At 49.1% G+C, this 57,671-nt stretch carries 49 protein-coding genes, 2 tRNA genes and 1 other annotated feature (1 of these 52 only partly in view); of the genes, 41 read left to right on the top strand and 10 right to left on the bottom strand.

The window, feature by feature from the left end; translation table 11 throughout:
* Positions 1 to 539, top strand: partial view of a glycosyl hydrolase family 18 protein gene (locus F1379_RS11285; protein WP_150269520.1) — the 3' portion only. The gene continues 1,819 nt to the left of window position 1, outside the view; the window shows 539 of its 2,358 coding nt (coding positions 1,820-2,358); its start codon lies off the left edge, out of view; the stop codon is at positions 537 to 539.
* Positions 540 to 688: 149 nt separating this feature from the next.
* Here F1379_RS11285 and F1379_RS11280 read toward each other — a convergent pair whose 3' ends face one another.
* Positions 689 to 1,711 carry an ABC transporter substrate-binding protein gene (locus F1379_RS11280; protein ID WP_150269518.1) on the bottom strand — a complete coding sequence of 341 codons (1,023 nt, stop codon included), beginning with the start codon at positions 1,709 to 1,711 and terminating at the stop codon, positions 689 to 691.
* 298 nt (positions 1,712 to 2,009) lie between these two features.
* Between F1379_RS11280 and F1379_RS11275 the strand changes: the two genes are divergently transcribed.
* The 4 genes from F1379_RS11275 to F1379_RS11260 all read left to right on the top strand — a co-directional run bounded on the left by F1379_RS11275 (position 2,010) and on the right by F1379_RS11260 (position 4,903).
* Complete coding sequence (locus F1379_RS11275) at positions 2,010 to 2,444, top strand: NfeD family protein (RefSeq protein WP_150269516.1); 435 nt, start codon at positions 2,010 to 2,012, stop codon at positions 2,442 to 2,444.
* Complete coding sequence (locus F1379_RS11270) at positions 2,444 to 3,385, top strand: SPFH domain-containing protein (protein ID WP_150269513.1); 942 nt, start codon at positions 2,444 to 2,446, stop codon at positions 3,383 to 3,385. The genes F1379_RS11275 and F1379_RS11270 overlap by 1 nt, the downstream gene beginning before the upstream one ends.
* Before the next feature lie 64 nt (positions 3,386 to 3,449).
* Entirely contained in the window at positions 3,450 to 3,905 is a 456-nt protein-coding gene (locus F1379_RS11265) for a cupin domain-containing protein (protein ID WP_150269511.1), read from the top strand.
* Between the two features lie 161 nt (positions 3,906 to 4,066).
* A complete protein-coding gene (locus F1379_RS11260; RefSeq protein WP_150269508.1) occupies positions 4,067 to 4,903 on the top strand; it encodes an aldo/keto reductase in 837 nt (278 codons plus the stop codon).
* A 308-nt stretch (positions 4,904 to 5,211) separates the two neighbouring features.
* On the opposite strand, the gene asnB is transcribed toward F1379_RS11260, so the two are convergent.
* Entirely contained in the window at positions 5,212 to 7,056 is a 1,845-nt protein-coding gene (gene asnB, locus F1379_RS11255) for an asparagine synthase (glutamine-hydrolyzing) (protein WP_150269506.1), read from the bottom strand.
* Between the two features lie 143 nt (positions 7,057 to 7,199).
* Here asnB and F1379_RS11250 point away from each other — a divergent pair, with 143 nt between their 5' ends.
* Entirely contained in the window at positions 7,200 to 7,556 is a 357-nt protein-coding gene (locus F1379_RS11250; RefSeq protein ID WP_150269504.1) for a hypothetical protein, read from the top strand.
* Positions 7,557 to 7,802: 246 nt separating this feature from the next.
* A tRNA-Arg gene (locus F1379_RS11245) sits at positions 7,803 to 7,876 on the top strand.
* A gap of 774 nt (positions 7,877 to 8,650) precedes the next feature.
* Here the strand turns inward: F1379_RS11245 and F1379_RS11240 are convergent.
* On the bottom strand, positions 8,651 to 10,534 hold the full coding sequence (locus F1379_RS11240; RefSeq protein ID WP_150269502.1) for an arginine--tRNA ligase: 1,884 nt from the start codon (positions 10,532 to 10,534) through the stop codon (positions 8,651 to 8,653).
* A 44-nt stretch (positions 10,535 to 10,578) separates the two neighbouring features.
* Positions 10,579 to 10,801: a binding site (T-box leader), on the bottom strand.
* Positions 10,802 to 11,069: 268 nt separating this feature from the next.
* On the opposite strand from F1379_RS11240, the gene F1379_RS11235 reads away from it, so the two are divergent.
* Both F1379_RS11235 and F1379_RS11230 read left to right on the top strand, forming a co-directional pair.
* A complete protein-coding gene (locus tag F1379_RS11235; RefSeq protein ID WP_150269500.1) occupies positions 11,070 to 11,438 on the top strand; it encodes a hypothetical protein in 369 nt (122 codons plus the stop codon).
* 32 nt (positions 11,439 to 11,470) lie between these two features.
* Positions 11,471 to 12,991, top strand: coding sequence for an exosporium glycoprotein BclB-related protein (locus F1379_RS11230; RefSeq protein ID WP_150269498.1), 1,521 nt, complete (start codon positions 11,471 to 11,473; stop codon positions 12,989 to 12,991).
* Positions 12,992 to 13,102: 111 nt separating this feature from the next.
* Here F1379_RS11230 and F1379_RS11225 read toward each other — a convergent pair whose 3' ends face one another.
* The 4 genes from F1379_RS11225 to F1379_RS11210 all read right to left on the bottom strand — a co-directional run bounded on the left by F1379_RS11225 (position 13,103) and on the right by F1379_RS11210 (position 19,222).
* A complete protein-coding gene (locus F1379_RS11225) occupies positions 13,103 to 16,393 on the bottom strand; it encodes a DEAD/DEAH box helicase (protein ID WP_203457084.1) in 3,291 nt (1,096 codons plus the stop codon).
* 299 nt (positions 16,394 to 16,692) lie between these two features.
* Positions 16,693 to 17,385, bottom strand: a complete 693-nt coding sequence (locus F1379_RS11220; RefSeq protein WP_150269493.1) for a TetR/AcrR family transcriptional regulator — start codon at positions 17,383 to 17,385, stop codon at positions 16,693 to 16,695.
* A gap of 59 nt (positions 17,386 to 17,444) precedes the next feature.
* Complete coding sequence (locus F1379_RS11215) at positions 17,445 to 18,494, bottom strand: ABC transporter permease (protein WP_150269491.1); 1,050 nt, start codon at positions 18,492 to 18,494, stop codon at positions 17,445 to 17,447.
* The gene (locus tag F1379_RS11210) at positions 18,491 to 19,222 is read right to left on the bottom strand and encodes an ABC transporter ATP-binding protein (RefSeq protein WP_150269489.1); all 732 of its coding nucleotides are present in this window, start codon (positions 19,220 to 19,222) and stop codon (positions 18,491 to 18,493) included. Before F1379_RS11210 ends, F1379_RS11215 begins: the two co-directional genes overlap by 4 nt.
* A gap of 202 nt (positions 19,223 to 19,424) precedes the next feature.
* Between F1379_RS11210 and F1379_RS11205 the strand changes: the two genes are divergently transcribed.
* The 5 genes from F1379_RS11205 to pstA all read left to right on the top strand — a co-directional run bounded on the left by F1379_RS11205 (position 19,425) and on the right by pstA (position 24,296).
* A complete protein-coding gene (locus F1379_RS11205) occupies positions 19,425 to 19,865 on the top strand; it encodes a hypothetical protein (protein ID WP_150269487.1) in 441 nt (146 codons plus the stop codon).
* Positions 19,866 to 20,060: 195 nt separating this feature from the next.
* Entirely contained in the window at positions 20,061 to 21,470 is a 1,410-nt protein-coding gene (locus F1379_RS11200) for a TolB family protein (RefSeq protein ID WP_150269485.1), read from the top strand.
* Between the two features lie 47 nt (positions 21,471 to 21,517).
* Positions 21,518 to 22,381, top strand: coding sequence for a phosphate ABC transporter substrate-binding protein (locus F1379_RS11195; protein WP_150269481.1), 864 nt, complete (start codon positions 21,518 to 21,520; stop codon positions 22,379 to 22,381).
* Positions 22,382 to 22,464: 83 nt separating this feature from the next.
* Positions 22,465 to 23,418 carry a phosphate ABC transporter permease subunit PstC gene (gene pstC / locus F1379_RS11190; RefSeq protein WP_150269479.1) on the top strand — a complete coding sequence of 318 codons (954 nt, stop codon included), beginning with the start codon at positions 22,465 to 22,467 and terminating at the stop codon, positions 23,416 to 23,418.
* On the top strand, positions 23,415 to 24,296 hold the full coding sequence (gene pstA / locus F1379_RS11185; protein WP_150269477.1) for a phosphate ABC transporter permease PstA: 882 nt from the start codon (positions 23,415 to 23,417) through the stop codon (positions 24,294 to 24,296). The genes pstC and pstA overlap by 4 nt, the downstream gene beginning before the upstream one ends.
* Positions 24,297 to 24,699: 403 nt before the next feature.
* On the opposite strand, the gene F1379_RS11180 is transcribed toward pstA, so the two are convergent.
* Positions 24,700 to 24,773 (bottom strand) — tRNA-Arg (locus F1379_RS11180).
* A gap of 206 nt (positions 24,774 to 24,979) precedes the next feature.
* Here F1379_RS11180 and F1379_RS11175 point away from each other — a divergent pair.
* The 5 genes from F1379_RS11175 to ispG all read left to right on the top strand — a co-directional run bounded on the left by F1379_RS11175 (position 24,980) and on the right by ispG (position 30,674).
* Entirely contained in the window at positions 24,980 to 25,840 is an 861-nt protein-coding gene (locus F1379_RS11175) for a hypothetical protein (protein WP_239004634.1), read from the top strand.
* Positions 25,841 to 25,937: 97 nt separating this feature from the next.
* Complete coding sequence (tig, locus tag F1379_RS11170) at positions 25,938 to 27,269, top strand: trigger factor (protein ID WP_150269473.1); 1,332 nt, start codon at positions 25,938 to 25,940, stop codon at positions 27,267 to 27,269.
* 294 nt (positions 27,270 to 27,563) lie between these two features.
* Complete coding sequence (clpP, locus tag F1379_RS11165; RefSeq protein ID WP_150269471.1) at positions 27,564 to 28,154, top strand: ATP-dependent Clp endopeptidase proteolytic subunit ClpP; 591 nt, start codon at positions 27,564 to 27,566, stop codon at positions 28,152 to 28,154.
* Positions 28,155 to 28,166: 12 nt separating this feature from the next.
* Positions 28,167 to 29,423, top strand: a complete 1,257-nt coding sequence (gene clpX / locus F1379_RS11160) for an ATP-dependent protease ATP-binding subunit ClpX (RefSeq protein ID WP_150269469.1) — start codon at positions 28,167 to 28,169, stop codon at positions 29,421 to 29,423.
* 120 nt (positions 29,424 to 29,543) lie between these two features.
* Complete coding sequence (ispG, locus tag F1379_RS11155; protein WP_150269467.1) at positions 29,544 to 30,674, top strand: flavodoxin-dependent (E)-4-hydroxy-3-methylbut-2-enyl-diphosphate synthase; 1,131 nt, start codon at positions 29,544 to 29,546, stop codon at positions 30,672 to 30,674.
* 127 nt (positions 30,675 to 30,801) lie between these two features.
* Here ispG and F1379_RS11150 read toward each other — a convergent pair whose 3' ends face one another.
* Both F1379_RS11150 and F1379_RS30290 read right to left on the bottom strand, forming a co-directional pair.
* Positions 30,802 to 31,038, bottom strand: coding sequence for a hypothetical protein (locus tag F1379_RS11150; RefSeq protein WP_150269465.1), 237 nt, complete (start codon positions 31,036 to 31,038; stop codon positions 30,802 to 30,804).
* A complete protein-coding gene (locus F1379_RS30290; protein WP_239004646.1) occupies positions 30,990 to 31,094 on the bottom strand; it encodes a hypothetical protein in 105 nt (34 codons plus the stop codon). The genes F1379_RS11150 and F1379_RS30290 overlap by 49 nt, the downstream gene beginning before the upstream one ends.
* Positions 31,095 to 31,577: 483 nt before the next feature.
* Between F1379_RS30290 and lonB the strand changes: the two genes are divergently transcribed.
* The 22 genes from lonB (at position 31,578) to F1379_RS11030 (ending at position 57,123) form a co-directional block, all read left to right on the top strand.
* Complete coding sequence (gene lonB, locus F1379_RS11140) at positions 31,578 to 33,290, top strand: ATP-dependent protease LonB (protein ID WP_150269463.1); 1,713 nt, start codon at positions 31,578 to 31,580, stop codon at positions 33,288 to 33,290.
* A gap of 252 nt (positions 33,291 to 33,542) precedes the next feature.
* Positions 33,543 to 35,906 (top strand): endopeptidase La, encoded by a 2,364-nt coding sequence (lon, locus tag F1379_RS11135; RefSeq protein WP_150269461.1) that lies wholly within the window; start codon positions 33,543 to 33,545, stop codon positions 35,904 to 35,906.
* A gap of 12 nt (positions 35,907 to 35,918) precedes the next feature.
* The gene (gene yihA / locus F1379_RS11130; protein ID WP_150269457.1) at positions 35,919 to 36,584 is read left to right on the top strand and encodes a ribosome biogenesis GTP-binding protein YihA/YsxC; all 666 of its coding nucleotides are present in this window, start codon (positions 35,919 to 35,921) and stop codon (positions 36,582 to 36,584) included.
* Positions 36,585 to 36,747: 163 nt separating this feature from the next.
* On the top strand, positions 36,748 to 37,530 hold the full coding sequence (locus F1379_RS11125) for a tyrosine-protein phosphatase (RefSeq protein WP_150269455.1): 783 nt from the start codon (positions 36,748 to 36,750) through the stop codon (positions 37,528 to 37,530).
* Between the two features lie 85 nt (positions 37,531 to 37,615).
* Positions 37,616 to 39,586 carry an S-layer homology domain-containing protein gene (locus F1379_RS11120; RefSeq protein WP_150269453.1) on the top strand — a complete coding sequence of 657 codons (1,971 nt, stop codon included), beginning with the start codon at positions 37,616 to 37,618 and terminating at the stop codon, positions 39,584 to 39,586.
* A 100-nt stretch (positions 39,587 to 39,686) separates the two neighbouring features.
* Entirely contained in the window at positions 39,687 to 40,463 is a 777-nt protein-coding gene (locus F1379_RS11115; protein ID WP_150269451.1) for a YveK family protein, read from the top strand.
* Positions 40,444 to 41,130, top strand: a complete 687-nt coding sequence (locus tag F1379_RS11110; RefSeq protein WP_150269449.1) for a CpsD/CapB family tyrosine-protein kinase — start codon at positions 40,444 to 40,446, stop codon at positions 41,128 to 41,130. Before F1379_RS11115 ends, F1379_RS11110 begins: the two co-directional genes overlap by 20 nt.
* Positions 41,131 to 41,169: 39 nt before the next feature.
* Positions 41,170 to 43,002 (top strand): polysaccharide biosynthesis protein, encoded by a 1,833-nt coding sequence (locus tag F1379_RS11105; protein ID WP_150269447.1) that lies wholly within the window; start codon positions 41,170 to 41,172, stop codon positions 43,000 to 43,002.
* 24 nt (positions 43,003 to 43,026) lie between these two features.
* Positions 43,027 to 43,743: a hypothetical protein gene (locus F1379_RS11100; RefSeq protein ID WP_150269445.1), complete on the top strand. Its 717-nt coding sequence runs from the start codon at positions 43,027 to 43,029 to the stop codon at positions 43,741 to 43,743.
* Positions 43,744 to 43,745: 2 nt separating this feature from the next.
* On the top strand, positions 43,746 to 44,726 hold the full coding sequence (locus F1379_RS11095) for a copper amine oxidase N-terminal domain-containing protein (protein ID WP_162551125.1): 981 nt from the start codon (positions 43,746 to 43,748) through the stop codon (positions 44,724 to 44,726).
* Positions 44,727 to 44,838: 112 nt separating this feature from the next.
* Positions 44,839 to 45,468 carry a sugar transferase gene (locus tag F1379_RS11090; protein WP_150269441.1) on the top strand — a complete coding sequence of 210 codons (630 nt, stop codon included), beginning with the start codon at positions 44,839 to 44,841 and terminating at the stop codon, positions 45,466 to 45,468.
* Between the two features lies 1 nt (position 45,469).
* Positions 45,470 to 46,348 (top strand): NAD-dependent epimerase/dehydratase family protein, encoded by an 879-nt coding sequence (locus tag F1379_RS11085; RefSeq protein WP_150269439.1) that lies wholly within the window; start codon positions 45,470 to 45,472, stop codon positions 46,346 to 46,348.
* 2 nt (positions 46,349 to 46,350) lie between these two features.
* Positions 46,351 to 47,496, top strand: a complete 1,146-nt coding sequence (locus F1379_RS11080) for a glycosyltransferase family 4 protein (RefSeq protein ID WP_150269437.1) — start codon at positions 46,351 to 46,353, stop codon at positions 47,494 to 47,496.
* 25 nt (positions 47,497 to 47,521) lie between these two features.
* The gene (gene galE, locus F1379_RS11075) at positions 47,522 to 48,556 is read left to right on the top strand and encodes a UDP-glucose 4-epimerase GalE (protein WP_150269435.1); all 1,035 of its coding nucleotides are present in this window, start codon (positions 47,522 to 47,524) and stop codon (positions 48,554 to 48,556) included.
* A 1-nt stretch (position 48,557) separates the two neighbouring features.
* Positions 48,558 to 49,676: a glycosyltransferase gene (locus tag F1379_RS11070; RefSeq protein ID WP_162551124.1), complete on the top strand. Its 1,119-nt coding sequence runs from the start codon at positions 48,558 to 48,560 to the stop codon at positions 49,674 to 49,676.
* 29 nt (positions 49,677 to 49,705) lie between these two features.
* Positions 49,706 to 50,956: a hypothetical protein gene (locus F1379_RS11065; protein WP_150269431.1), complete on the top strand. Its 1,251-nt coding sequence runs from the start codon at positions 49,706 to 49,708 to the stop codon at positions 50,954 to 50,956.
* On the top strand, positions 50,956 to 51,891 hold the full coding sequence (locus tag F1379_RS11060; RefSeq protein ID WP_150269428.1) for a glycosyltransferase family 2 protein: 936 nt from the start codon (positions 50,956 to 50,958) through the stop codon (positions 51,889 to 51,891). Before F1379_RS11065 ends, F1379_RS11060 begins: the two co-directional genes overlap by 1 nt.
* Positions 51,892 to 51,911: 20 nt before the next feature.
* Positions 51,912 to 53,330, top strand: a complete 1,419-nt coding sequence (locus F1379_RS11055; protein ID WP_150269426.1) for an oligosaccharide flippase family protein — start codon at positions 51,912 to 51,914, stop codon at positions 53,328 to 53,330.
* Positions 53,317 to 54,114, top strand: coding sequence for a LicD family protein (locus F1379_RS11050; RefSeq protein ID WP_150269424.1), 798 nt, complete (start codon positions 53,317 to 53,319; stop codon positions 54,112 to 54,114). Before F1379_RS11055 ends, F1379_RS11050 begins: the two co-directional genes overlap by 14 nt.
* Before the next feature lie 27 nt (positions 54,115 to 54,141).
* Positions 54,142 to 54,852 carry an IspD/TarI family cytidylyltransferase gene (locus F1379_RS11045; RefSeq protein WP_150269422.1) on the top strand — a complete coding sequence of 237 codons (711 nt, stop codon included), beginning with the start codon at positions 54,142 to 54,144 and terminating at the stop codon, positions 54,850 to 54,852.
* Positions 54,853 to 54,876: 24 nt separating this feature from the next.
* On the top strand, positions 54,877 to 55,929 hold the full coding sequence (locus tag F1379_RS11040; protein ID WP_150269420.1) for an NAD-dependent epimerase/dehydratase family protein: 1,053 nt from the start codon (positions 54,877 to 54,879) through the stop codon (positions 55,927 to 55,929).
* Positions 55,930 to 56,826: 897 nt separating this feature from the next.
* The gene (locus F1379_RS11030; RefSeq protein ID WP_150269415.1) at positions 56,827 to 57,123 is read left to right on the top strand and encodes a hypothetical protein; all 297 of its coding nucleotides are present in this window, start codon (positions 56,827 to 56,829) and stop codon (positions 57,121 to 57,123) included.
* The last annotated feature ends 548 nt before the right edge of the window (positions 57,124 to 57,671 follow it).

Genomic DNA, 57,671 nt, shown 5'->3' with positions numbered 1-57,671 from the left:
CGCCGAGCGCCACACCAACGCCGACACCAACCGCGACCGTCAAGCCGACAGCTACAGTAACGCCGACGGCGACTCCAACGCCAACGCCCGGCCAGTGTACGGTTGCTGCCTGGAGCGCCGCAGCTGTTTATACGCAAGGCCAGCAGGCCTCTTATAGCGGCATCATCTACGAGGCCAAATGGTGGACGCAGGGTGACCGCCCTGACCAGAGCGGAGCCTTCGGCCCGTGGAAGGTAATCGGGCCTTGCGGCGGCACGGCCACGCCAGGTGCGACGGTGACGCCGTCCCCGACTGTGGCGCCAACCCTGGCGCCTACGGCTACCGTAGCCCCGACGGCAACCCCCACCACAGTGCCGACACCGACGGCCAGCGTGTCGCCAACAGCGACCGCAGGAGCAGCGGCCTGGGCAGCGGGCGTCGCCTACAAGGCCGGTGACGTTGTCGCTTACAGCGGCTTGCGGTACATCTGCCAGCAGGCGCATACCTCGCTGGCCGGCTGGGAGCCGGCGACAACGCCGGCACTCTGGAAGCTGCTGTAAGCTTCCGCAGCAGCGCAAAAAAGCTTGCAGAGCAGGCAACGCCTGTTCTCTGCAAGCTTGTTTTATGCGCCCGGGCGCTTGGCGTGCTGCTGAGTGCCCCCGATGCGCGCCTGTCCGCTACGTGTCTGCCCGCTGTGCGCCCTGAAGCGTCAGCAGCCCCCGCTGTTTTTCAGGCCGGCATATTTCCAGTGACCCTGGAAGACTTCCTGGACCTCCGTCTTCAGGCTCTCAAGATCATGGCTGCGGATGAAATCCCAGCCCAGCCAGTTAAAGCCCGCACCGGCAGGCAGACCCGGGTCTACCTCCGGATGCAGCATGATGAAATGCCGCTCGGTCGCCTGCTGTGCCAGGCTTTTACCAGTGACAAAATCCGTGATCGGCTGAATCTCGTTCAGCCGCTCCTTTTGCGCGAGCATCAGAAGTGGATTGACCAGCGCCCCGTCCTCCGGCCAGATGACCGATACATGCTCCAGATCCTTGCAGGCTTGTGCGAACAGCCAAGGGATCACATAAATTGCAGCCCCCTCCGGACTCACCTCTGCAGACTCCACCGTCTTGACCATTACCCGGCCATGCCAGCCGTCCTTAATATTATCTGCAAGCTTGATAATGCCGTCTTCTCCATATTGCTTGTAGAGCGTCAGCAGAAGCAGCTCCGATATTTTGTTCGAGGAGCCGACGGCGATAATCTGATCGTTATACTCCGGACGGAGCAGATCGCTCCAACTGCGGGGTACGGGAAGCTCACCGAGATAGCGGTGGTCCACCAGCAGCACATAAGGATACACACCATAAATCGTGAATGCATCTTGAGGGTCTTTAAGCTGGGCGCTCTCGAAATAAGGCGTCTCCCCGAGCGGGATGGACTTGAAATGGCCTGCCGCTACAAGCGTATCCAGAAACGGTTTGTGAAAAAAGCTTCCCAGCCCGAAGCCGGTTACGGCTGCAGGGAAGGCATCGATGTGCCCGGCCTGCCATACGCCGGCATAAGCGTCGCCGCTGCATTTTTCCGGTAAATAGCTGTTCAGCGGTGTACCTCCCCCTGCCTCATACTCCCGGGTCGACGCCTCAAATGAACTGCGGAACGCATCGCGCAGCGCGCAAATGGTATTCCCCAGAAAGTGCAGCTCACCCGCCGGGACCACATTTTCTGCTGCTTCAAATATACTCATAACTCTGTTCAACTCCCTCCGAAAGTGTATGATCTGTATGCATGTGCCAATTTATCCAGTTATAATGATCATAAATTCATTATCATACTAAAAACAATGGATTACTCTCCTTTATTAAGCCAGCTTTGTGGAAAATTTGTGGAGTTTTGCACGAAATAGGCCTGCAGGACTTCATAAGCTTCCATAGGATGCAATATAATGGCTATACATCGGGAAAACGGCTTCCATTAAAAAAATGCAACGCATGTCGCCGTTCGTTCGTTATAATGGATATATAGCGAAAGGTGGTGGGTTCACCTTGGAAGGTTGGATTCTTTGGCTGATCGCAGCGGGGATACTGCTGGTAGTTGAGATGTTTGCGCTTACTTTTTATTTATTGTGGCTGTGTATCGGTTCAGTGGCTGCGGCTTTGGTTTCGTTTCTGTTCCCGGACGCCATTATTCTTCAAGTCGTTGTTGGCTCCGCGGTCGCACTGGTGCTTACCGTATTCACCAAGCCTCTTGCGGCAAAGCTCCGCGGCTCACGGGGATTCCGGGATACGGGTGTCGAGATCGTCGGCAGGCAGGGCATCGTAGTAGAAGCGATCGTGCCCGGACGTTACGGGCAAGTGAAGGTCGGCGGAGATACCTGGAGTGCTACTTCGGCGCAGGCGCTGGGCAAGGATGAAGCAGTTATGGTCATCCGCAGAGGCAATACAATAATTGAAGTGGAAAGATGGGGGGATGGTTACTGATGCAATGGGTAATTGTAGGAGTTATTGTGGCAGTGGTTGTCGTATTTATTGCGCTCACGATCAAGATCGTACCGCAGCAGCGGGTCGGCGTAGTGGAGCGTCTCGGTAAATTCCACCGGCTGCTGACACCGGGTCTGAATGTACTGATTCCGGTAATCGACCAGGTCCGGACGTACCATGATCTGCGGATTCAGCAGGCCAATGTGCCGCCGCAGACGGTGATTACCAAGGATAACGTGCAGGTGCAGATCGACACGATTATCTTCTATCAGGTGGTTGGTCCGGAAGAAGCGACCTACGGAATTTCCGATTATGTATACGGGGTTCGCAACATTTCGACGGCCACCATGCGGCAGATTATCGGTAAGCTGGAGCTGGATGAAACCCTGTCCGGCCGGGAAAAGATCTCCGCCGACATCCGGCTCGCCCTGGATGAAGCGACCGAGAAGTGGGGCGTGCGCATCGAGCGCGTAGAAGTTATCGACATCAAGCCGCCGCTCGACATTCAGGAAGCGATGGATAAGCAGATGAAGGCCGAGCGGAGCAAGCGCGCGATTGTCCTGGAAGCAGAGGCTGCCAAGCAGGATATGATACTGCGGGCCGAAGGGGATAAGCAGAGCAAGATCCTGAAGGCTGAAGGGGATAAGGAAGCGCGCATCCGCGAGGCGGAAGGTCTGCGGCAGGCGCAGGAGCTGGAAGCGCTCGGGCAGGCCAAAGCAATTCAGGCGGTAGCCGAAGCGGAGCAGGCGCGGATCACACTGATTGCGAATGCTGGTCTGGATGAGCGGGTGCTGGCGTACCAGTCCTTTGAAGCGTTGACCGATATCGCAAAGGGTCCGGCCAACAAGGTATTCCTGCCGTCCAGCGCCGTCGAAGCGCTCGGCAGCCTTGGCGCCATCGCCGAGGTGTTCAAGGATGGCAAAGCGGGTAAGCAGTCCTGATCACATTTACAATTGCGTCGGCTTCCTTTAAAGTAAAGGCAACACATTTAAAGGAGAAGATCGCATGACGGACAAACAAATTTCTCCGCTGGTCGAGCTGCTTGGCCTGGAGCAGCATGTGGAAGGCGGATGGTACAAGAGACTATGGGCCTCATCCTTTGAAATTCCGCAGGAGACGCTGGGAAGCCGTTATTCCGGTTCCCGGGCCTCAGCTTCCTCGATTTATTTCCTGCTACATCCCGGTGAAGAATCGGCATGGCACACCGTGCTCTCTGACGAGATCTGGCTGTGGCATTCGGGCAGCCCGATCGCGCTGAGCTTCGGCGGCAGCGGCGATCAGCCGGAGAATGTAACCGAGGTTATTCTGGGACCGGATATTGCCGCAGGCCAGAGCCCGCAGGCAGTGGTTCCTTCCGGTGTATGGCAGGCGGCACGGCCGCTCGGCGATGAGCCGGTGCTGGTCTCCTGTATCGTCTCGCCGGAATTCCGCTTCGACGACTTCAAGTTAATCGAAGAGTAAGAGTGTATGGCAACGGCGCCGTCTTCCGGTTATGGGAGACGGCGCCGTTTTGGTCCGGGTGCGGTGATCTGCTATACTGATTTACGCATAGCTGATTCCATTGTCTTTTTTGCGGTTATGGAAGAATGTCGAATACAACAACTTTGCTTGGAGGGTTAACAATGACGGAATATAGCGGACCATTTACTGGCGGACCGACACTGAACGACGGCGCCACCATGCCTTGGCTCGGACTTGGCGTATGGCAGGCTAAAGAAGGCGCGGAGGTAGTGAACGCCATCAAGGCGGCGGTCGAGATCGGCTACCGCAGCATCGATACGGCAGCGGGATACCATAATGAAGAAGGCGTGGGACAGGCTGTCCGTGAATGCGGCGTGCCCCGCGAAGAGCTGTTTATCACGACCAAGCTGTGGAATGCGGACCAAGGCTATGAATCCGCGCTCAAGGCATTCGAGGTCAGCCGCAAGAAGCTGGGTCTCGACGTGGTTGACCTGTATTTGATCCACTGGCCGGTAGCGGGCAAGTACCGTGAATCGTGGAAGGCGCTTGTCCATCTGCAGAAGGAAGGGCTGGTCAAGTCCATTGGCGTCAGCAACTTTCAGCCGCATCATCTGCAGGACATTATGGATGATACCGGTGTTGTGCCGGCGGTCAACCAGGTGGAGTTCCATCCACTGCTGACCCAGCGTGAGCTGCTGAAGTTCGCGCGCCAGCATGACATCCAGCTCGAAGCCTGGAGTCCGCTGATGCACGGCAATCTCGATGTGCCGCTGATTCAGGAGCTGGCGCAGAAATACGGCCGCACGCCGGCGCAGATTGTGCTGCGCTGGGATCTGCAGCAGGGCGTCATTACAATTCCAAAGTCGGTGCGTGCCGAACGGATCAAGGAGAACGCCGGCTTCTTCGACTTCACGCTGAGCGACGAAGATGTGAAGGCGATCGAAGACCTGAACCAGAACCACCGGTTCGGTCCGGACCCGGATAACTTCAATTTCTAGGCGCCGATGAGCACATCACAAGCAAGCCCTGTAAACGGGGCTTGCTTGTTTGCTGTTTGTAAGCTTCTTATTGCGTCGCAGGACTGGGATTGGCGGTTTCGGCAGTCTAAAGGACTCCCCGTGCCCCCCGTGCCCCCCGTGCCCCCAGCATTCTTCTCCCCTGGTAATGCTGCCGTGACTGGCTTGTTGCAGCTTTGAACTTCGCCTGGTGAGAGGCCAAAGTGGCTGCCTCGATACTGCTTTCAGCCTGAGCCAGCCAGACGGACAACAATAGCTGTGGTCTGTCTGTGTTGGCGCAAGATATTCTTTTAACCGATTGATACGTTGTATTTGCGCAGCCAAAGGTCAACTTGGGCAAGATAAGCGAACAGCTGCGGACCGGACATCAGCTGGCCGAACCAGGGCAGGTTGCTGGAGGATTCCGGGCTGGCGGCGATTTCGCGGATTTTGGCGGCGTTAATGAACTCCAGAATCGGCGATGATGAATCATCCAGAATGCTAAGCATCTGCGAACGCACGGCATCCAGATAAGCCGGGTTATGCGTCTTGGGATACGGGCTTTTTTTGCGATACAATACGTCATCCGGGAGAATGCCTTCGAGCGCTTTGCGCAGGATACCTTTTTCGCGGTCGCCCGTCGTCTTGATTTCCCAGGGAATATTGAACACATACTGCACCAGCCGGTGGTCGCAATACGGTACCCGTACCTCAAGCCCGACGCCCATGCTCATCCGGTCCTTGCGGTCCAGCAGCGTCGGCATAAAGCGGGTGATATTAAGATAAGACATTACGCGCATCTGCGCCTGCTTGGAAGTCTCGCCGGCCAGCTTAGGCACCTCGGCCACAGCGTCGCTGTACCGGTCCCCAAGATACTCCAGAGGACGGATCCATTCCTGAACTTCCGGCGACAGCAGTCCGGCGCGCATCTTGGGAGCGACTGACCATGGGAAGGTGCCGGAGGACAGTGCCTCTTCACGGTGGAACCAGGGGTAACCGCCGAAGATTTCATCGGCCGCTTCGCCGGAGATGGCCACCGTCGCATTCTTCTTGATCTCACGGCAGAATAAATACAGCGAGGAATCCACATCGGTCATCCCCGGCAAATCGCGGGAGTAGAGCGCGTTATCGAGCGCAGCAACAAGCTCGGGAGTATCAAAAGCAACATAATGATGGTTCGTTTGCAGCTCATCCACCATCCGCTTGATCCAGGGGCCGTCGGCGCCGGGCTGGAAGGAATGGCTTTTGAAGTGCTTGTCGTTGTCGACATAATCGACAGAATAAGTATCGACCCGGCCTTGGCCGGTCCGGTTATAGTAATTGACGGCTAGTGCAGTCAGTGCACTGGAGTCAAGGCCCCCTGACAGCAGCGAGCAGACCGGAACATCCGAGACGAGCTGGCGCTCCAGGGTGTCCTGCAGCAATTCGCGCACTCTGGCCGCCGTTTGTTCCACATTGTCGGTGTGCTCATAGCTCTCCAGCTCCCAATAGGCATAGCTGCGGATGCCTTCCCGGCTATAAATCATGGCATGACCGGGACGAAGCTCGAATATATCTTTGTATACACCCTGTCCCGGAGTGCGGGCCGGACCGATAATGAAGATTTCCGCCAGCCCTTCTGGTCCTACCTTGGGCTGTACTTTGGGATGCTGCAGCAGGGCCTTCGGCTCCGAGCCGAAGACAAATACATCATCCACGCGGCTGTAGAACAATGGCTTGACGCCCAGGCGGTCGCGGGCCAGAAAGACCTGCTCATGCCGGCCGTCCCACACGGCAAAAGCAAAGATACCATTCAGCTTCTCCGTGCAATCCGGTCCCCATTCCATATAAGCATGCAGCAGCACTTCCGTATCACATTCGGTGACAAAACGATGCCCCCGCTGTTTAAGCTCGATTTTCAGCTCCGGGGCGTTATACAGTTCGCCGTTATACACAATCGCGTAAACATGGTCGTCATGGCGGGCGATCATGGGCTGTGCGCCGTTCTCGGGGTCAATCACGCTGAGCCGGCGGTGACCGAAAGCACAGGGGCCTGAGATCCAGGTTCCGGTCGCATCCGGTCCGCGGTTTTGCAGGGTTTCAGTCATCTTCACAAGCAGCTGCGAGTGCTGGGTAAGATCGCCGCGCCACTGGATAAATCCGGTTATTCCGCACATGATGGTTCATCCTCTCTTTTGGTGCGATTGTTGTCCTTTCTTTTTTGCCAAGTAATACAGATATATGCCGAAGGAAGGGATAAAATGTATGTCCTTATCCGAACACTAGGGTAGAGGAAAATTTGCCAAGGAGGGATAATGGGATGTATTACATTAAAGATGCCAAAATCCGCCGGATGACCGAATACGACGGTGCGCCTTGCGCAGAGGTGGGGGTGCTTCCGGGAGCAGTGGGCGATTCCGCCCTGTTGGTTTACATTGTAGAGGACCGGCGGGAGGACGGATTTGAGATCGTGCGCATTTTGACAAATGATGCGTCTCTGGATACCGATTGGTTCGACAATAATTTACATCAAGCGTTCGAGGATGTGACATTCAGTGCGTTTACAGGCAGCGAGATTATGACACCGGAGGATGAGCGATCCAAATTCCAGCGTGAGCTGCTTATGTTCGGTAATTTGAAAAAAGAGCTGGAGCGCCATTTCACGGCTTATCCCTGATCCGCGTTCACTGCTTGTATATCCGGCGGCATAACACAAGCAAAGGGCAGCGCAGGCTGCTGTTTCATTCCGCCGCCGGAGGCGGTCTGCGGGGATGCGGATAACTGGCCTGTACCGGATCGGTGCCTCAAGCAGACAAGGTTCTGAGGTTTTTTGCACGATATTCTTGAAAAATCTGCTGAATACGTTATAATAAATAACGTTGCTTTAATACATATGCTTTAAAAGGGTTTCAATTTCACTCGTGTCCCAGTAGCTCAGCCGGATAGAGCATGCGCCTTCTAAGCGCACGGTCGGGGGTTCGAATCCCTTCTGGGACGTAAAGACAGCCTTCCTTCGGGAAGGCTGTTTTGCGTACAGGGGGAGAAGCCCCGGAGGTTCGTTGGAGCATTGGCATCGTAAGGAACCGCATCGCAATCAGCCCGGAGGGGCTGTATCCCTTCTGGGACGTAAAGACAGCCTTCCTTCGGGAGGGCTGTTTTGCGTACAGGGGGAGAAGCCCCGGAGGTTCGTTGGAGCATCCGCATCGTAAGGAAGGGCATCGCAATCAGCCCGGAGGGCTGTATCCCTTTCTTCTGGGACGTAAAGACAGCCGCACCGATGGGAAGGCTGTTTTGCGTACAGGGGGAGAAGCCCCGGAGGTTAGTTGGAGCATCCGCATCGTAAGAAAGGGCATCGCAATCAGCCCGGAGGGCTGTATCCCTTTCCTCTGGGAGGTAAAGACAGCCGCACCGATGGGAAGGCTGTTTTGCGTATGGGGGATTCCAGCCAGGGTGATAGTTGTATTTGGTACAACTATCTGGCGGCACTTTTTCGGAAAGCAGAGGATAACTGTATTCTGTACAATTATTTTTAATGTTTTTCCCCGAATATAGGGTTTTTGACGATTTTAAATGCAGGAAATGCAACTAAAGTAAATTTATGCTCTTTTACAGTGCATTTAGTTGTATAGAATGCAATTATCGGCTCCAGCTTGTCGCGAAGCTCTGAAGGGTCCCAGCCTATACAGTCCATGCGGACAAATTAGGTAATACGCTGCCGATTATCATACAGCAGCACGAAGCTCTTCGTCCAAACAACAGCGCTCCAGATTCCTACATCCGCTCCGGCAGCGGCAGCCCGAGCACCTCAAGCGCCTCGCCCAGGGTGCCCTGGAATTTGCCGGTGAGCCAGAGACGGAACGCGACGGTCGTCTGCTCTCCCTTCAGAATCGGGCAAGCCGAGTAGAAGTTGTTGAACAGCGAAGCCAGCGTATGGGCATAATTGCACAGCGTGTTCGGGGTCAGGCTGCGGCTGGCGGCGAGCAGGGTGTCGTGCCAGATGCTGAGCTGTCTCAGCAGTGCCAGCTCAGCCGGTTCAAGCTGTTCCGGAAAGGGGACAGGTGTTGCCAGGTCTTCCGCCGGGAGTCCGGACTTGCCGAGCACACTGCCTGCACGCGCATACGTGTACATAAGATACACACCGGTATTGCCGGAAATCTCTGTAGCCTGCTCGAAGTCAAAAATCACCTCGGTTCCCAGGTTGAACCGCAGCAGATAATAACGTATAGCGGCGATGGCGATCGCCCGGCTGGAGAGCCCGCTTTTGTCAGAACGGGTAGTCTCAATAGTCTTCTCCATGTACCCGATCAGCTCCGTAACCTTGATGCCGATGCCCTGGCGGCCGGACATGGCGTAGGAGCTCTTGCCGTCCGAGATATCCATCCCCAGTCTTGCTGCGGAGGCCGGGCTGAGCGAAACTACACCATAGCTGACATGATGAAGCTGCTCTGCCTGTGCATGATATCCTAATGACTCCAGCGCTTGCTTGACGACAGCCTGCGGGTATTCTTGTCTGTAGTCGATCACGTTGATTACTTTGTCCGCATGGCCGTAAGATTTGCTCTGGCCGTTCAGGCCGGTCGTCCACAGCCCCGTTTGAAACTCGCTGTACACGAAATCCTTGCTCAGCAGACCGAATTTCCAGAGATGGTAAGCAATGTCCTTGGCCGTATAGGTCAAAATGCCGTTCGAACGTACCAGCACCTTATCCTTCAAATGCTCCTCAGTCTCTTCGCCAGCCGGATCACCGGCCGTGTGCTTCAGAATCCAGCAGCCAGCCAGCTTGCCTTCCTGCTCCTGCACGAAGCCATCTGTATTCTTCAGCAGCTCAAATGCCGCCGACCAGAATCCTTCCCTTACAATACTGCTTTCCCATACTAACAGATCATAGTCAATCCCGAAGTCGTGCATCTCTGCCACATGCTCACGGACGATCCGTTCGGCAACCAGTTGACCCAGCCAAGCCGTATTGTTGCCCCCTTGCTCCAGCGCATGGAGAATCTCCGTCCGCTTCTGGACAGTCTCGGGCTGCTGCGCGTACTGCCTGTTGACTCCGGCGTAAATATCCCAGCAATAATCACCAAACCGCCCATGCTCCCCTGCAAGCGGAACATTCAGCAAGCCCACCACCGTATCGGCGAGCTGATTGCCGAGGTCATCCACGTAATTGTGCACTTCCACCTCATAGCCGGTTTTGCGGAGTAGGCGGACCAGTGTGTCCCCGATACAGGAATTACGCAGATGCCCGATGTGCATAGATTTGTTGGGGTTCACACTCGTGTGCTCGACGACTACTTTTTGCCCAGGAGTTGCCGGAAGCTCATAAGAACGGGCTGTCTCCGAAGTATGGGCTACCCACTCGGGCCAGTTTATATACAAGTTAATGAACCCCGGGGCTGCGATATCGATCCGGTCGACCAGATCGCGCACAGCCTCCTGCCGGCGAAATTCCGCTGCGATGAGCTCAGCAATAACGGACGGCGCTTTGCGGAGTACCTTGGCGAGCTGCATCGCAATATTGCTCGAATAATCCCCGAACTCGGGATTGGCGGGTTGTTCAAGGGCAATAGCGGGGGAAGTGTCAATGTTTGCTCCCAAATGCTGAAATACTTGCTGCACACTTTGCTGCAGGGCTGTGACAATAAGCTGGCTTACCATGAAAGACTCCTCCTCTAAAAATATGACAAAAAGGCCCCCGTCTCAAAAGAGACGAGGGCCTTTAGCGCTCGCGGTACCACTCTCGTTGCCGGATGTGCATCCGGCCGCTCGACGGGAATAACGGTCCTTAGCCGGGACTTCCTACAGTAAAGGTTCAGAAGTCCATCTCCCGGGTGCGCTTCACAACCTGTCCTGTACCGGCTTTCACTGTTCCGGCTCGCTGCAGACTAGGCTCAGGATCGTTACTCTCCCGTTCATCGAATGTGGATCAATTTTTTCCAGTATAACGAATTTGCCGCAGAAATCAATAGGGCAGTAGCTTTCTGTGAATCTAGCAGAGCCAATCATGGAGGTCTCTGCTCTAGGTCGAAAGTGAATTTTAGTGTGCGCTTGCAGATTTAACGAACGTTCTGTCTTCTGTCCACACCGCTGGCTGCACCGGAGAATATGATGAAATTGTGCGATTCAATATAGGTCGCGCTAGAATCAGAGTTTCAGATGTTCTGAAGCAACAGCAGGAAGGAGGAGGAAAGGGATGTCCATCATTTCGACCGGCCCCATTGAGAATAATCCAGTCGCCGGAGTCAGACCGACACAAGTGGTCACTGTAAGACTGGTATCCCGGGCCGCAGTAGAAGCAATATCGGTGGTTATTCAGGGTTATGTGCTGAATGGAACAAGAACAGTGTATGTCAGTGAGACTGTGAATCTTGCCCCGAATGAATCGCTTCTCCGTAATTATTATGCCGACTTGAACGGCTTTGAGTTTGTGTTCAATACGGGCGAGACAGATGATCAATTGCTCGGAATCTCTGTATGGGGCAAGCAAAACACCGGAGAGCTGACTACAGCCCACCGCATCGTCACGCATGAGCATATATTTGCAGAACCGGAAGGCATTTAACTTAAAACGGTTAGATAAGGAGAGTTGCATTCATGAGTTTCCTATCGACAGGTCCAATTGAAAACAACATGGTCGGCGGAGTCAGACCCACTCAGCAGGTTACCATCCGGATTGATAACCGCAGCAACTCCGTTGCTTCGTCTGTATCAGTGCAAGGGTATTACTTAAGCGGCGGAGTACGTAACCTGTATGTCAGCGAATTTTTGAATGTCAATCCGAATCAGGTGATTACAGCCAGCTATTTTGCCGATTTGGATGCGTTTGAGTTTCTGTTTCTAACCTCGGGAGACAACGATGATCCTGTTCAAATTTCCTTATGGGGAAAAAGCAGCACCGGCGCCCTGGTCACCGCCCATCGGCTGGTTTCCGCCGAACTGCTCGGCGAAACCGTACTGGGGGTTACCGGTGCCACAGGTGCTACCGGACCTGCAGGGGCAACCGGTCCGACAGGTCCGGGAGGCGGCGCTACCGGCGCAACGGGAGCCACCGGCGTAGCAGGCGTAACCGGTGCGACGGGAGCCACCGGCGTAGCAGGTGTAACCGGTGCGACAGGAGCCACCGGTGTAGCAGGCTTGACCGGCGCAACGGGAGCCACCGGCGTAGCAGGCGTGACAGGCGCGACGGGAGCTACCGGTGTAGCAGGCGTAACCGGCGCAACGGGAGCCACTGGTGTAGCAGGCGTGACCGGCGCAACGGGAGCCACCGGCGTAGCAGGCGTAACCGGTGCGACAGGAGCCACCGGCGTAGCAGGCTTGACCGGCGCGACAGGAGTCACCGGTGTAGCAGGCGTAACCGGCGCAACGGGAGCCACCGGCGCAGCAGGCGTAACCGGTGCGACAGGAGCCACCGGCGTAGCAGGCGTGACCGGGGCGACGGGAGCCACCGGTGTAGCAGGCGTGACCGGCGCGACGGGAGCCACTGGTGTAGCAGGCGTGACCGGGGCAACGGGAGCCACCGGCGTAGCAGGCGTGACCGGTGCGACAGGAGCCACCGGTGTAGCAGGCGTAACCGGTGCAACAGGAGCCACTGGCTCAGGAGCCATTATCCCTTATGCATCCGGGCTTCCGACAACACTAACCACGGTGCTGGGCGGATTGCTTAACACCTCCGGCCTGGTCGGCTTCGGCAATAACGTTGCCGGAATTTCCGTCGCCGGCGGTACGATCGATCTTACCGGCGCGGCTGGCACCTTGCTGAACTTCGCTTTCTCGGTGCCGCGGGCGGGTACCATTACTTCACTCGCCGCCTATTTCAGTACGACAGCAGCAATCGCCCTGGTAGGCTCCACGGTAACCCTTACCGCCCAATTGTTCCAGTCCACCACGCCGAATAACACATTTACCGCTGTGCCCGGCGCACTTGTAACATTGGCGCCGCCGCTCACTGGCGCTATTGCACTCGGCACGATCAGCAGTGGCCTTACCAGCGGGCTGAGCATTCCGGTGACCGCCGGAACACGTCTCCTGATGGTGTTCTCGGCTTCGGTAACCGCCGGCCTGGATGTGGCTACCACGGTAGCGGGATATGCCAGCGCGGGTCTTACTATCGCTTAAGCCGGAGAACCGGATCAAAGAACGAAATAACTTCACACAAAAGGGACCGGCGCATCGGATGTGCCGGTCCCTTGTTTGTATCATTTGCAGCAGGACGATTTCTATCTTGGCTCAGAGCATCAGAATCTCCCGGATATCCTGCTCGCTGAAAGAGGACAGGCTTTCATTGCCCGGCTTGATCACTTCGTCGATCAGCTGCTTTTTCTTCTGCTGCAGCTCGACCATTTTATCCTCAACCGTTCCCTGGGCCACCAGGCGGATGACCTGTACGACCTTCTTCTGCCCGATCCGGTGTGCCCGGTCTGCGGCTTGCTGTTCGACGGCCGGATTCCACCAGAGATCGTATAGAATGACGGTGTCCGCTCCGGTCAGATTCAGTCCGGTGCCGCCCGCTTTCAGAGAGATCAGAAACAGATCGCGCTCCCCTTCATTGAACCGGTTGCAGCGCTCCACGCGCTCGGGGGAAGGTGTATCACCATCGAGATAGAAGAACGGGATGCCCAGCATTCCCAGCTCGCGGCCAATCAGGTCCAGCATACCGGTGAACTGTGAGAACACCAGCATCCGTTTGCCGGAGCTGCGGCATTCCTCAATGATCTCCAGCAGCTGCGCGAATTTGCCCGAGCCGCCGGCGTAGTCGTCCAGGAAGAGCGCCGGATGGCAGCACAGCTGACGCAGCCGGGTCAGGCCGGCCAGCACCTTGATCCGCGCATGTCCGAAGCTGCCGTCGTCCAGATGCTTCAGCGCTTCCTTCCGCAGTCTGACGAGGTAGGCTACATAGAGTTTTTTCTGCTCGGGGAGCAGCTCGGAGGCCTGCACGGATTCGATTTTGTCGGGAAGCTCCTTCAGCACATCGCTTTTGAGGCGGCGCAGCAGGAAGGGCTTGGCCCGCTTGGCAACCGTTTCCCGGGGTAGATCGTGGAATTCCTTCTTGCCCGGGAACAGGCCCGGCATCACCACATTGAAGATCGACCACAAATCCTCGAGCGCATTCTCCACCGGAGTTCCGGTGAGCGCAAACCGGTAGCTTGCCTGCAGCAGCGTGACCGCTTGGGCGGTCTGCGTCTCATGGTTCTTGATCATCTGCGCCTCATCCAGGATCAGGGTGTGAAAATGGCGCTTGGCATATAGCCCGATATCCCTGCGCAGCAGCGGATAGGAAGTGATAATCACATCATGGGCCGCTGTATTGCGGATCGTCCGGCTTCGCTGCGTAACGTTGCCGTCGGCGATGGCGGTGCTTATGCCGGGGGCGAATTTGCGCAGCTCGTTATGCCAGTTATAGAGGAGGGAAGCGGGAGCTACAATCAGCGCGGGCCTTCCGCTTGTCCGGATGTCCTCCAGCTCGGATAGCAGGAAGGCGATGCTCTGCAGCGTCTTCCCCAGCCCCATATCATCGGCGAGAATGCCCCCGAAGCGGTAATGGGCCAGCGTCTTCAGCCATTGATAGCCGTATTGCTGATAATCCCGCAGTACCGGAGCCAGGGACTCCGGCAGCGGAAAATCAAGATTCTCCGGATTCTCCATATTGGCCAGCAAGCGCCGGAACGACCGGCCGAGGGCAACCGCACCGCCCTTGTAATCCTCCGCCTTGAGCTGCAGGGCGCGCAGCAGCGGCAAGGGATACCCGGTGCCGGGAGTCAGGTCGCCGGCGTGGACGCCCAGCTCATTCATCAGCCGGATGACCTCCTGCAACTCCTCGCCTTCCAGCGGCAGCAGCGCCCCGTCAGGGAGACGGTAATACCTGCGCTTTTCCTGCAGCGATTTCAGTACCGACACTACCTCGGATTCAGGAATGCCCGCCATGGTGAACTGAAATTCCAGCCAGTCTGTCTTTTCATTCCAGCTCAGCTTCGCTATAGGCAGGGCATTCCCTGTATATAGCCTGCTCTTGACCGCCGAGGTGGCATAGACCTCCAGCAGCGGCTCCAGCTGTGGAATGGTGTGGTGCAGGAAATCGAATTCGCCCTCTTCGTCGCTCATGACGTATCCGCTCTCCGTCTGAACGAACGCCTGATGCTCCATCAGCTCCAGAATCCGCCGCTCGACAGCGCCGTCGCGCACAAGGATCACCTGTTCGCCCCGTTCATAGGTTCTTTGGTCGAGCGGATTGAGCACCACATCGCCGTACTGGAATTCCAGTCCGGCCAGCAGCCTGTCCCTGATCCGGTCCAGATAGAGGCGTGCCCGCAGCGGCGATTGCACAATCCGGCCGAAGATCCGCTCAGCGATCTCAATCCGGCCCAGCCGCTTCAGGCCCGGCAGCACACCTTCCATGAAGGATTCCATTTGCTCAGGGGCAATAATGAGCTCATCCTTGCGGGAACCGGCCAGCATCTGCTTCAGTCCCGCCAGGCGGCGGACATCCGTCTCCGGCAGCCGCAGCAGCTTTCCTTCCGCGGCCAGCAGTCCGTAATCCTCCAGCACCGTGATTTTGGACAAGCCCTGAATTTCCAGCAGGTACCCCTCGCCCTCGGCCTCATTGAAATGGAAGCTGAGCGGGGGATATTCCGCTGCAGGGTGAAGACCGGTTATTGCCGTTCCATCCAGCTGCATAGAAGCGGCGGATACCGCGGACAATGCCGGGAGCAGCCGCTCCCAGAAGAACGGCGGGATGGGCAGGAGACGCTCCGTTCCCAACATGCCCGCGCCGTTAGCAGGCTGCGCTTCCCGGTACACCTGTTCATTGTCCAGAACCTCCAGCAGCAGCTTCAGGGCGCTGTCATCCTCCTTGCCAAAGCTGTGCCGCGCCGGGTCATAGCTGAAATGCTCGCTGAATACAAAGCAATCCCCGCGCTGAACAGCTCCCAGAAAAGCCCGGATCTTCCGGACAACGTACAGCCGCTGTTCCCCCGCCTTCAATTCCACGCCGAGCATTTGGCGGCCGCGGGCGAAGGATACCGGTCTTACGGTGAATTCAACTTGTAGGGGAGTTCTGGAATCCATATAAGTTCCCGTGCCGCTGGGCCGCTGCCGGGTACCTCCGAATATCTCCAGCATGCTGCTTACCAGTTGGCTGCTGCCGGCAGCCGACCTTGCGGCAGCGGAGCCCGGACCGGAGACGCCGGATGCGGGCCGTTCCCGGTCCTCCGCCTTCCGGACATCATCGGCATGAAGGATGCCGACCAGACCTCCGGCGATATGCTTGCAGAACGCGCCTCCGTGAACATAAGCCGGACAGGTGCAATCTCCGCTGACATCACCGTCGCTGTCCACCGCAAGCGCCACCTCGCAGACCTCAAGGCCGGTAATCTCGGCCCGGTATTTGGAATACTCCAGCTTCTCGTTATGCTCTGCGTAGATCAGCTGAACCTTACCTGATATATAATAAGCCAACCCTTGCTCGTAGGCCTCCCGGCCGCACAGCAGCCGGATCACCCGTTCGGGTACATGATAACCCACTATACGCTCACTTCCTTATCCGCCTAAACTTGGCCGACGATCCGTAATCCCTGGTTATATCCTCGTCAACCATCCGTAACCACGCTCAATGTCTTTATCATATCAGAACAGATGTGCGCTTCAAAGTCCAAAGCAGCGCTTCTTGCCCGTCGGTTTTTTTTGCCAAAATAAGATCTGTAGGCTGCGAATTCGGATCGGCATCTGAAGCGAGGCAAACGGCAGCCCAAAAAGCCATCCTCAGGCTTATGCCGCAGGATAGCTTTCTGGAGTTCTTGCCGTGTGTAAGCTTCTATCAAGCCTCAGGACTGATCGCTTTGCGGCTCGCCGATACCATGCAGAATAAAGTCTATCAACCATTCGATTTCCTGTTCATCATTCCAGTCGTGGTCAGGCATAAAGAGCAGGCGTGTCAGCAAAAAGCCGATAATCGAGGAAATGGTGAACCGCAGCAGCGGCGGGGTGGGAACGGCCCTGATTTCGCCCTTGGCTTTAAAATGCTCCGTAATGGACGTGACGCGCTCCAGCACCTTACTTGTCACATTCTCCATAAACTGCTCCCGCAGCACGGGCTGAAACGGTATCTCCTGAAGCAGAATGCGCAGGATATTGAAATGCTCCTTGGAGAAATCCAGCCGGTTATGCATGAAAGCCCGCAGAAACTCCTCATAGCTGCTTCCCGGCTCATCCAGCACGCCGCCAAATTTGCGCATCACAAACGGAGCGACCATGCGGCTCATCGTTCCGCCTACAATCGAGAGCAGCAGGTCTTTTTTTGTTTTGTAGTAACGGAAGATCGTGCCCTCCGCCACCCCCGCTTTGCGGGCGATTTCGCTGGTTGAAGCGGCAGAATATCCTTTTTCGGCAAAAATCTCGATCGCCGCCTGCACGATGGCAAGCTGCCTTGGCGTCATCTCTTCCTCCCGGCCCAGATCGAGCAGTTCCTTCATCCATTCTTCTTGCTCCGGCCCTCCGGCGGTGCCAGTCTTCTCCATGTCAACAGAACCTCCACAAGTACGGGCTTTTTGTTAGTTTACCATAGGCGCAGTCCAAGTTACATTCGGCGGTGCTTGCGGAGAGCGAGGACGTTCAGCGCCATGAACAAGAGAGAGAAGCCCAGGAGGATCATCACATTCAGCGAGATTGCGCTCCAGCCCTTGCCCCGGATCATAATGTCCATCAGCGCCTCGGAGCCGTAGTAGATCGGGGTCAACAGACCAAGCCGCTGCAGCCAGAGCGGAAGTGTATCGAGCGGGAACAGCCCGCTGAGAAAAATTTGCGGCACGATGACCAGCGGGATGAACTGGATCATTTGCAGTTCATTGGCGGCGAAGGCGGAGAGCAGGGTTCCCAAGGTAAGCGCCGTCAGCGCCATCAGCAGGGTAATCAGCAGAACATACATGAAGCTGCCGGCCATCATGATGCCCAGTACCTTGATGGAGAACCAGGAGATGAGCAGCGCCTGCAGCACTGTGAAGAGTCCGAAGCCCAGCACATAACCCAGTACAATTTCCCGGCGCTGCAGCGGAGTGGAGAGCAGCCGCTCCAAAGTGCCGCTGGTCCGTTCACGCAGGAGGGAGACGCCGGCGATCAGAAAGACGAAGAAGAACACGAACACCCCGATCATGATCGGGCCGTATCGGTCAATGGTCTTCATCTCTTCCGCGCCGTACAAATAACTGATCTCGGGTCTAACCGGCGCGTCTTGAAGTCCGCCGGCAGCCTCAGCCGGTTCCGGCTGCGAGAACAGGTCCTGCAGCACCACCAGCACCGCCTGATTGGCGGCCGGATTGCTGCCTTCCAGGATGACCTTGGGGCCAGCAGCTTCCAGCTTGATGAAGGCGTCAATCTCACCGCTACGGAGCGCTGCGTCTCCTTCGGCGGCATCTGAGTATGTAGTAATATCCACATCCAGGCTGGCAAGCCTGTCTGCGTACAGCACCATACTCTTCTCCAGCCCCAGCTTCGGTGTATATTTATCGCCATTAAAGACGAGGTTCATCAGACTGAGTACCAGCAGCGGTGCTATGAACATCAGGGCCATGGTCCGCTTGTCATGAATGAATTGCCGGAGGATTCGCAGGGCAATTGCACGGATTCTCATGGGCGGGCACCTCCGTAATACAGGAATGCTTCCTCTAAGGAAGCTGCACCGGCAGCCTTTAGCACTCCTGCGGGGGTGTCTACCGCCAGAAGCCGGCCTTCCCGGATCATTGCCAGACGGTCGCATTTCCCGGCTTCATCCATGACATGGGTCGTCAGTACGATCGTCGTGCCCTTGCGGTTCAAGCCTTTAAGCTCCGTCCAGATCGCCTGGCGCAGCAGCGGATCAATGCCGACCGTGGGCTCGTCAAGCAGCAGCAGCGGCGGCTCGTGCAGCAGGGCGATAGCGAGGGAGAGGCGCCGTTTCATTCCGCCGGAATACTGGTCCACCCGTTTGTTCAGATGCTCCTGCAGGTCCACAAGCTCCATGACGTCGCCGATCCGGCGTGTACGGTTGCCGTCCTTCAGACCATACAGCGCGGCGAAGAACTCCAGATTTTCTTTGGCGGTTAATTCGCTGTACAGTGCATCGGACTGGGCCATATAGCCGATTTTTTGCAGCACGGACAGCTTGGGCATTGTTGTTCCGAGCACCCGGACCTCGCCGGTAGTTGCTTCATCAATGCCGGCCAGCAGCTTCACAAGAGTCGTCTTGCCCGAGCCGGAAGGCCCAAGGATGCCAAAAGTTTCCGCACCCTCCACCTGAAGGCTGATATCGCGAAGCACCTCTTTTTTCCCAAAAGCCTTGCCGACATGGCGGACGGATAGCACAGGATGAACCACGTTCATGCCAATCTCCTCGCTTCTTTCAGAGTATGAGTGAGCGCTCACTCATTATAATAGTGCCGCCAGACTATGTTGTAAATGAAATTGTTCGCCGAAGAATATTTTAAATTTTACATAATTGATTGCGCTGGGAAGTATTGGGTTAATTAAGGGTAGCTGTGTATCGCTCGGTTACCTGATTTCATTCATTGAAGGAGGTTCATTGATGGCTGTTCGCTTAGGAAGTCTTATTCCTCTGGTATTAATAACGGCATCGCTTAGTGCCTGCAGTACAGCCGCCAAGGAGGCAGGCGTATCCCATTTCAGTACCTTGCCGGAATCTGTGAGTACGGAGGCTCCGTATCTCCCGAAGGATCTGCCGATACCGCTTGAGGCGGGCATTACTTTTACGGAAGCGAAGCTGGTAGACGGGAAGAAATCTGCGATGCTGATCTATGAGACCACGGAGAGCATGACCCTGCTGGGCAGTACATATCAGAAATATATCGGCGAGAAGCAATTGGAGCACGGCACCTTGATCGTAGAGCCGGATAATCTCCTGATTCGCGGCAAAGTATCCGGCAACTACTCCTACTCCATCATTGGCAGCAGCTCCGCTGTCCAGCCGGGGGATGCCGAAATTATTGTCACCTGGATGGAGAATTGACAGGTATGCTGTGCGATTAGTTCAATTTTAAGGCAAGTTTAACATGGAATTTACTTTAGGGCCGACCTCCGGGTATTTTGGAGGCGGTCTTTTGTTTTACTTAATATTTCCATAACATTCCTCCGCAACAGATTTCACATTCGTGGATGAAAATAACAGTAGCAGTTACCTATACGAAAAGGGTGAATCGAATTGATGAAAAGTAAATGGTTCAGTGCGGCTGTAGCCAGTGCACTTCTTGTAACGGGGGGAGCGGGCAGTATTTTGGCTGCAGAGAGCACGGTCAGCGCTGCCGCTGTCAAAACTGCGGTGAAAGTGGGCTCGGCGACATGGACGATTAACGGTGCTCCGGTCACGCTCAGTACCATTGACAGCAGCGGATATAAGTTGTACTCGCTCAGCCAGGTTGCCGGAGAACTCGGCGCCAAGGTGGTGGCAGGCGCTAACGGTTACGAACTGAACGACAGCAAGGGCCTACATAATGTACAAATTCGGACAGGCCAAACCAGCTATGTGGTAGACGGGGAATCCCTGCAATTTACCGCGGTTCCTGTCATTCATAACGACAAGGTTTATGTGGAGCTGACGAAGCTGGTTACCGCACTTGGCGGCGAGCTGGACAGCACGGCAGGAACCATTCTCAGCTTTGCCCGGCCGGAAGGACAGTTCGATACCCTTAGCTGGAATGCCGGCGGCAGCCTGATTGCTTCGAAGAGCGATGCTGAAGCCGCACTGCTCTATAAATTTGACAGTATTCCCGGCAATTACGAATTATTCTCTTCCGACGACAGTGCACCTGGCTTCGCCGTTTCCGCCGACCAGCAGTGGGGCGCATTCAGTGACGAGAACGGCCAGCTTCAATTGATCAACCTGAACAGCGGGGCGATCAAAGCGCTCGGCAGCGATACCACCGTGAAGACGGATCTGGTCTGGTCAACGGACGGCAAGAACATCTACTTCGTCCAGGGCGACAAGCAGGAGAAAATCGCTAAAGTAAACGTAGAAACCGGTGCGATTTCCAGTGTCCTGGCCGACAAAGTCGAGAACAAATCCGAACTGCGCGTAGCCGCCGATCAGAAGAGCATCGTGTACATCGTTAACGTTACCGGTGTGGCCAAGAACGATGCCGACAGCACGGAAGATTCCTTGACCGTGGACTTCAGCAAAGCGGGAGAGCAGCTGTACAAGCTGGATCTGACCGTCAAAGATGCCAAGCCGGCCGCACTGACCACCTCGCTTGATAACAAGCTGTATCCTGAGATTCTGGGCAGCGGTGTCGTCTACCTGAGCGCTGATCCGGAAGGCTCGGCAGCCAATGTCCTGAAGTCGATTGCCGCTGACGGCACGGCTTCCACTATTGCTCTGAATGCCGAAGCGAACTGGGCAGCGCCGGTTACCGGCGGGCTCGTCGTATCCGGATTGACTGCGGACGGCAGCACTGTGATTTACTCCGTTACTCCTGCAGGTACCGCAACAGAGCTGTACCGCACAGCTGAGGATGTATCCGAGGTAGCGGTAAGCCATGACGGCAGCAAGCTGGCAATCGTCAGCGATGGCAAAGTGTTCCTGATCCAGAACGGCAAGGCACTACAAATCACGAAATAAGCATTCACAACATTAACGGCGTAAACCGCCGGAAGGAGAATTCAACAATGAAGGTTTTCAAAAAATTTACGGTAACGGCTTTGACCGCCGTTCTCGCGGTAACGACCGCTTTTGCCGGGGTAGCCTCCGCGGCTGATACGCTTAAGGGCAAAATCACCATCAACGGTTCGACGGCGCTGCTGCCGCTGACGCTGCAGGCTGCAAAGGAATTCCAGAAGCTGCATCCGAAAGTAAAAATCGCCGCTTCCGGCAAAGGCTCCGTAACCGGGCCGCAGGCCGTGAAGAAGGGCATCGCCGACATCGGCGCCTGCGACTGGGATGCGAGCATCGACGTACCGGGCTTCAAAGCCTTTGACGGCCAAGTGGCCAACAAAGTGGCTGTCATTCCTTTTGCCACAATCGTGAACAAGAACGTCGGTGTAGACAACCTGACCACCGAGCAGCTGCAAGGCATTTTCTCCGGCAAAATCACCAACTGGAAGGATGTTGGCGGTTCTAACGCCGATATCGTAGTCATCACCCGTTCTTTCGGCTCCGGCACACGCGTCAACTACCAGGCTAAGGCACTGGCCGGCGGCGATATCGTGAAGAAAGAAAAGAACTACAAGGAAACCGGATCAAGCGGCGACATGAAGACGGCCGTAGCCACTACGCCTAACTCTATCGGCTACATCGACCTCGTGTATGTTAGCGGCGGCGATATCAAAGCCGTGAAATTCAACGGTATTGAAGCTACTACAGACAACGTAATTAACGGTTCGTACAAGATCTGGGCGTATGGTTACTACATGACCAAAGGCCAGCCGACTGGCGCTACGAAGGAATTTATCGAATACGTACAAAGCAAGAAATTCCAGAACGGCTCGCTGAAGAAGCTGAAATTCATCCCGATCTCGGCGATGAAGGGCTAAGCAGTAGCGGCATTCATATTGAAAGGTAAACGCGGCCAGCTCCGGTACCATTTCCGGGGGTGGCCGCTTACAGGAGGGAACGTATGGGGGCAGATGTGGAAAGCCTGGCTTCCCGGGCGCCGAAGAAGCATACAGAGGGGAAAATAAAGATAAACGCGAAACGCCACAGCAGACATTTGTTCAGCAACACCATGTCCCGCTATTATTTCTTGTTCAGTATTCTTGCGTTATGCTTCGTGCTCGGCCTGGTTATCGTTTTTATCGGAAAAACGGCCTTGCTCTTGTTCGGAAATGTCTCGCTGGCGGAATTCTTCTTTTCATTTAACTGGACGCCGGAAGAAGGCAGCTTCGGGGCTGCGGCCTTTATCATCAATACATTGTCGCTGACCGCGCTGACGCTGGTAATCGCCGTACCCATCTCCGTGGGGATGGCGGTGCTGTGCGCCGAGATCGCGCCGAAGTGGCTGACCGGCTTCATCCGGCCAGTGCTTGACCTGCTCGTTGGCATTCCGTCTATCGTCTACGGGTATTTGGGCCTGACGGTGCTGCTGCCTTTTCTCCGCCGTGTCAGCGGCGAGGGTCTGGGCGACGGGGTCTTGGCCGCAGCGCTGGTGCTGGCACTGATGGTGCTGCCGACGATCTGCCGGATCAGCGATGACGCCATCGTTGCCGTCCCCCGCAAATACCGGGACGCCGCCTATGCGCTTGGCTCGACGCGTCTGCAGGTCATCATGCGCGTGGTGCTGCCGGCGGCCAGCCGCGGAATCATCTCGGCGGTGATTCTCGGCATGACCCGCGCCATCGGCGAGACGATGGCCGTGGTGATGGTCATCGGCAATACGCCGCAGCTGGCCAAATCGCTGTTCACGCCGACATCGGTGCTGACCAGCAACATCGTGATGCAGATTTCGAACGTGGAATTTGACTCTGACTGGAACTATGCACTGCACATGATGGCCTTTCTGCTGCTGCTTATTTCCTTCGCCCTGATTCTGATTATCCGTGTTCTGGGCCGCAAAAGGAGGGACGCACAGTGAACGGATTTACACGTACACGTCATTCGGCACGGGCACAGCGGCGGAACCGTCTGGCGACGATCGGCTTCTATACGCTCGGTGCGCTGGTGCTGCTCCTGATCTTCTGGCTGCTCTTTACGATTCTCAGCAAAGGTCTCCCGTCCTTGCGGCCGGAGTTCCTGATCAGGCAACCGGAGGAGATCGACCCGGGAGGCGGGATCGGTCCGGTCCTGTTCAACTCCTTCTACATCCTGCTGATCTCGCTGGTGATCTCCATCCCCATCGGTATCGGCGGCGGCATCTATATGGCCGAATATGCACCGGACAACAAATTCACCGCTGCCTTGCGGATCTGCGTTGAATCCCTGTCCTCGGTGCCGTCGATTGTCTTCGGCCTTCTTGGCCTGGCGATCTTTGCCGAATACTTCGGTATCGGCCTGACCATTCTCGGCGGCGGAGTCAGCCTGGCGATGCTGAACCTGCCGATGCTGGCGCGCGTCACGGAGGAAGCCGTCCGCGCCGTTCCCGGCGAGATCCGCGAAGCCGGCTACGCGCTCGGCATGACCAAATCCTACGTCATCCGCAAGGTCGTGCTGCCGGTGGCGATGCCGGCCATTGTAACGGGCGTCTGCCTCGTGGCCGGACGCGCCTTCGGGGAATCGGCGGTCATCATCCTGACCGCCGGACTCAGCACCTCCGGCGAGATGTGGGACTTCAACCTGTTCTCCCCGGGCGAGACACTCGCCGTGCATCTCTGGTATGTGCAGTCCGAGGCCATCGTCGAAGACGCGCGGCAGATCGCCGACAAGTCGGCGGCTGTGCTGGTCTTCGTCGTGCTGATGATCAACTTCATGTTCCGCTTCCCGCTCTGGCTCGGCAACCGCCGCAAGGGGCGGTAGCATCGCAGCAGCAGGCTGCACAGGACACACAGGCCGCCGGATGATTCCGGCGGCCTGTTTTGCGCTGAGGGGTTCTCATCCCCCGAACGTCAAAACAGCCTACCCGAAGGAAGGCTGTTTCTGGACGTCCCAGGAGGGAGGGATACCGCCTCAAGGGGCGGATTGCGAAGCAGGTGCTCCCGAAGCGGATGCTCCAACGAACCCAGGGGCTTCTCATCCCCCGGAACGTCAAAACAGCCTTCCCGAAGGAAGGCTGTTTCTGGACGTCCCAGGAGGGAGGGATACCGCCCCAAGGGGCGGATTGCGAAGCAGGTGCTCCCGAAGCGGATGCTCCAACGAACCCGAGGGGGTTCTCATCCCCCGAACGTCAAAACAGCCTTCCCGAAGGAAGGCTGTTTCTGGACGTCCCAGGAGGGATTCGAACCCCCGACCGTGCGCTTAGAAGGCGCATGCTCTATCCGGCTGAGCTACTGGGACATAAATAAGAGACTGAAAAGCAAGCAAAAATTATGTTATCACACCTGCGCAAGTTTTTCAACTTGTTTTTTTGAAAAGGGGGAGGGATATGCTATAATCTACAATTGACTATAAACGGATGAAAGGAGGTTTCCCTTATCAATCATTTCAATTCCCCTGCCAAAGAGAATATTGTACTGTTCCCGAAGACATTGGATTACTACCAGATGCAGCTGACCGTCATGCTGGAGAGCGAACGCTACGGCGAGGCGATGGAGCTGCTGCGTTTTCTGCTGCAATGCCAGGGACAGGAAGAACGGAATTACGAGGAATGGCGCTCGCTTCTGGAGTGGCTGGAGACGGCATTTCCCTATGCCATCCGCAGCGATGAACCGCAAGGGGAGGCTCCAGCAGAGGATCAGGATATGAATGAGCAGGACATGGCCCGCCATCTGGCCAGAACCAAGCTCGAAGAGGATTCGGCATATCCCGACAAGCTGCTGAACCGTGTCATGAATGAACCGCTATCGGAGGCGACGATTCTGGCGCTGGAGCAGTTATCATATCTGGACGGCCCTCAGGTGGATGAGAAGCTTATGGCGTGGCTGCAGGGTTCACGCGTACACCCGCTGCTGCAATTCCGTGCGCTGCAGACGCTGCGGCGGCGAGGTGCGCAGGGGACCCTCCAACTGCTGCGCGGACAGGAAGCTTCATTAATAGAGATCGAGGATGTGCCGCTAGTTAATGAGGATTTTCCCGTGCAGATCAGCCAGGTGATGGAGCGGCTCGCCGAGCAGACGGAGGTACATGAGCCGACACTCTATTATTTTGCCCAGGAGCTGTGGGGGCAGTTTATAATGTCGATTTATGGAACTTCCCATTACCGCAAGCTGGTTGAAGGCGAAGAAGAGCAGCTGGATATTTGGGCCGGGGCGCTCCACCAGATGGTCTCCGAGAGTCTGAACGGCACCCGTCAGGAGGAAGAGACCCGCACCATGTACGGGATTACGGGCAGCATGCGCTTCCAGTTCGAGGCGGCATACCGTTACCTGAAAGGGTTCATTAAGAGTTCTCTACTTGATAATTAGAGCAATGTTGGATATAATATAATGGTTATTCTGTGCGTGAATACGTGAATGTTCTACAGGTCAATATGCAACCTATTTTTGGAGGGAAAAGTATATCATGAAAGCAACCTGGGAAAAGATAGAGAAGAACCTTGGGGTTCTTGAAGTAGAAGTTGAAGCTGAACGCGTAGCGGCAGCGCTCGACAAAGCTTTTAATAAAGTGGTTAAGAAAGCGAACGTACCTGGCTTCCGTAAAGGCAAAGTGCCGCGGGTTATTTTTGAATCCCGTTTCGGCGTAGAGAGCCTGTATCAGGATGCTATCGACATCCTTCTGCCTGAAGCCTACAGCGAAGCGGTTGAACAAGCCGACATTTTCCCTGTAGACCGTCCGGAAGTGGACATCGAGCAATTTGCCAAAGGCCAATCCTTCATCTTCAAAGCGAAGGTAACAGTGAAGCCTGAAGTGACCCTTGGCGATTACAAAGGTCTGGAAGTTCCGGCCCAGAAGGCCGAAGTTTCCGAAGACGAGCTGAACGCTGAACTGAAGCGTCTGCAGGAGCGTCATGCCGAGCTGGTTGTCGTGGAAGAAGAAGCAGCACAGAACGGCGACACTGCGGTTATCGACTTCGACGGCTATGTAGACGGCGAAGCGTTCGAAGGCGGCAAGGCTGAACGCCATTCCCTGGAACTGGGCAGCGGCTCTTTCATCCCTGGCTTCGAAGAGCAAGTGGTAGGAATGGCTACCGGCGACTTCAAGGATGTAGAAGTGACTTTCCCTGAGGCTTACCATGCCGAGAACCTTGCAGGCAAAGCTGCTGTATTCAAAGTGAAGCTGCATGAAATCAAGCGCAAACAGCTCCCTGAGCTGGACGACGAATTCGCCAAAGATGTGAGCGAGTTCGACACGCTGGAAGAATACAAGGCCGACCTGAAGAAACAGCTCGAATCCCGCAAGCAGAACGAACTGAAAGGTGCCCGCGAGAATGCGGTAGTCGACAAAGCGGCAGCCAACGCTGAAGTTGAAATTCCTGCAGCTATGATCGACAGCGAAGTGCAGAACATGGTTCGTGACTTCGACAACCGTCTGCGCCAGCAAGGCATGAACATGGACATGTTCCTGAGCTTCTCCGGCCAGACCCGCGAAGATCTGGAAGAGCAGATGAAGGGCGACGCCGAGAAACGCGTCCGCAACAACTTGGTGCTCGAAGTGATCTCCAAGACCGAGAACATCGAAGTTTCTGAAGAAGAAGTTAATGAAGAACTGGCTTCTATGGCTGAGAACTTCAGACGCACTCCGGAAGAAATCAAGACGATCCTGGCAGCCAACGGTTCCCTGGGCAGTCTGAAGGAAGAAATCGCTCTGCGCAAGACGATTGATTTCCTCGTAGAGAACAGCGTGGAAGTGGAAGCTTCCGAAGAAGCTCCGGCTGAAGAGACAAGCGCTGAATAAGCTCTTGCACCAAAGTCTCCTGCATAGCATTGAATCAACCAGATAGGCTGCTTCTAGCGGCCTCCATAATATGGCGATAAGGCACGTAATCAAGGTTACGTGCCTTTGCTTTTTTTAATTTTCAGGTGCGGGGAGAGAAGGAGTTGGCATTCCGTGCGCAATTAGGCTATAATGCAGGCACACGCTCTAAGCTGGACTCCCGCGCACAGTGAAAAAATGACATACTGTCTTGAACGTGTTAAAATATTTTTGAAACGGAAAGACTATTCTGTGCAGAGAAAAGAGGTTGGTGGCATGAGTCTGGTACCTATGATTGTAGAAACCACGAGTCGGGGAGAACGCTCGTACGATATTTATTCCAGATTGCTCAAGGACCGCATCATTTTCCTGAGCACTGCAATTGACGATGATGTCGCCAATCTGGTTATAGCCCAATTGCTGTTCCTCGCAGCTGACGATCCCGAGAAGGACATTCACTTATATATCAATTCACCCGGTGGTTCTGTCACAGCCGGCATGGGTATATATGATACGATGCAATACATCAAACCGGATGTATCGACGATTTGCGTAGGGATGGCGGCCAGCATGGGTTCACTCCTGCTTACGGCCGGAGCGCCCGGTAAGCGGTACGCGCTCACCAACAGCGAGGTTATGATTCATCAGCCGCTCGGCGGCGTCCAGGGGCAGGCTTCCGACATTTGGATTCATACCGACTGGATTCTCAAGACGAGACAGAAGCTGAATCAGATATATGTGGAGCGCACAGGTCAACCCCTTGAGAAAATCGAACGGGATACAGACCGCGATAACTTCATGAGCGCGGAAGAAGCGAAGGAATACGGGTTAATCGACCAGATACTCACTTCATCGATCATATCTTAAAGGGGTGGTAAGATGTTTAAATTTAACGACGAAAAAGGGCAATTGAAATGTTCTTTTTGCGGTAAATCGCAAGAGCAGGTCCGTAAGCTCGTAGCCGGTCCCGGCGTTTATATATGTGACGAATGCATCGAGCTGTGCACGGAGATTGTGGAAGAGGAACTCGGCCACGAGGAAGAGCTGGATCTGAAGGATATTCCGAAGCCTAAGGAAATCCGCGATATTCTCGACCAGTATGTTATCGGACAGGAGCAGGCGAAGAAATCCCTCTCCGTTGCCGTTTACAATCATTACAAGCGCGTCAACAGCCAGAGCAAGATCGAAGACGTCGAGCTGACGAAGAGTAACATTCTGCTGCTCGGCCCGACAGGCTCGGGTAAGACGCTGCTCGCCCAGACGATGGCGAAGATTCTCAATGTGCCGTTTGCGATCGCAGATGCCACTTCTCTGACCGAAGCCGGCTATGTCGGTGAGGATGTTGAGAACATTCTGCTGAAGCTGATCCAGGCTGCCGATTACGATGTGGAGAAAGCCGAACGCGGCATTATCTATATTGACGAAATCGATAAGGTTGCACGTAAATCCGAGAACCCGTCCATTACCCGCGACGTTTCCGGGGAAGGCGTACAGCAGGCGCTGCTGAAGATTCTGGAAGGCACCGTTGCTTCCGTTCCGCCGCAGGGCGGACGCAAGCATCCGCACCAGGAATTCATTCAGATCGATACAACGAACATTCTGTTCATTGTAGGCGGTGCATTTGACGGTCTGGAGCAAATGATCAAACGCCGCATCGGCAAAAAGGTCATCGGCTTCAACGCCGCTATGGAAGGCCAGAAGGATTTGAAGCCGGGCGAGTACCTGTCGATGGTTCTTCCGGAAGACCTGCTCAAATTCGGTCTGATCCCTGAATTTGTAGGCCGTCTGCCAGTCATCTCAACATTGGAGCCGCTCGATGAGCATACGCTGGTGCGTATTCTGTCCGAGCCGAAGAACGCGTTGACTAAGCAATACGTCAAGCTGCTGGAGATGGACAATGTTGCACTCAAGTTCGAGCCGAAGGCGCTGGAAGCCATCGCCAAGGAAGCCATCAAACGCAACACGGGCGCACGCGGTCTGCGGGCAATCATCGAGAGCATCATGCTCGACGTGATGTACGAGGTGCCTTCGCGCGATGACATCAAGGATTGTGTCATTACCGAGCAGGTCGTGCAGGAGAAGGCTGTGCCTGAGCTGGGCATCAAGAAGGATAAGAAAAAAGAGGAGAGCGCCTAATCTTTCTCATCTGAGGATGTGCAGACGCAGCTGCCTGACAATATTGATCACTGCCTCCACCTGTCTTCGGCTGATTGCTGGAGTACAGGTGGAGCTTTGATCGTTATGGGGGAGAAAACCATGTATTTGAGACACCAGACCCGTCCTGTCAATGTCGGCGGGGTCATCATCGGGGGAAACAACGAGGTTGCTATTCAAAGCATGTGTACGACCAAAACCGCTGATGTGGAAGCAACGGTTGCCGAGATTTTGCGGCTGGAGGAAGCGGGCTGTCAAATTGTACGCGTAACCGTGAACAATGAGGAAGCGGCCGCAGCGATCAAGGAAATCAAAGCACGCATTCATATTCCGCTGGTTGCGGATATTCATTTTAACTATAAGCTGGCGCTGCTCGCCATTGAGAACGGCATCGACAAGGTGCGGATCAATCCGGGCAACATCGGCCGCCGCGACAAGGTGGAAGCGGTCGTTAAGGCTTGCAAGGACAAGGGCATTCCGATCCGTATCGGGGTGAACGCCGGTTCCTTGGAGAACCATTTGCTGGAGAAATACGGCTATCCTACCGCCGATGCAATGGTAGAGAGTGCCCTCTATCACATCGGCATTCTGGAAGAGCTCGATTTCCATGATATCATCGTCTCTCTGAAGGCATCCGATGTGCCGATGGCCATCGAAGCCTACCGCAAGGCGGCTGAGGTCATCCCTTATCCGCTGCATTTGGGCATTACCGAATCCGGCACCTTGTTCGCCGGTACAGTCAAGAGCTCCGCAGGCATCGGTGCGCTGCTCTCCATGGGCATCGGCAGTACCGTGCGGATCTCGCTCAGTGCCGATCCGGTAGAAGAGGTGAAGGTGGCCCGTGAGCTGCTGAAGACCTTTGGTCTGATCTCGAACGCCGCCACCCTGATTTCCTGCCCGACCTGCGGCCGTCTGGACATTGACCTGTTCTCCATCGCCAACGAAGTAGAGGAGTACATCTCCAAGCTGAAGGTGCCGATCAAGGTCTCGGTCCTTGGCTGCGCCGTGAACGGCCCAGGCGAGGCACGCGAAGCTGACATTGGCATCGCGGGCGCCCGCGGTGAAGGTCTGTTGTTCCGCTATGGCAAGATGATCCGCAAGGTTCCTGAAGCCGAGCTTGTCTCCGAGCTGAAGAAGGAAATCGACGTCATTGTCGAGCATTTTGAACGGACCGGGGAGATTCCGGGACGCAGTCACGCCGGGCTGGCACCCGCTGTGCAGACAGAAGCCTAAAGAGCATGCAGCCATTATCTTTGCAGATATAGAAAGCCCCTCCGTAACGGGAAACCGTAGCGGGGGGCTTTTTGATTTGGGCATAAATTGATTAGAGCGCAGACTGTTCGATTCACCCACAATTATTTTATGGTTCACCCTTGGGTCTAGATTCTCTCTGCTGGATGAATTCAAGAAATTCCAACGTAATTGTAGAGATCGCATCCTCTTTGGGGAGATGAATATACCGGCTTATGTTCAGAATATCCTCCCTGAATAAATGAAGGAGCTGCAAAGTAGCTTCAGGCTTTTTGAGCTTGGCTTCCTGCAGCAGGGTTAAGAATTCGTGATCTGTGATAAGCTGCGCAGCATCTTTTTCTTGCATTTGTTCACCGCCTGTTGACTGATCTGTAATTCCTGGGCCACCTCGTGCTCTGTCATGCCTTGAAGATAAAGCTTGCAGAGAATTGTCTTTCCATGAACCGGGAGCGTATTTAACAATTCTTCCACGCAAATCTTTGAATCGGAATGGGCTGTGAAATTATAGTCAACGGGTTGATTGTCAAAAAGCGAGAACTCCCGTGAATGAATTTTCCTTGCCTTATACTGCACTCTCCAGCCAATCCGATAAATCTCCTGTTTACATTCCTCATAAGCGCTCACTATTGAATTCCCCTTTCTGTGAGTACATTGCTTCGTTTATATGTAGGGAGGATAAAAAAGGAATTTACAACCAATAGTAAGAACATTTGTTCTTATAATATCATGAAATAGAGCAATGTATATATCGAAAAGTGAATTTTTTCCTGTAACATACAAAAAAATGAAGAGAGCGCCCGGTTTATGAATTTCTGAAAAGGCTATACTACCTAGTAGTAGTCAAGGCGTGCTGACAATAGTGAGAGGAAAGTGGAGGGAAGACCTATGGGAGAATTAGGAATATTGGTGATGCTCGTCCAGCTCTTTTTTGCGCTGGTTATCGGCGTTTATTTTTGGAACCAGCTGCGGGGGCAGAAGACCAATAAATCGGCGGTGGAGCGTGAATCACGCAAGGAGCTGGACAAGATGCGCAAAATGCGGATGATCTCGCTGACCAAACCGCTTTCGGAGAAGACGCGTCCGGCTTCCATCGGTGATATCGTCGGTCAAAAGGACGGGCTGCGTGCCCTGAAGGCGGCTCTGTGCAGCGCAAATCCGCAGCATGTCATCATCTATGGGCCGCCCGGTATCGGCAAGACGGCCGCTGCGCGTGTCGTGATGGAGGAAGCAAAGAAGAACCCGCTGTCTCCCTTCAAAACCGATGCCAAATTTACGGAGATTGATGCCACGACCGCGCGTTTTGACGAGCGGGGGATTGCCGATCCGCTGATCGGCTCGGTGCATGATCCCATCTATCAGGGAGCGGGAGCCATGGGCATTGCCGGGGTACCGCAGCCGAAGCCGGGAGCGGTTACCAAGGCGCACGGCGGCATTCTGTTCCTTGATGAGATCGGCGAGCTGCATCCGATTCAGATGAACAAGCTGCTGAAGGTGCTGGAAGACCGGAAGGTGCTGCTGGAGAGTGCGTATTACAACTCTGAGGACAGCAATACACCGGCATACATTCACGATATCTTTCAAAATGGCCTGCCAGCCGATTTCCGGCTGGTAGGCGCTACGACCCGGTCGCCGGAGGAGATTTCGCCGGCGCTGCGCTCGCGCTGCATGGAGATCTACTTCCGGCCGCTGCTGCCGGAGGAGATCGCCGTTATCTCGCGCGACGCGATTCAGAAGATCGGGCTGAAGCCCAGCCCCGAAGCGGTGGCTGTCGTGCAGCAATATGCAACCAACGGCCGCGAGGCGGTCAATATGATCCAGCTTGCCGCGGGTCTCGCCCTTACCGAAGGCCGGGAGACCTTAAGCGCTGCGGATGTGGAATGGGTGGCCAGCAGCAGCCAGCTGCCGCTGCGCACGGAGCGCAAGGTGCCGACTGCACCGCAGATCGGCCTGGTGAATGGCCTGGCCGTCTACGGCCCGGGCATGGGCACACTGCTGGAGATCGAAGTCTCCGCCGCCCCGGCGCAGAGCGGCCAAGGCCGCCTGCATATTACCGGCGTAGTCGATGAAGAAGAGATCGGCGGCGGCTCACGCACCATCCGCCGCAAGAGCATGGCCAGAGGCTCGGTCGAGAACGTGCTGACCGTGCTGCGGCTGATGGGTCTGGAGCCGGACCGCTTCGACCTGCATGTCAACTTCCCCGGCGGCACGCCGATCGACGGTCCGTCCGCCGGAGTCGCCATGGCGGCGGCGATCGTATCGGCCATCCGGCGGCTGCCGGTGGACAACACCGTGGCGATCACCGGGGAGATCGGCATCCACGGCCGGGTGAAGCCGGTCGGCGGGGTCATCGCCAAGGTGGAGGCGGCCTTCCAGGCCGGGGCGACCACGGTGCTGATTCCGAAGGACAACTGGCAGTCGCTCTTCGCCGACCTGTCTCCGCTGCAGGTTATACCGGTGGAGACCGTGGAGGAGGTCTTCCTCCACCTGTTCGGAACCGAGATCGCCGATGTGCGGCTGCCTGCGGTATCCGGCGAGATATACTCGGCGGGACCTTCGCTTTTTAAAGCGGACGCCGCTTCAGACAATGCGGCCAACTGAACGGCTGAACAGCATATCGGATAAGGAAGAAGCGGCAGGGGACTGCCGTTTCTTTTTTTGTAAAGACAGTATATCTCACAGAGCTCCCTGACATAATCTGCAGCGATGCAGCGGATACTAAAACGTGGAAACCACCAACTGAAGTGCAGCGCCGGGGCTGTGCTTTTGTGTAAGCTATTGGTGTTTTGATGCCGCTTTTGTTAGAATAAATGCAGGTGAAACTACTTGAGAACCATGGGAGGTGCGAAAGCGATGATACAAAAACAATCCAAAGGTCGTCGTTTTCCTTTATTGCCGCTTAGAGGTCTTCTTGTGTACCCTAGCATGGTTCTTCACTTGGATGTGGGTCGCGAGAAATCCGTTCGGGCGTTGGAAAAAGCTATGGTTGAAGACAACCTGATTCTCCTCTGCTCCCAGTCGGAAGTGAATATTGAGGAGCCGGGACAAGAAGATATCTTTCGCGTCGGTACCGTCGCCAATGTGCGGCAGATGCTGAAGCTTCCGAATGGAACCATCCGCGTGCTGGTGGAAGGCGTAGAGCGGGCGGAGATCATTCATTATACGGACAATGAGGAATTCTATGAGGTGCTCGCGCGCGAGCTGCCGGAGCAGGAAGAGGTCGACCAGGAAAGCGATGCCTTGATGCGTACCGTGCTCAGCCAGTTCGAGCATTATATCACCTTGTCCAAGAAGGTCACGCCGGAGACACTGGCTGCTGTTTCGGATATTGAAGAGCCGGGGCGTCTGGCCGATGTAATTACCAGCCATTTATCGCTGAAGATTAAGGATAAGCAGGAGATTCTGGAAACCATCGATGTCAGCAAACGCCTGGAGAAGCTGCTCGATATTCTTAATAATGAACGCGAAGTGCTGGAGCTAGAGCGCAAGATCAACCAGCGTGTGAAGAAGCAGATGGAGAAGACCCAGAAGGAGTATTATCTGCGCGAGCAGATGAAGGCGATCCAGAAGGAGCTCGGGGAGAAGGAAGGCCGTGCCGGCGAAGCCGACGAGCTGCGTGCCCAGATGCAGGAGAAGGATCTGCCGGAGCGCGTGCAGGAGAAGATTGAGAAGGAAATCGACCGTCTGGAAAAAATGCCGGCAAGCTCGGCCGAAGGCAGTGTCATCCGCAATTACGTCGATTGGCTGTTAAGCCTGCCCTGGAGCGAAGCGACAGAGGATGATCTCGATATTCTGAAAGCCGAGCAGGTCCTGGATGAGGACCACTATGGGCTGGAGAAGCCCAAGGAACGCGTGCTGGAGTATCTGGCCGTGCAGCAGCTGGTCAAGAAGCTGAAGGGTCCGATTCTCTGTCTGGTAGGGCCTCCCGGCGTCGGCAAAACCTCGCTCGCCCGCTCCATCGCCCGCTCGCTGAACCGCAAGTTCGTGCGCATCTCGCTGGGCGGCGTGCGCGATGAAGCCGAAATCCGTGGGCATCGCCGCACGTATGTCGGCGCAATGCCGGGCCGTATCATCCAGGGGATGAAGACGGCAGGCAGCATTAACCCGGTCTTCTTGCTCGATGAGATCGACAAGATGGCGTCGGATTTCCGCGGCGACCCGTCGGCCGCGCTGCTCGAGGTGCTGGACCCTGAACAGAACAGCACGTTTAGTGACCATTTTGTCGAGATGCCGTTCGATCTCTCGAACGTTATGTTCGTGACGACGGCCAACACGGTTCACAACATTCCGCGTCCGCTGCTGGACCGTATGGAGATGCTGCATATTCCGGGCTATACGGAGCTGGAGAAGCTGCAGATTGCCTCGCGCTATCTGCTGCCGAAGCAGCGCAAGAACCACGGGCTGGAGGAAGAACAGTTAATCATCGAGAACGAAAGTGTGCTGAAGATCATCCGTGAGTACACACGCGAATCCGGTGTGCGCAATCTGGAACAGCAGATCGCTGCACTCTGCCGTAAAGCGGCTAAGAAGATCGTATCCGCCGAAACCAAGCAGGTCACGATTCTGCCTGATGAGGTCAAGGATTATCTTGGCGTCTCGAAGTACCGCTACGGCGTAGCGGAGCTGGAAGACCAGATCGGCACCGTAACCGGACTGGCGTGGACAGAGGTCGGCGGCGATACGCTGCTGATCGAAGTGACGGTCGTGCAGGGCTCCGGCAAGCTGATCCTGACCGGCCAGCTCGGCGACGTGATGAAGGAATCGGCCCAGGCTGCCTTCAGCTATACGCGTTCGAAGGCCGAGGAGCTCGGGCTTGCGCCTGATTTTCATGAGAAGAACGACATTCATATCCACATTCCCGAGGGAGCCATTCCGAAGGATGGCCCTTCGGCCGGTATTACCATCGCTACGGCGTTGATCTCTGCCTTGACGAAGCGTTATGTCTCCAAGGATGTAGCGATGACTGGTGAGATTACACTGCGCGGACGAGTGCTCCCGATTGGCGGACTGAAGGAGAAATCGCTGGCCGCCCACCGCGCCGGATACAAGAAGATCCTGCTTCCGAAGGACAATGAGCGCGATCTTAAAGATATTCCGGAGAGTGTGCGCAATGATGTGGAATTCGTGCCGGTCTCCCATATGGACCAGGTATTGCAGCATGCGCTTGTAGAACAGCAGACCGCCGCCCTCAGCGAGGCGCAGAGCAGTGTGCATTAGAAAGGAAACGATATGAAAGCTACTGAATATAAAGTGAATCAGGCCGAATTCGTGATCAGCGCAGTCGGCCCTGATCAATACCCTGTGGACGCCTTGCCGGAGATTGCTCTGGCAGGGCGCTCCAATGTCGGGAAGTCATCCCTGATCAACCGGATGATCCAGCGCAAGAATCTGGCCCGCACCAGCTCCACCCCCGGCAAGACGCAGCATATGAACTATTACCGTATCAATGAGCAGTTATACCTTGTCGATTTTCCCGGTTACGGCTATGCCAAGGTCTCCAAGACCCAGCGTGCCGCCTGGGGCAAGATGGTCGAAAGATATCTGGCCGAGCGCGAGACGCTGAAGCTGATCTTGCTCGTAGTAGACCTGCGCCATCCGCCAACAGCCGACGACAAGATGATGTTCGACTGGATCAAGCATTATGATCTGCCGCTCTGCGTAGTTGCCACCAAAGCGGACAAGATTCCCAAGACCCGCTGGCCGAAGCATATCAAGATTATGAAGCAGGAGTTGGGCGTGCTGCCGGGCGACAGCTTTATTCCGTTCTCTTCAGAGATCGGTCTCGGCAAGGAGGAGCTTTGGGGGGTAATTCTCGGAGCAACCGCTACAGAGGATGAAGGGCTGGAAGAGGTAGAGGCTTCCGGGATTATGCCTAGTGAGGAACTGGAGTCCTAATAGTTCTTGGGTAGATAGTCTTAGATGATTTACCGGCAGCTGCAGGCTGCTGCTAGTTTCCATTATTTACTTTTCCTATTAAGCAATCATTTCCCAGTGAAGTGGTTGTTTTTTTTGCCTGACTTCTATAATATTTGACTAGAGAGGGGCCGATATTAAGCGTATGATAGATATCCATAGCCATATTCTACCCTTTGTTGATGACGGGGCTGCCGATTGGGAAGCGGCACTCGCCATGGCGCAGGACGCCCATAAAGACGGCATTACCACGGTTATAGCCACACCCCATCATGCCAACGGGGCGTATCTGAATCCGGCTTCAAGAATTAATGAAGCGGTTCCTGAGCTGCGAGAGCGGTTGCAGGAGGCGGGGATTCCAGTGCAGGTGCTTGCCGGACAGGAAATCCGTGTCTATGGCGATTTGCTGGCTGACCTGGAGAGGGGAGAACTTCTGACGCTGGCGGGGACCCGGTACATACTGCTGGAGATGCCTTCGTCGCGGGTGCCGCGTAGCATGGAGGAGACCTGCCATGAACTGGTGATCCAGGGGCTGGTTCCGGTTATCGCCCATCCGGAGCGTAACAGCGAAGTGGCGGACGATCCGCGGAAATTGGAAAAGTTAATAGATTTGGGAGCGGTTGGACAAGTTACCGCCCAGAGTCTGGCCGGAGTCTTTGGGGGCAAGCTGCAGAAGCTGTCGCTAGATTTATGCCGGAGAAATCTGGTGCATGTCATCGCTTCAGATGCACATGATAGCGGCCACCGTCCTTTTGGTTTAAGCGAGGCTTACAAAGTAGTAGAGAAAGAACTAGGCTCGGAAACATTCGACTTTTTTCAACAAAATTCACGCAAAATTGTCGAAAACACAGATCTTTTTCGGACTATTCATACCGGTTCCCGCAACATGCGTCAAAAAATGTTCGGATTTTTTTCCCGCAGAGGGTGACCTCTATGAGAATTGATGGTAGAATGGTTATTACTGGGTGATTGTCATATTATTTTAAATACATATCAGAAGAGGTGGATGAGCAGTGAGTTTGAAGAAAAAATTAGCAGTATCGACATTGGCAGCAAGCATGGCAGCTGCATCTTTTGCAGGTTTCCCTTTCAGCACCGAAGGTCTGGCTAAGCATCTGGGTGTTAGTGTGGCTTCTGCAGCAAAGTCCAAAGAAGAAGTTAAGACTATCGTTAAGAACGTATACAGCAAATTGACCAACGGACAAGCCCTTTATAACTACAAGGAGCAAGCTAAGACAATCAGCCAGGATGAGTTTGAAGCTATTTTTGCTCCGGTACTTGATAAGGTAGTAGCCAAAGCAAAACTGAGCACTGATGATGTCAAAACTTCTTATAATATTTTCCAGACCGCGTCCAGCGTAGTTTATGATGTTTACGCAGACGGTTTTACCGGAGTACAAGGAAAGCTCGTTGTTGATGAGAATGTAGCCCTGTTGAACAAACTGGCAAAAGCTGCCGGTGTGGACTCACTCACTTTCGATGACCTTTCCGAGTTCGTATTCGGCACTAACGGTCTTGAAGCAGAACTTCGTGCATTGATTGGTACTACTTCCATTGAGTCTGTTCTGGAGAACGACGCTCTGATTGATCAAATCGTTGACAAAGTGCTCGCTCGCAAAACTGGCGGTGCTGACTCCTTGACTGTAAGCGAAGTATTGACGAATCTGGGGGTAACTCCTAGCGATGTGAAGTCTGCTCTGCGTAACTTCAACAAGGAACTGCCAACAGCTCAGAAAGCTGCATTGTCTCTTGCAAGTGCCTACCTGAAGGCTTATCCGACCAGTGATGGCGGTTACACTGGTGGTACTGGCGGCGGTACAGTTGCAACAACGCCAACTCTGAATGCTGCTACAGGCGTTTATGATGTGTCTAAGTTGGTAAGCATCGTTGGCGACAAGGCCACTCTTAAGTTGGTTGATGCCGATGTACTGAAGGCATTCGACGCTTTCCTGGCTGCAAATAGCGGTAAGACAGGCCTGACATTCACGTTTGATCTGGGAACAGTAAAGGCGAAGATTGTTGAAGTTCCTTTGTCCAAAGTGATTGTTGAAGCTGCAAAGACGAAAGGTATTGCTAACTTCGCAATTGCCTTTAACGGTTTGACTACAACGTTGCCACTGGGACAATTTGCAGATGCTCTTACTCTTACAACTACAACTCTGGAAGACACTGCAGTAACTTCGGTTTCTTCGCAGAAATTGGCTTCCAAGGTATATGATTTCGATCTTAAAGTTGGCGGAGTTGCAACAACAGTATTCAAACAACCGCTGACCATCAAGCTTCCACTTGCCAATACAACTGGTCTGGATAAAGAATTGCTCTCCGTATCGAAGCTTGTGTACGGTGCGCTTGAATTCCACGGAGGTGTGGTTGACGGAGAACATATCATTGAGAAACGCGACACGTTCTCTTCCTATGCTGTTGTCGAGAATAAAGTGAGCTTCACAGATACTGCTTTGGTTCAAGCTTGGGCTGGCAGACAGATTCAAGTTGTTGCTGCTAAGGGCGCAATTGAAGGCGTAGGGGCTGGTAAGTTCGCACCGAAGAACAATGTTACCCGCGCTGAATTTGCCAAGATGCTGGTTCGCGGTCTGAACCTGGAGAACAGCACTGCAACTGAGAACTTCAGCGACGTAAGTTCGACTGCTTGGTACGCTCCTTACGTAGCTGTTGCTGCTGAGAAAGGTATTATCACTGGCCGCAGCGCTACTCAATTCGATCCAAACGCTTCGATCACACGTGCTGAAATGGCTACAATGATCGCTCGTGCAGTTAAATCTCTTAATCCTGCTGCCACTTCGAACACTGCATCGCTGAGCAAATTCTCCGACGCTTCGAAGATCGCCGCTTCCCTGAAAGAAGGCGTAGCCTTCGCAGCAAGCAACAACCTGGTAATCGGCAATGCCGGCAAGTTCAATCCGAATGACACGGCTAACCGTGCAGAAGCAGCTGTAATTATCTACCGTACAATTAACTTCAAGTAAAGAATAGCTAGCAAGGAGGGCCTCCTCTCGTCAAGGTGAGAGGAGGCACTTTTTTGAGGGAAAACGAAAGATTACTGAAACAGCTTGGAGGGAAATTCAGTTGTCAGCACAAGAATTGGATCTTCGCGATTATTTCCAGATTATCAGGAAGCGACTGTGGATGATTATCAGCATTGTCATCGTAGTGTGCCTGCTTGCAGGAGTATATAGTCTTTTCATTAAGAAACCGGTGTACGAAGCTTCAACCAAAATTATCGTCAACCAAACGCCGACACAGGCGGTTGCAACGCAAATTGACCTCAACCAGATCAATACCAATATCCAGTTAATTAATACCTACAAGGAAATTATTAAGACACCGGCTATTCTGGATGTCGTCGCCAACGAATATCCGCAGTTTAATACGACTGCTGAAGAATTGTTGAAGAAGGTTAATGTGAGTTCTGTAAATAATACGCAGGTGATGACACTTGTCGTTCGAGATAATTCGTATGAGAGAGCTGCGGAAATCGTAAATGCCATCTCCCTTGTGTTCAAGCAGGAGATTCCTTCATTGTTCAGCGTAGAGAATGTATCGATTCTCAATGAAGCAAAGCTGAATCCTGACGTTGAACCGGGTCCAGTGGAGCCGAATGTGGTTATGAATTTGGCGATTGCTTTCATTGTTTCTTTGATGATCGGTTTGGGAATTGCATTCCTTCTGGAATATCTGGATGATACAATCAAGACCGAAGCTGACATTGAGAAGTACCTTGGACTTCCAACGATTGCTATGATTACAAGGCTGGGTCAAGAAGAGACGAAACATACTGAAACCCAATCTCAAACGTTAAACAGAAAGGCGGGAGAACTAGAACATGTCACAGCAACCAAGTAAACAACGTCATCTGATTACCGTGACCAATCCCCGCTCGCCGGTATCCGAAGCTTTCCGAACGCTGCGCACAAATATTGATTTCTCTTCGATCGATGAACAAATCCAGATTATTATGGTAACTTCAACGGGACCGGAAGAAGGCAAATCCACCGTAACGGCCAATCTGGCTGCAGCATATGCGCAAGCAGATAAGAAGGTACTGTTGATTGACGGTGACATGCGTAAGCCAACAGCGCACAAGACGTTTTCTCTCAGCAATCGGCATGGTTTATCTTCACTATTGTCGCAGCAATCCTCTCTTGAGGAAGCTACACAAGCTACAGGAGTGAGTAATTTATCCATTGTAACCTCAGGGCCCATCCCTCCTAACCCTGCGGAAATGATGGCTTCCAATCGGATGAATGCGTTGTTGCAGGAATTACGCCAATTATACGATGTTGTTCTTATTGATACACCGCCGCTGCTAGCAGTTACTGATGCGCAAATCATTGCATCCAAGAGCGATGGCGTTATTATGGTTGTAAGCTATGGTAAGGTTAAACGAGATATTGCTGCTAAGGCTAAGAGCGGTCTTGACCGTGTAGGGGCTAAGATGCTCGGAGTTGTTCTAAATAATGTTAAACGTAAGGCTAGTGAAGGCTATTATTATTACTATTACGGGAACTGACGCTCCTAGATAGAATTTGTTATTTTTGGAGGCACCAAAATGACAGCTAAAACAAGAGTGTTATTATTATTTCTGATCGATATAGCGATTATTTGGTTCAGCGTTATGACTTCCTACCTTTTTCGCTTTTATGGTCATATTCCCGGTGAATACGTATCGCAAATGTTATGGTATGCACTAATCTCCTCCATTGCTTTCGGAGGAAGCTTGGTTTACTTTGGACTCTACCGCAGAGTGTGGCAATATGCCAGCATTGGCGAGATTGTATCGGTGTTTAAAGCTATTGTCGTAGGAGCCCTGATCTCATATGCAGTGGCTTTTATTATTCTTCCGGGACGGGTCCCTCTGAGCATTGAAGTGCGTTCGGTGGAGACCATTCTTCTGCTGGTAGGCGGTATCCGGTTCTGCTGGAGAATGTTCCGCAGCAGCAAGAATATTGTGAAAGACTCCGAGGTACATACCCTAATTGTTGGAGCGGGTGACTGCGGAATCTTGATCGCCAGAGAATTAACAGGACCGTCGTTTGCAGGAACAAGAATTGTAGGGTTCATTGATGACAATAAAGATAAATACCATATGATGATTATGGGGGTTCCCATTCTGGGTAACCGCTATGATATCCCCCGAATTGTCAAAGAACGCAATATTCATGAAATTATTATAGCTATGCCGTCAGTTTCGAGGACAGAGATATCGGAGATTGTTAATCTTTCCAAAGCAACCGGTGTAAAGCTGAGGATCATTCCTGCTCTCAATGACCTGATCGCCGGTAAGATTTCAGTGAAGAAGCTGCGTGATGTAAGTGTAGAGGACTTACTGGGTCGTGAACCGATTGTAGCCGACATGAACAGTATTCTCGGTTATGTGCACAACAAGACGGTTCTTGTCACTGGAGCTGGCGGCTCCATTGGCTCGGAACTATGCCGTCAAATATCACCTTATGCACCGGGCAAGCTGCTGATTCTTGGGCATGGTGAGAATAGTATTTACACGATTGAAATGGAACTGCGTAAGAAATTTCCTTATTTGCAGATCTTCACACTGATTGCCGATGTACAGGATCGTACCCGGATCATGGACATCTACAGCGAATACCGACCGGATGTAGTCTTTCACGCTGCAGCGCATAAACATGTTCCTTTGATGGAGCGGAATCCTTCGGAAGCGATTAAGAATAACGTGTTCGGCACACGCAATGTAGCAGATGCGGCCGATAAATTCGGAGCCGAACGGTTTGTGTTAATTTCTTCGGATAAAGCTGTTAACCCGACAAGTGTTATGGGCGCCACTAAGCGGATTGCCGAAATGTATGTGCAAAGTTTAAATACAACAAGTGCAACAAAATTCTCTGCCGTGCGTTTTGGTAATGTATTGGGCAGCCGGGGCAGTGTAATTCCGGCGTTCAAACAGCAGATCGCTGCCGGTGGCCCGGTTACGGTTACGCATCCGGAGATGGTACGTTACTTCATGACGATTCCTGAGGCAGTGCAACTCGTCATCCAGTCGGGTTCCTTCGCCAGAGGGGGAGAGGTATTCGTACTTGATATGGGTGAACCGGTCAAGATCCTTACCCTTGCTGAGGATTTGATCACCCTGTCGGGATACGAGCCATATAAAGATATCGATATTGTGTTCAGCGGGATTCGTGAAGGTGAGAAGCTCTATGAGGAATTGCTGACCGCTGAAGAGAATTTAGGCTCAACACAGCATGACCGGATCTTTATCGGACAGCCGAATGTCATCAGCCAGAACCAATTGGAGCTGGAGTTTAAGCGACTGGAACGAGTGTTAACCGAAGAACCTGCGGCTATACGTGAAGTCATCAACCAGATTGTTCCCATGCAGCCGGTAGCGCAGGCGGCGATAAGCTAAATATCGGTTAGGAGGTACCTGCTAGTGAAGAGATGGAAGAAAATTTTAATTTGGACGTTGTCGGTGTTGGTCGTACTAGGTGTCGGTGGACTGTTTGCAGCAAATTATGCAGTAGACAAGCTGATGAATTCAATGGCTTCAAGCTTTGATGTGGAGGAGACTGTGGCAGATGATACAGTCTCAGATGAAGTTGCCGAACCAGCTGTTGTATCAGAGGATCAGACGGCAGAGCCGACAGAAACTGCAGTACCTACGCAGACGGTAAGCCCTGGTAGTGGCAGTTCTGAAGAATCAAGTAAGGCTGCTACTGCCACCGACAAACCGGACCCGGTATCAACCACTAAGCCGGCAAGCCCAACATCATCAGCCACTGACAACAAAGGTAGCTCTTCCAGTGGTTATACAGCCCAAGTATCCACTGACAAGGCTAAAGAGATTCAGGAAAATGTAACAGTCAAAGATAAAGCGGACGTTGCTTCAATTGTATTGGGACAGCTCAGTATGTCAGATATCAAACGTCTGCAGGAACTGGCCTCTGGCGGGCTGACCATTGAAGAGAAGAGAGAAGCACGCAGTATTATTCTTGGTAAGGTATCCGAAGAACAGTATAATGACTTATCCCAGATTGCCAAGAAGTATGGTGTAAGCCAAGGCAAATCTCGCGATCAGATTCTTGAAGAAGAGAAGCAGATACAAGCACAAGAACAAGAACAGCAAGCAGCTGAAGAAGGAAGTGAATGAGAATGTCGAAGATTAAGTTACCCGCAACAGCATTGTTGCTACTAGCATTGGTAGGCTCTGCACCACTAACTGCATCCGCACCATTGTCCGCTTCGGCTGCGACAGCAGCGACACAGACTTCTTATGTTAAAGTTCAAACCATGAATGTCAAGATGATCTTTGACGGTGTCAGCATTCAGCCGCCTGCGGGTCAATACGCTTTTATCTATAATAACTCTACTTATGTACCGCTTCGCTTCATGTCTTATGCTCTGCAGAAGAGCGTCAGTTGGGATGCGAAGAACGTAAGAGTTACGGTCGCAGATCCAAGCAGTTCAGAGTTAGTAGTCATTAAGGAATATTTAATGAATCTTGGGAGCAATGCATCAACAGCGAAGAACATAACCCTTACCAAGGTGAATGCCAGTTATATCTTTGACGGAACAAACAAGAAGCTCCCTGCAGGACAATCCAGCTTTATCATGAATGGTACGTTATATGTACCTTTGCGCTTCTTCTCAGAATCGGTGGGTCATACAATTGGCTGGGACCAGAAGACAAAGACAGTAACTGCAACTTCAGCCTCTTATCAAGGCTCTGAAGACAACAGCGGTACAACAACACCTGGCGGAACCGGCTCAGCCACTGCAACACCGGCTCCTGGTGCGGGAGGCGGTAGTACTTCTGCGAACCCGACATATGAGCAGATAACCAGTGAGACGGAAGCCAAGCTTACAGCATTACAGGCTCAAAGCAGATCGGCCCTGACAGTACTTGCATTAGATTATTTGTCTGCTACAGATGCAGCAACTAAATCCAGTCTATTATCCCAAGGTAAGCAGCAATTAGCTTCCTTTACAGCCAGCTTCAATAGCATTATTGCCGATGCTGAAGCCAAACTCACGAAATATGGTTATTCTACGGAAATTATTAGCCAATATAGAGCTACGTTTGAGGCTGAGTTGCAAAAGGGTATGTCAATTGCCGAGGGTATGAACAACTAATAAAATCGCAGATTGATAAGAATAGCCACAGTCTCTTGTATACTAATGAGAGGCTGTGCATTCATAATATAGGGATTTTCAGTAGAGTACATAAAGGATTAGGTGAGCTTAAATGAAGCCGTATGTTATAGTAAAACCTATCATTGATTTCTTATTGGCACTAATCGGGATTCTCCTGTTATGGCCTTTTTTCTTGATCATCGCTATAACAATCAAGCTGGACTCCAAAGGTCCAATCTTATTTAAACAAAAAAGGCTTGGTCGAAACAAACGTGAATTTCATATTCTTAAGTTCAGAACAATGAAGACTGACACACCTAAAGACATGCCTACTCACTTGTTGCAAGATCCAGATTACTTCATTACCAAAGTTGGGAAATTCCTGCGGAAGACAAGTTTGGATGAACTTCCTCAGATCATCAATATACTTAAAGGTGATATGAGCATTATCGGTCCTCGACCTGCACTATGGAACCAGCATGATCTAAATGAAGAGCGGGATAAATATGGAGCGAATAATATCAAGCCGGGATTAACAGGCTGGGCACAAATAAATGGCAGAGATGAGCTGCCGATAGAAGTTAAAGCTAGACTTGATGGTGAATATGTAACGAAATTATCTCTTGTTTTTGATGTTAAAGTTTTTTTTATGACCATAAACAGTGTATTAAAGTCTGATGGTGTAAGAGAAGGGTCCAGCGAAGCAGAAGTGACATCACCCACCAAAGGAGCTGCTTTATAAGATGGACAAGAAGAAAATATTGATCACCGGTAAAGGCAGTTATATTGGTACAAGCTTTATTAAATGGTTGGAGCAATGGCCTGAGCGATATGAGATTGATGAAATTTCCGTTCGAGGAACGAAGTGGAAGGATCGCGATTTTTCGCATTACGATGTTGTGTTGCATGTTGCTGGTATTGCTCATGTGTCTGCGGATCCAAAAATGAAAGAGGAGTACTACAGGGTGAATCGTGACTTGGCTATAGAAATAGCAACAAAGGCTAAAGAGGAGCATGTTAAACAGTTTATATTTATGAGCAGTATGCTCGTCTATGGATCCGATAATAATTCCTTAAATCAAACTATTATTAACAAAGACACTGTAACTGGAGCTAATGATTTCTACGGACGTAGTAAGCTGGAAGCAGATAAGGCTATTCAACAAATGAATGATAGAGAGTATAAAGTAGCTTGTATTAGAACTCCAATGGTGTATGGCCCGGGATGTAAAGGCAATTTCCCTAAACTTATAAAGTTTTCTAAATGGTCACCCATTTTTCCTAAGTTGAATAATAAAAGAAGTATGATTTATATTGACAATTTGTGTGAATTCATAAAATTAAATATAGATTACAATGATAGTGGATTGTTTTTTCCTCAAAATAAAGAATACGTATCTACCGTGAATATAGTAGAGACTTTAGTGAAGTTTTATGGGAGGAAAATTATTTTCACTTCATTGTTTAATTGGATAATCTTAATATTTTTATCTTTTAGTTCATTTATGAATAAAATCTTTGGAGATAAGATTTATGAAAAAGAATTATCTACCCACTATGATTGGCAATACTGTCTTGTGGATTTTGAAAAATCTATAAAGCATACACTCTGGGGGAAATAAACTTGAAAAAGGTTTTAATAGTAGCATCAGTGGCATCAATGATTGACCAATTTAATATAGAGAATATTAAAGTACTTCAAAAACTAAAATGCAAAGTTCATGTAGCTGCAAATTTTAAATTTGGAAGCACTTCAGATCGGAAAAGTGTGGAACATCTAATTGAGCGTCTTAAAACTATTGATGTTGAAGTTCACGATATGCATTTTGAAAGAAATGCTTTCAGTTTAAAAAATATTAGAATATACTTTAAGGTCCGTCAACTGATTAATACAGAAAAGTTTGATATTATTCATTGTCATTCACCTATCGGTGGGTTAATTAGTCGCTTAGCAGCACGGAAGTCACGTAAAAAAGATAATACAAAAGTGATATATACTGCTCATGGATTTCACTTTTATAAAGGTGCTCCTTTTAAGAATTGGCTGTTATATTACCCGATAGAAAAGTTTCTTTCTATATATACAGATAAAATTATTACTATTAATAATGAAGACTATAATACTGCAAGAAAGTTCTCATCAAATGCAGTTTATGTCCCTGGTATAGGAGTGAATATAGATCAGATAAAAGAAAAATATGTTGATAAAACTAGTAAACGTGAGGAATTAGGTGTTCCCTCCAATTCAATTATGTTAATTTCTATCGGTGAATTAAATAACAATAAAAATCATTCGAAAATTATTGACGCTTTATGTGAGTTTAAAAATAAAAATTTATATTATGTGATTTGTGGGCAAGGGAATCTCCTAAATAATCTTAAGGACCAAGCAAAAAAATTAAATGTTGATGATAGAGTTATTTTCACTGGTTTTAGGAATGACGTCATAGAAATATTAAAGGTTGCGGACATCTTTTGTTTTCCATCCTTTAGGGAAGGTTTACCTGTTTCATTAATGGAAGCTATGGCTGTGGGATTACCTTGTGTAGTTTCTCAAATCAGAGGAAACACCGATCTTATCGTAGAGAACAAAGGCGGTGTTTATATTCGTCCTGATTCTACTAAAGATATTAAAGAAGGTTTAGATCTATTAATTAGTGATTCTCAATTAAGGGAAGACATGGGTAAATTTAATACTCATTATATAGATAAGTTTAGTATACAGAATGTTGAAAATCTTATGTTATCAATTTATCAGTCTTATATATAGCTTATTATTGAAAAGAGGTTAAGAAATGAGAGTTTTAGTAACTGGGGGAGCAGGTTACATTGGAAGTCATACTTGTGTAGAATTAATAAATGCTAATTTTGAAGTTATAGTAATAGATAATTTATATAACAGTAGTAAGGTCGCATTAGATAGAGTCGAGAAGATAACAGGAAAGAAGATAGAATTTTATCAAATAGATTTACTATGTGAAAGTGATTTGGAAGAATTATTTAAAAAAAGAAAGATTGAATCAGTTATTCATTTTGCGGGGTATAAATCAGTTAGCGAATCAGTTGAAAATCCTCTAATGTATTATACAAATAATCTAAGTGGAACTCTGGTATTATTGAAAGTAATGAATAAATTTAATGTGAAAAAATTAGTTTTTAGTTCTTCGGCTACTGTATATACACCTGCTATGGGTGCATTAGATGAAGAAGCAGATTTAAAAGCTACTAATCCCTATGGTCAAACCAAATTGATTATAGAACAAATATTACGAGACTTATATATTTCTGATAATACTTGGAATATATCTATCCTTAGATATTTTAATCCGATTGGTGCTCATAAAAGTGGAGAGATTGGTGAGGACCCTGACGGTATCCCAAATAATCTTCTTCCATATATTACTCAAGTAGCGGTAGGGAAGTTAGAAGAGTTGAAAATCTATGGAAATGATTATCCAACTAAGGATGGTACAGGAGTAAGAGACTTTATTCATGTAGTTGATGTTGCTAGAGGCCATATTAAGGCAATTGAATATATTGATTCTAGTAGTGGTGTATCAATTTTTAATCTTGGAACAGGCAGAGGTTACAGTGTTATGGAGTTAGTTTCAGTTTTTGAAGAAGAGACGAAAGCTAAGATTAATTATAGGGTCGTTGACAGAAGACCTGGTGATACTGCTATCTGCTATTCGAATCCATCAAAAGCAGAAGTCGAACTAAATTGGAGAGCAATGAAGAGTATAGAAGAAATGTGTGAAGATGCTTGGAGATGGCAACTTAAGAATCCAAATGGTTATAAAGTTAGAAAATCAGAAATTTGGGAGAGTTAAGTTGAAAATACTACATATAATTAATAACTTAGGATCGGGTGGAGCAGAAAAACTATTAGAGCAGACATTGCCTAGAATAAATAAAATTGATGGGATTGAAATTGATTTATTGTTGCTCACAGATAGTGATAATATTTACGAAGCGGAACTTAAGAAAAAAAATATTAAAATTAATATTGTCCCTTTACGTAAACCAAGAAATCCGTTGAATATTCTATATATCCGAGGCTTTATTAAAAAGGGGAGATATGATATTGTACATACTCATTTATTCCCATCTCAATACTGGACAGTTCTCGCTGTTGAGTTAATTAGTAAAAAGCCTAAGTTAGTTACAACAGAACACAGTACTTTTAATAGAAGACGTGAAAAAATATATTTTAGATTATTAGATAGTTTCATTTACTCTAAATACAAAAAAGTGATTTCAATAAGTGATAAGGCCCAAGTAAACTTGACTGAGTGGATTATTACAAAAGAAAATGAGCATAGTAAGTTTGAAGTGATAGAAAATGGTATTGATTTAAGTAAATATACAAATGCTGTTCCTTATAATAAATCTGAATTTAATCCAAAATTGACTGATGATAATATTTTGATTGGTATGATTGGTAGATTTTCCCATGAGAAGGATCAAAAGACTTTAATTAAAGCCGTTAATTTACTATCCTCTAATATATACTTAGTTTTAGTAGGGGAGGGGCCTTTGCAAGAGGAAAGTTTATCTCTAGCTACTGAGCTTCATATTAGTGAAAGAGTTCATTTTTTAGGTTATAGAAATGATGTTGCTAAAATCCTAAAGTCAATAGACTTACTTGTTCTGTCTTCTAATTGGGAAGGGTTTGGTTTAGCTGCTGTTGAGGGCATGGCTGCTGGAAAACTCGTGCTTGGATCCAATGTAGATGGGCTTCGGGAGGTTATAGGTGATAAAGATTTACTATTTGAAGTTGGTGATTTTAAAAAACTTTCGGAAAAAATTGAGTTTTTTTTGAAAAATGAAGAGATTACACAAAAAAAAGTTGAAAGTTTAATGACCAAATCTACTCAATTCAGTTTGGGGGAAATGGTGGACAGATACGTATCGATGTATAGGGAGTTAATTAATTTACACGAAAGATAGAAGATATTTATATTAGTGGGGGAAAAATCTTGAAAACAAGAATTGATAAAAAAAATTCTCTATTATTAATATATATTTATGCCTTTTTTGTAATTTATATGCCTGAATTAAAAGAAGTATTAGGGATAAGAAGTCATTATATCTTGGGTTTAGGAGTAATATTTATTTTACTATTACTTTTAAAAGGTAACTTTAAGATAAATAAAAAAATATTTACGCTTTGTTTAGGGATAATGGTTGCAAGTATGTTTTTTAGCATACGTGCTTATATTAGTGGTAATGAAATGAGAATACTTCAAAATAATTTTATTATTATACAAATAATTCATATTAACTTTATTGTATATCTATTAAAGAAAAAGAGCTATACACAAGAAAAGGCTATTATATTTCTATTGAATCTTGGGCTTGTCCAAGGGATTATGTGTATCATTATGCTATTTGTCCCTGGATTCCGAGATATAGCTTTAGAATTATATTATAACGGTAGAGAGGAAAATGTCTTTATTTCAGCAAATAGGATATATGGTATAAGCGGGGATTACACTTTTTTTACACCAGTATTCCATGGAATACTGGCTGTCTTGGCATGTATATATGCAATGTTGAAAAATTATCGTTTTTTATATTATGTACCCTTTCTTCTTATTGCTATTCTATTGAATGGAAGAACTGGATTAATTGTTTTTGCTGTGGGGTTTATTTGTACAGTTATTCTACTTTTGCTAAGAGGTAGATCCATTGGAAAGATTCTTTCATACGTAGTCATTTTTGTTATAGTGGTTTTCTTAATAATATTAATTATAAAAGTTGCATCCCCTAATACTTATAACTGGATTATAGGTGGGATAGAAGATTCTTTAGCATTATTAATCACAAATGAATATAGTGGGAATTATGAAGTTCTTTTAAATACTATGCTATATTGGCCAAAAGGATTGGGAATAATCTGGGGTGAAGGTTACAGAGTATTTGGAGAGAATGGTCCAATACATGGGAAGCGTCCGTCAGACATTGGTTATGTGAACGATATGTTCATGGGAGGAATTATATATATTACTATTCTCTACTCGTGTATCCTAAGCTTTTTATTGAAGATAGGAAAAAAAATGAAAGATTCTAATAAACTAATCGAATCATTGATGTCAATTTCCTTGGTACTTATCTTGCTTTTATCAAACTATAAAGGGGAGAGTATGAAATCAGGGGCAATTTTATTGGGAGCGGTTTTTATTAAACTGATTCTAATGGAGTTTGAAGAGAAGAAAGGAAGTTGTTAATGCAGCCGAATATATCTGTCATTATTCCTGTTTATAATAGAGAACGGTCAATTTCAATGGCCTTAGAATCATTGATTAAACAAAGCTTTATAGATTTTGAAGTCATCATTATTAATGACGGTAGTACAGATGAAACGGCGAGTGTAGTCCAAAATTATTGTGATAAAGACTCTCGAATGAGGATTTACTCTCAAGAGAATTTGGGTGTTTCTAACGCCAGAAATTACGGTATAAGTTTAGCCTCTGGTAAATACATTGCATTTTTAGATTCAGATGATTTTTATGAGCAGGATTTTTTGCTTGAAATGACTAATAGAATATTCAATGATAATTCTGATCTATGCTATTGCGGTTATTATAGTTACAAAGATTACGAGAAGAAAAAAAAAGAAAAAATAGTGTTCCATAAAGCAAATGTACTTCAATTGTATTTGTTGGGGAAATTAAAAACCCATATATCATGCTGGGTCATAAGTAAAAAACTTCTTATAGAGAATAGTCTCTCTTTTAATTCCAGTTTATCTTGGGGAGAAGATGTGGAGTTTATAAGTAAATGTATAATAAAAGCTAATAGTATAAGTTATGTTAAAAGGCATTTGACGAACTATGTTGTAGAAGAGGATGTAAGTAAACTATCGAAGTTTTCTATCAACAAAATTGATAGTGATTATTTATCCTTAATGAATATAATTGACTTTAGTAAACAGAATGAGGGGAAAGATGTACCCGAAATAACAAAATACAGGCTGCCAGCATTAATAACCTATCGTTTAAATTTAGCAATAAATAAAAAAATATCAATGGATTTAGTGCGGGGATACTACGAAAAATATGAAGTTCACTTATCAGGTTTTAAATTTAATAATGGTTTGAGAAGTTTTAAATTACTATTGTCGATTATGAAACTAAAATTAAAAATTAAAGGGTTCTATTAAAACAGAAATGCGGGAAAATAATGGATGAAATAAAAAGTTTTTTAAAGTCAAGTGCTTTATACTTTGTGGGAAATGTACTATCAAAGGTAATTTTGATTGTTTTACTTCCAGTGTACACCAAATATTTACAACCTTCAGATTACGGATATTATGACGTTTCTATAGCATATTTATCGATTGCTACGTCTGTTCTTTTTTTTGATATTTGGAATGCTGTATTAAGATTTATGTATGAGGATGAGAATAATAAATATAAACCTATTTATAGTGGAGGACTAATTTATTTATTAAGTTTGTTTTTATATATTATAGTATTAATTTGTTTCAATTATTTTTATAATATAAGATTTTTTGAATGGATACTTTTGTATGGTATTACTCTGACATTGCAAAGTTTTTACACCTCTATTACTAGAGGTCTCGGAAAAAATTTAACATATGCCATCTCAGGTTTAATTTCCACTTTTATTTCTGCCATAGTAAACATCTTACTTATAGTTGGCTTTGGGATGGATTCCTCGTCTATTTATATAGCAGGTATAATTTCAATTCTGTTTCAAGTTTTATATTTAGAATACTCAGTTAAAGTAATTAAAAGATTTTCAGTTAAAATTATTGATAAAGAGTTAATGAAGAAAATGTTTCTTTTTGCTGCTCCTCTATGTATTAATTCTCTTAGTTTTTGGTTATTAACGGGTTATAATAGAGTCGCTATTACAACTTTTTTAAGTACTTATGAAAATGGATTATATTCTGTAGCGAGTAGAATAGGATCCATACTTACAATGGTCTCTATGTGCTTCTCGCTTGCTTGGCAAGAAGTTGCATTTTCAAAAAAAGGCTCAGATTCTCAAAAAGGAGTGTTTTTTTCACAAGCATTTAATTTATATTTTAAAGTTATGACATATTCAACAGTACTTATTTTATCGTTTATATATTTTTTATTTCCGTTAATCATTGATTTTTCATACGAATCGGCAAAAAATTACATTCCTTTATATTTAATGGGTGCAATGCTGAGTATTTTGAGTAATTTTTTGGGGACAATATTCGGAAATATTATGAAAACGAAAATAATTTTAATTTCAACCATTTCTGGTGCTGTTGTTAATGCTCTTTTAATAAAACCTTTGATAGATAAATTTGGTGTAAATGGAGCAAGTATTTCACTTATAATCGGTTTTTTAGTCACGATAATAATAAGATCATTAATTTTGTTACGTAATATTAATTTTAAAATTAATTTTAAATTTTTAATTTATAGTATTATTTTGGTTGGTGTTTCTATTATTGTTTATATTAAGGCGAACAATTCAATGGTTTTATCAGCTTTTATTTGTACTTTTATATTAGTTGCTATCGATTTTAGAATGGAGATAAAAAAAATAATTACTTTATTAAAAAATAGGAAAAGGAGGAACACTAATGAAAATTATTGAGCTTGAGGAAATGAAAAAAATTGAATTAAGTATATTAAAGCATGTTCATAATTTCTGTGAGTTACACGATCTTAAATATTTTCTGGCAGGTGGAACTCTTCTCGGTGCAGTGAGACATGAGGGTTTTATTCCTTGGGATGATGATATTGATATCATCATGCCGAGAAGTGATTATATGAAATTTCTGCAGTTATCTAAGGGTGGTATCGGGGATCAACTAGAAGTGTTATCAATGTATAATAGTAAGGAATATATGTATTCATTTGCTAAAGTTATTGATAACAGAACAGAACTTATTGAAAACGATATTTCAAACAAATCAATAGGCGTATATATTGATGTCTTTCCTATGGATGGTTTACCGAGTACTATAAAAGATTCTGACAAATTCTTTAAAAAAATGAAAATCTATCAGAACATTAGATTACTTATCATACATAACTATAAGAAAGATTCAAAGAAAATGCCTTTGAAAATTTTAAGCAAATTCTTTTTAATTACCATGGGTTACGAGTGGATACTCAAAAAAATCGATAGATTTTCGAGTAAATATATCTATGAGGATTCTGACTTTGTTGCAGTTTCAGTTGCTGGTTATGGAAGGAAAGAACGTATCGAGAAAAAATATTGTACTGAATTAAAAAAGATGAGATTTGAAGATGATTTTTTTTATGTACCTGTTTATTATGAAAAGTATCTCAAAAACTTATATGGAGACTATATGAAACTCCCCCCTGAAAATAATAGGGTGAGTCATCATAGATATAAAGCATTCTGGAAATAAAACTAACTAACTTTTGGAGTGAATAATATGAATACTGCATTAATTATTGCTGGTGGTAGTGGCCAAAGAATGAAACAAGATATTCCAAAGCAATTCTTAAACGTATATGATAAACCAGTAATAATTTATACATTAGAAGCTTTTGAAAAACATCCGGACATTGATTCTATTGCAGTAGTATGTTTAGAAGGATGGGAAGAGATACTTCGTGCATATTCCAAACAGTTTAACATAACAAAGCTAAAATGGATTGTTAAGGGTGGAGAAAATGGACAACAGTCGATAAAGAACGGATTAGATATCCTTAAACAACATATTGACGAAGATAATATTATTTTGATTCATGACGGAAATCGTGCATTAGTATCTTTAGATATTATTTCTGACTCTATTGTTACGTGCAGAAAGTATGGGAATGCTGTTACAGCTATTCCATGTACAGAGGTTATTTTAAAGTCTACAAATAATATAGCTTCCAAAGAAGCTATTCCTAGAGAAGAATTAATGAGAACTCAAACCCCTCAAGTATTTAAACTATCTGAGTTAATATTGGCTCATGAGGAAGCAGGAAAAAGAGGGATAAATAACTCACTCGCAACGTGTTCATTAATGGTTGAGTTAGGTAAAGAAGTTTATTTTTCTTCTGGCTCAGAAAAGAATATTAAAATAACAAGAACCGAAGATATTGAAATATTCAAATCAATACTTATTTCAACTAAAGATACCTGGTTAAAATAAACATAACAAGGTGATGATTATTGAATGCTGTATTCTAATATATATGAAGAAGATGTTGAAAATACTTTAAAACTATGCATACCATGGTCGGAATTAACCAATAAAACAGTCTTAATCACAGGGGCCACTGGATTAATATGCTCATTTTTAGTTGATGTATTAATGTATCGAAATGAAATATATAAAAGCAACATTAGAGTTATTATAACTGCTAGAAATCAAATAAAAGCTGAAAAGCGTTTTGATAGATATATAAAGAACAAAAAATTCATCATTCTTGAACAAAATGTAGGCGAATTTTTTTCTATAAAAGATACATCAATTGATTATATAATTCATGGAGCGAGCAACGCAGATCCACTAAGTTTCTCTAATGATCCAATTGGAACAATGTTGGCAAATATAAATGGTATGAATAATTTATTAAAATATGCGTTATCACAAAACAAAGTAAGAACATTATTTCTTTCTACAGGTGAGGTTTATGGTGAGAATCTTGGGAACGTTGTTAATTTATCCGAAGATAGTTACGGCTATATAAACCCTACCAATCCACGTTCATGCTACCCTGAAAGTAAAAGAGCTGCTGAGACGTTGTGTGCGAGTTATGTTAAGCAACATCAACTAGATGTGGTAGTTGCAAGGCTTTGTCATGTTTATGGTCCTACTATGTTAAAAACTGATAGTAGAGTTATTGCTCAATTTATAAGAAGTGCAGTTTCTGGTAATGATATTGTTTTAAAAAGTAAAGGATTGCAGAAACGCTCATATTGTTATGTATCGGACGCTGTTGGAGCTATATTATCAATCCTTCTCGTTGGCGAATCCGGTCAAGCTTACAATATATCTAACAACTCTACTGGTGTATCTATAAGAGAATTAGCTGAAACTATTGCTAAAATGTATTCTTTAAAGATTATAAACGAAATCCCAGAATCTTCTGAAAAGGCTGGTTATTCAATTATCAATAATGCTATACTAAACTCTACTAAAATTGAACTTTTAGGATGGAAAGCACAAATTAAACTTGAAGAAGGGATTTCAAAAACAGTTGAAATTTTAAAAGATCTGTACTAAGGTTTATATGTCTTTTGTTTTTCCGAATTTTGGTTAAACAATTGAATTGCCTAACTACTAAGGATTTTGTTGTTCAAGTTTAGTCATGAATTATGCAGATATGATAAATCTATTGCCGATTCGGATATTACCGGTACTTTTGATAGTGAATGAAGCCTCTTACAGATCGAATCAAGCCAGCCAGCTGAATCCGGGAATATTTATGCAACTTAAAACTAGCGCAAATTAACACAGAAGATTTTTTAAATCGGTATCTTTTGGTTTCTGGTGGTAATTGCCGAGACTGAAAGAGGCCGATTTTTTTGAATGTCCATGTTCTAGGTTGGTTACCTTCAAATATTTAGAGTAATAGTTGGAAGTAACCCACGAAGATTAATGGATGTGAAAACGTTTGGGCGCGGTATGCTGTATTCAATCATTGTAGTAGCGATACTCTTGGTCATTTCTTTCGTAATTGGGGAGACGGTTTACTTGCCGTGGTATATCTTCATCCCGCTCCTGATTCTCATGTGGGGGCTGGCGTTCTATCAGTCGAGCAGAGAAAGAGAGAGGGAGCGGTAGGCTGGTAAACTTTCGAATTGATGTATTAATTTCGTACGCCTGGTACACCAAACGACAAACAAAATCGATACTTAGGTCTATAATGGGTGATATCTCTATTACATTATTTAGGGAGTGAGGTCCTATGCCTAATTATTATTTTAAAGAAATATGGACACCACTGAAGTGGGTTCAAATTCGCTTTTTTCGTGATGATGATAACCGGGTATGGGTCAAGTTTGGGTCTAAGCGGCGTAAGCTGCTACATAAAGGAGATTTACCGAATCCCGATAAGGTGCAGCAGGCGAGCGATTCCTATTACTCCTAGTCTAGAGGTTTTTTTACGGGAGCGTGTCTATGACAAAGTCCTTCATCCTTATCTGCGTTGCCTTCTTATTTCTCCTGATAGCTGGGTGCGTGGAGCCGCAAACTTTACCCGATGAGCCAGTGCAACCGAAGATTTCGGTACAGCGACAGAACGTCGATTATGTTGGTGGCAGTTCTTGCTGGTTTGGTACGAAGACGGAGGGGATCTGCGCAGATCCGGTTCATCCGGATGTGTTTTATGGCATGGTGCAAGAGCAGGCGATGTCTGCGGCTCCAGGTGCTGTTCTTCGGATTAAGTTCTCCATGAGCCGGATGAGTTCTGGTTAAAGATTACGGATGCGGACGGTGAAGAGGAATCTATCGGTCAACCGGATCAATACCGATACACTCTTCCCATGGAACCGGGATATTACCGGTATGTTCTGGAAGCGGTGTGGGAGGAGCGGAATTCAGCATCCTATTATTTCGGGATTGAAGTCAAGGAGTGAGCGAGGCTTACATTAAGCGGAATATTACATAAAAGATAAGACATGACAAGCCGATTGTCAGGCTCATTTTAGCCCCTCTGGATATGGTAAGCCGGATCTTCGGGTACAGGATGTGTGATGAGATATGGACGTATTTTGGCCATAAAGTTAGGGAAGGCCAGGTTGAGAACCCCGTTCAGGATACCGCCGATCGCCATATTGAGAAGGACACCCATTGCTGCATCACCGCCGTTCTCTAAAATATTATCTATACATTACATTTAAACCCGCAGAGGCGTGTTGTAACTGTGGCTTAAAGTGTGCGCAGCAACCAAACCATTCAATATAAAAACGGAACCTTGCTTGATTTCTGGCGGAGGTTCCGTTTTTTTGCGTGGATGTACAATG

Origin of the sequence: Paenibacillus tepidiphilus, from assembly GCF_008635795.1 — a bacterium.
GTDB classification, from domain to species: domain Bacteria; phylum Bacillota; class Bacilli; order Paenibacillales; family Paenibacillaceae; genus Paenibacillus_AQ; species Paenibacillus_AQ tepidiphilus.
Note: the sequence above shows the minus strand (reverse complement) of the source record. Positions and strands in the feature narration are given on the sequence as shown.

What these genes read in the sequence shown, in the direction of transcription:
- F1379_RS11280 (WP_150269518.1), bottom strand. Translation starts at nt 1,711, where the DNA reads ATGAGTATATTTGAAGCAGCAGAAAATGTGGTCCCGGCGGGTGAGCTG.
- F1379_RS11270 (WP_150269513.1), top strand. Translation starts at nt 2,444, where the DNA reads ATGCAATGGGTAATTGTAGGAGTTATTGTGGCAGTGGTTGTCGTATTT.
- F1379_RS11265 (WP_150269511.1), top strand. Translation starts at nt 3,450, where the DNA reads ATGACGGACAAACAAATTTCTCCGCTGGTCGAGCTGCTTGGCCTGGAG.
- F1379_RS11260 (WP_150269508.1), top strand. Translation starts at nt 4,067, where the DNA reads ATGACGGAATATAGCGGACCATTTACTGGCGGACCGACACTGAACGAC.
- asnB (WP_150269506.1), bottom strand. Translation starts at nt 7,056, where the DNA reads ATGTGCGGAATAACCGGATTTATCCAGTGGCGCGGCGATCTTACCCAG.
- F1379_RS11250 (WP_150269504.1), top strand. Translation starts at nt 7,200, where the DNA reads ATGTATTACATTAAAGATGCCAAAATCCGCCGGATGACCGAATACGAC.
- F1379_RS11240 (WP_150269502.1), bottom strand. Translation starts at nt 10,534, where the DNA reads ATGGTAAGCCAGCTTATTGTCACAGCCCTGCAGCAAAGTGTGCAGCAA.
- F1379_RS11235 (WP_150269500.1), top strand. Translation starts at nt 11,070, where the DNA reads ATGTCCATCATTTCGACCGGCCCCATTGAGAATAATCCAGTCGCCGGA.
- F1379_RS11230 (WP_150269498.1), top strand. Translation starts at nt 11,471, where the DNA reads ATGAGTTTCCTATCGACAGGTCCAATTGAAAACAACATGGTCGGCGGA.
- F1379_RS11220 (WP_150269493.1), bottom strand. Translation starts at nt 17,385, where the DNA reads ATGGAGAAGACTGGCACCGCCGGAGGGCCGGAGCAAGAAGAATGGATG.
- F1379_RS11215 (WP_150269491.1), bottom strand. Translation starts at nt 18,494, where the DNA reads ATGAGAATCCGTGCAATTGCCCTGCGAATCCTCCGGCAATTCATTCAT.
- F1379_RS11210 (WP_150269489.1), bottom strand. Translation starts at nt 19,222, where the DNA reads ATGAACGTGGTTCATCCTGTGCTATCCGTCCGCCATGTCGGCAAGGCT.
- F1379_RS11205 (WP_150269487.1), top strand. Translation starts at nt 19,425, where the DNA reads ATGGCTGTTCGCTTAGGAAGTCTTATTCCTCTGGTATTAATAACGGCA.
- F1379_RS11200 (WP_150269485.1), top strand. Translation starts at nt 20,061, where the DNA reads ATGAAAAGTAAATGGTTCAGTGCGGCTGTAGCCAGTGCACTTCTTGTA.
- F1379_RS11195 (WP_150269481.1), top strand. Translation starts at nt 21,518, where the DNA reads ATGAAGGTTTTCAAAAAATTTACGGTAACGGCTTTGACCGCCGTTCTC.
- pstC (WP_150269479.1), top strand. Translation starts at nt 22,465, where the DNA reads ATGGGGGCAGATGTGGAAAGCCTGGCTTCCCGGGCGCCGAAGAAGCAT.
- F1379_RS11175 (WP_239004634.1), top strand. Translation starts at nt 24,980, where the DNA reads ATGCAGCTGACCGTCATGCTGGAGAGCGAACGCTACGGCGAGGCGATG.
- tig (WP_150269473.1), top strand. Translation starts at nt 25,938, where the DNA reads ATGAAAGCAACCTGGGAAAAGATAGAGAAGAACCTTGGGGTTCTTGAA.
- clpP (WP_150269471.1), top strand. Translation starts at nt 27,564, where the DNA reads ATGAGTCTGGTACCTATGATTGTAGAAACCACGAGTCGGGGAGAACGC.
- clpX (WP_150269469.1), top strand. Translation starts at nt 28,167, where the DNA reads ATGTTTAAATTTAACGACGAAAAAGGGCAATTGAAATGTTCTTTTTGC.
- ispG (WP_150269467.1), top strand. Translation starts at nt 29,544, where the DNA reads ATGTATTTGAGACACCAGACCCGTCCTGTCAATGTCGGCGGGGTCATC.
- F1379_RS11150 (WP_150269465.1), bottom strand. Translation starts at nt 31,038, where the DNA reads ATGCAAGAAAAAGATGCTGCGCAGCTTATCACAGATCACGAATTCTTA.
- F1379_RS30290 (WP_239004646.1), bottom strand. Translation starts at nt 31,094, where the DNA reads ATGACAGAGCACGAGGTGGCCCAGGAATTACAGATCAGTCAACAGGCG.
- lonB (WP_150269463.1), top strand. Translation starts at nt 31,578, where the DNA reads ATGGGAGAATTAGGAATATTGGTGATGCTCGTCCAGCTCTTTTTTGCG.
- lon (WP_150269461.1), top strand. Translation starts at nt 33,543, where the DNA reads ATGATACAAAAACAATCCAAAGGTCGTCGTTTTCCTTTATTGCCGCTT.
- yihA (WP_150269457.1), top strand. Translation starts at nt 35,919, where the DNA reads ATGAAAGCTACTGAATATAAAGTGAATCAGGCCGAATTCGTGATCAGC.
- F1379_RS11125 (WP_150269455.1), top strand. Translation starts at nt 36,748, where the DNA reads ATGATAGATATCCATAGCCATATTCTACCCTTTGTTGATGACGGGGCT.
- F1379_RS11110 (WP_150269449.1), top strand. Translation starts at nt 40,444, where the DNA reads ATGTCACAGCAACCAAGTAAACAACGTCATCTGATTACCGTGACCAAT.
- F1379_RS11105 (WP_150269447.1), top strand. Translation starts at nt 41,170, where the DNA reads ATGACAGCTAAAACAAGAGTGTTATTATTATTTCTGATCGATATAGCG.
- F1379_RS11095 (WP_162551125.1), top strand. Translation starts at nt 43,746, where the DNA reads ATGTCGAAGATTAAGTTACCCGCAACAGCATTGTTGCTACTAGCATTG.
- F1379_RS11090 (WP_150269441.1), top strand. Translation starts at nt 44,839, where the DNA reads ATGAAGCCGTATGTTATAGTAAAACCTATCATTGATTTCTTATTGGCA.
- F1379_RS11085 (WP_150269439.1), top strand. Translation starts at nt 45,470, where the DNA reads ATGGACAAGAAGAAAATATTGATCACCGGTAAAGGCAGTTATATTGGT.
- galE (WP_150269435.1), top strand. Translation starts at nt 47,522, where the DNA reads ATGAGAGTTTTAGTAACTGGGGGAGCAGGTTACATTGGAAGTCATACT.
- F1379_RS11060 (WP_150269428.1), top strand. Translation starts at nt 50,956, where the DNA reads ATGCAGCCGAATATATCTGTCATTATTCCTGTTTATAATAGAGAACGG.
- F1379_RS11055 (WP_150269426.1), top strand. Translation starts at nt 51,912, where the DNA reads ATGGATGAAATAAAAAGTTTTTTAAAGTCAAGTGCTTTATACTTTGTG.
- F1379_RS11050 (WP_150269424.1), top strand. Translation starts at nt 53,317, where the DNA reads ATGAAAATTATTGAGCTTGAGGAAATGAAAAAAATTGAATTAAGTATA.
- F1379_RS11045 (WP_150269422.1), top strand. Translation starts at nt 54,142, where the DNA reads ATGAATACTGCATTAATTATTGCTGGTGGTAGTGGCCAAAGAATGAAA.
- F1379_RS11040 (WP_150269420.1), top strand. Translation starts at nt 54,877, where the DNA reads ATGCTGTATTCTAATATATATGAAGAAGATGTTGAAAATACTTTAAAA.
- F1379_RS11030 (WP_150269415.1), top strand. Translation starts at nt 56,827, where the DNA reads ATGACAAAGTCCTTCATCCTTATCTGCGTTGCCTTCTTATTTCTCCTG.